Raw genomic sequence first — 53,984 nt, forward strand, 5'->3', positions numbered from 1 at the left:
TCCGATGCTGGCCTCCACTCCAGCCAGCATCTTGAATCACAAAACAGATAAATCTGGAATCCCCTTTGATTCCGTCAAAGGGGGAACCGCTCTAGAACAAGGGATTTCCAAATGCGCATTGCCGTACTCCCTCTGATAGATTCACTTCGCCGGGGCCCATCATCGGGCCGATCTGAAATTGCACGCTGCGCCGCCACACGAACGGCGGTTAGTTGACATCATCTCCCACTGTCAGAAACCGCCCATGCGCGTAGAAGACCGGCGATCGGTGAGCGCGATCCAGCGCGACGCCTGAGACGATGCCAATGACGATCATGTGCGACGCCCGCACAATGATTTCGGCGACCCGGCATTCGAACATTGCCCGCGCGCCGACAAGCAAGGGCGCGCCGGTTTCGCCGCGCACCCATGATCCGGACGAGAACCGCGCGGCGCCCTTGGCTTTGGTCATGCCGCCAAAGGCACGCACAACGTTCTCCTGGTCACCGGCGGGAAGATTGACCGAAAAAGGTAAGCCTTCGCGAATGGCCGAGGCAAAGGTGCTGCCGCGGTTGACACAGGCCAGCAGCGACGGCGGCTCGGCACTGAACGAGCAGAGTGCTGTCGCCGTGATGCCGCAAAAGCCGATCTCGTCATGCTCCGAGGCGAGGATGGCGACCGAGCCCGCCACAGCCCTCATCGCCTGCTTGAACGCGCGCGGATTAATGGCGTCGTGCCCATCCACCCACGGCGTCGGAATGGCGGCCGCCGGCATCAATTTACTCGAAGCCCGGCCTGGCGCATCAGCGGCAGCACGCGGTCGCAGAAGAAGGGCAGTTCGTAGGTGTAGTTGACGAATGTGAGGGCGGCGCCGGAGTAACCCTGGTCCATGATCTCGGTGAGATCGTCGACGATCTTTTCCGGCGTGCCGATGAGCGGGAAGGTTCCAGCACCGCCGGCGAACCTTTGCCGATATTCGGTGAAGGCCTTCGCATCATGCGAGTTCGCGAATTCCTTCTTCTTGCGCATATGCTCGTCGACCGCGCCCTCGTCCGCGCATTCCAGCGCGTAGTGCCGGTAATAGTCCTCGGCTTCCTGCTGGGTCTCCCGGCAGACGACGTGACAGACCGTATAGACGCCGACTTCGCGTCCGACCTCGGCCGCTCGGTTGGTGATGTCGACCACATGCGCACGGCCGTCGGCGATTTCGGAAAAAGTCGAAAACAGATAGTCGCAGTGGCGCGCTGCATAGTTGCGCCCCGGCGCGCCGAAGGCGGCGTTCATGGTCACCGGGCGCGGCGCCTGCAGGCTTGGCGGGCGGCTGACGACACCCTTCAGATCATAGAACTCGCCGCTGAAGTCGAACGGCTCCCTGGATTGATAGGCACGCACGATGATGTTGATCCATTCCTCGGCCTGATCGTAGGTCCGCTCGCCGACCGTCTGCCCGAACATGGCGAACTCGTCCGGGTTCCAGCCGCAGACGATGTTCAAGCCGGCACGCCCGTTGGAGATGTGGTCGACCGTCGCCAGCGCTTTGGCAGCCTGCAGCGGGTGAACCAGCGGCACATGCACCGTCATGAACAGGCCGATGTTTTCGGTGGCGACGGCAAGGCCCGCCGCCCAGGTGAAAGTCTCGAACGACCATTCCCGCACATGCGTCAAACCGCCGAAGCCGCGCCAGCGGGCGATCGGCAGCAGAAACTCAAGGCCGGCGCGATCGGCGATACAGGCGGAGTTGAGGTTGTCTTCCCAGCGAGCGCGCCAGCGCTCGGGGACGGTGGTCATTGCCAGGCCGCCATCGGCGTTCATGGAAAAGACGCCGAGCTTGAACCTGTTCGGCCCTTTCAGCGGGTGCTGCTTCCTGATCATGATTTCCCCCGCCGCGACATGCTCTCACCTCCACCGCTGGAATATTGAAACGGTGGGCTCAGCTTCATGAAACGCTCCTCGGCGTTCTGAATGAAGTGGGTCATGCAGTCGTAAGCGGCGACGGCGTCGCGCTTGACGAATGCCTCGTAGATGGCGCGCATGCCGGCCACGACGACGGCCTGCGTCGGCTGGTGCGACAGCGTCCTTAAGCGGACGACGAGCACGTGGTCGGCGAAGCGGGCAATCGTTTGTGAAAGGCGCTCGTTCTCGACGGCACCGAGCCAACAATTCCTGAATGCCGAATTGGCTTGGAAAAAGCGATCGGCATCGCCGGCGGCGGCCGCAGCCTCCGCCTCCCGAAGCGCGGCTGCAAGCGTCTTGAGGCCAGCGGCGTCAAGTGTCCGCGCAGCGTGTGCGGCGGCCCGCGGCTCGAGCAAGCGGCGGACCTCGAAGATGTCGGCAACATCCGTTGCGGTAAGTGTGGGCAGCGTGAAGCCGCGTGTGGTGCCGACGAGGTAGCCCTCATGCACCAACTGCATCAAGGCGTCGCGGACAGGCATTCTGGAAATGCCGAGCTGGGCGGCGATGTCGACATCGACGAGCTTCTGGCCAGGCGCCAATTCGCCGTGCTGTATGGTCAGCCGGATTTGTTGATAGACCTGGGCACGCAGATTGCCATCGCCAACCCGTTTGAGCTCTATCGTTTCCGTCATCCGCGCCTTCCCATGCGAAGATTTCGTATATGGTTTGAGGCTGGTGTTCTCGCAGTGATCCGTTGAAATGCAGCCACATATCGATAGAATTCGACCTGCAGGCCATGTTCCAACGCGAAGTGGAGCACAGGCTGGACCGCCTGGCAAGATGTTTTAAGTTTATAATGTATACTGTTTGGTTCGCCGTCCGGAGGCAGCGGAGCCCGCGACGGCAGGGATGGCTAATGATCCGGGTGGGTCGGTAAAAAACGTACAGATGTTTTTCCGTGACACATCGAAGCTGTCGGATTTAAGTAAAATACTTGCGATCTGCGCGCGCCGGCACGCCCACCCCCGATCCCCTCGCCGGTGCGCATTACTGGATCGCCCGCCGTATCGAAAGGTGCGGCGGGCTTTTCGTTTGGCGAGGAGGCGCTTATGCGAGACTTGCCCAGGAATATCGACGCTGACGTCGTGATAGAGATCAGCAAGCTGCTCGACAATCGGGCGAAGTCGGTGCCGGTGCCAGTCCATAAACTTGCAGCGATGATCCGGCGGGGCATCGAGACCCGCCTGACGGATCACTCCATCGAGGAGCTGATCGTGGAAATGGCCGCGACGCGGGGGCTTCCGATGCTGTTCGATTTGCCGGTGGTCCCGGTGGCAAATGTCGACAATGTCGTGCCGATTGCCTCGGCGCGCCGTCCCCGCTGACATTTCGCTCGAGCTCTACCTACCTTTCGCGTCGCCACCCGATTTCACTTGCCCTGATGCGCGGGCCGAGTGTCGCCTTTCTTTTCAGGGTCGTGGGTATGATGGCTGTCGCGTTCGCCGCCGCCGCCGGAGACCTTGCTGTGGCTGCGCCGGTCGGATTCGGCCGGCGGCTTTTCTACGCTCAGCGGCTTCTTGGCGTTTTCGTGCGCGGCGCCAGGACCGCCTTGGCGGATGCTGGCAGGAGTTTTCTTCGACGTGGACATGACCTAGCGATCTTGAACGTTGCCTTGATGGGTGGTGTTGACCTTCGTGTTGCCTTGCTGGCCCTGCTTGTCGGGATCCGGAACGGCAGATTGCGGTGCCTGGTCGGCTGCTACCGATTTTTTTTCACCGGCGCCCTTTGGGCTCAGATTCTTCGGCGGCACAGGGGGAGGTTTTGTGCTCATGGCGTGTCTCCTTCCGCCACCCAAACAAGCGGCTCGGGAGAAAGGTTCCCGAGGGTCCGATACGAAGGGCGGTTGCCGCAACGAGCCGGGTCCACAGTCCGTGGCTTGGCCGGCGGGAGGCCGGCATAATCCAGGACTATTTCTTGATGATGTTTCCGTTGTTCAGATCGAAGGCCTGGGCGCCGAAAGCCTGCCTGAAGAAATCCTCCTGCAGATCGCCCCATTCGCCGAGATAGGCGCCGCAACTGCTGCAATAGATCGGCGTCGAATCCTTCGGGTTGTCGGGAATCTCCATCAGGATCGTCCCACACGCCTTGCAATCGAGCTTGTCATCCAAGCGGCGGCCCATTGGCACATGATCGCGCGTTTTCAGCCGCGCGCCAATCGTCGTTTTCGTACGAAGCCAGAATGGCACGTTTTCCAACCAGCGAGGGGATCGAAAGCTAGCGTTCCGCCGGATTTCCGAAGGCCGGATCTCGCCGCCTCGAATACGTCCCCACCCGCGGCAGCTCGTCTGGAAAGTCGACCCAGGGCAGCCTCATGTCCCAATATGCGTGGGCCTGTGGCGGAAAGCGTTCGGGGTGGTCGAGAAAGCCGATCGCCAGATAGAGTTCGTCGGGCAGGCCCTGGTCGATATAGCTGATCGATGTTCCGCAATCCGCGCAGAAGGACCGGAGCACGCCGGGGGTTTTCGAAAAGGTCTTCGGAGTGCCGGTGAGCAATGTGAATTCAGAAGGCCGATAACCGACCCACACCGTTAGCGGGCTTCCCATCGCCTTGCGACAGTCGTCATCGTGATCGGAGCAAACCCAGAACGGCTCGCCGCGCATTTGCGCCGTTATGGCGCCGCAAAAACAGGAACCCGTTTCAGTTCGTGGCATTAGCTAACTTCATTGCCGGACCGGCCTTCATTGCTGGCCTGGCATTTCGGTATTTTCCCTGGGGTTCTTCTTGATGCCGGCGGCAGGCGAGGTGTCGGCCGGGGCATTGCCCCCCTGGTTCTGCTCAGGGGCTCTTTTGAGCGGCGAGGTTTGCCAGCCCATATCACCGTACAAAAAGCCTATGAGAAGGCCGACGATGATGATGGCCGAAATCACCATTGCAATTAACGCGTTACGTCGCTCCATTTCGCACGGCTCCCTTCTTTGAGCCGAACAAACGATGGCGGAAATGGTTCCGGTGAGACGGACGGCGTGACGGGACGGAGCCGGCCGGGAACATTCAGCCTCACGGCGGGTTCGTATGAGTGCTCTTCTACAGGGAGTGGCTCGCATGAAACCCGCCGTAACCGATCGCATCGAAACCAAGAAATACGACCACCCGACAGGCGGCTGGGGATCACTCAAATCCCTGGTCCGCAAGGCGCGAGGCGAAGGCCTGCTATTGTCCGGGATATGGAGCACGCTGCTCAAGCAGAACAAGGCCGACGGCTATATGTGCGTGTCTTGCTCATGGGCAAAGCCGGCCCAGCCGAGGCCTTTCGAATTTTGTGAAAACGGCGCCAAGGCGACGATGTGGGACCAGACCAAGCAGCGCTGCGAACCCGCATTCTTCGCCGAGCACTCGGTGGCGGAATTGCTCGATTGGCCGGACCACGATCTGGAGAAGCAGGGCAGGCTTACCGCGCCCATGCGCTACAATGCCGCCACCGACCGTTACGAGCCGGTTTCCTGGGACGATGCGTTCGGCGACATAGCTGCCGAATTGCGACGGCTCGATCCCAAATCGGTGGTGTTCTACACGTCCGGCCGCGCCTCGCTCGAGGCCTCGTTCATGTACCAGCTTTTTGCGCGGATCTATGGGTCTTCGAACCTGCCCGATTCGTCCAACATGTGTCATGAATCAACCTCGGTCGGCTTGCCGGAATCGATCGGCTCGCCGGTCGGGACCGTGCAGCTCGAAGACTTTGCAAAATGCGACATGATGTTCTTCTTCGGGCACAACACCGGGGTGACGGCGCCGCGCCTGCTGCATCCGCTGCAAGAGGCGCGTCAACGCAACGTGCCCGTCTTCACTTTCAATCCCTTGCCCGAGCGGGGACTGAAGCGCTTCAAGAATCCGCAAAACCCTCTCGACATGCTGTCGCCCGGACCGGGCACCAAAATGTCCAGCGACTTCTTCCAGGTTCGTTCGGGCGGCGACATCGCCGCGATGACGGGTATCGCCAAGGCGTTGCTGGCCCTCGACGATGCCGCCCGCGAAAGCGGCAGGACGCGTGCCCTCGATACGGCTTTCATCGCCGAACACACGCATAGCTTCGCCGAGTTCGAAGCCTTCCTGCGCAACACCCAGTGGAGCGATATCGTCGCGCGATCCGGCATCGCGCAGGCCGATCTGGAGCATGTCGCCGAGGTCTACAGTCATTCCAACGCCGTGATCGGCAATTACGGCATGGGCCTGACCCAGCATCGGCACGGCACCGAGAACGTCCAGATGCTGTGCAATCTTTTGATGATGCGCGGCAATATCGGAAAACCCGGCGCCGGCATTTCACCGCTGCGCGGCCATTCCAATGTCCAGGGGCAGCGTACCGTCGGCATATCGGAAAAACCCGAGCTCGTCCCACTCGACAAGTTCGCCGAATTCTACGCCTTTGAACCGCCGCGCGAGAAAGGTCTCGATACGGTCGAGACCTGCGAAGGCGTCATCGACGGATCGGTCAAGGGCTTCGTCGGGCTCGGCGGCAATTTCGTGCGGGCCGTTCCGGAAACCGGCCTGGTCGAGAAAGCCTGGCGTGGGCTCGACCTGCATGTCGAGATCGCGACCAAGCTCAACCGCAGCCACCTGATCACCAGCCGGACAACCTATCTGCTGCCTTGCCTGTCTCGGCTGGAAAGAGATCATCAGGCGAGCGGCGACCAAAGGGTGTCGGTAGAGGATTCCACCGCCTGTATCCACGGCTCATTCGGGTCGCGACCTCCGGCTTCGCCACATCTGCTTTCGGAGCCCAGGATCGTTGCCGAGCTTGCCAAGGTGACAGTGCCGGGCAGGAGTTCGATCCCATGGGACGAGTGGGTTGAGGATTATTCCCGCATCCGCGACGAAATCGAGCGCTGCTACCCCCAACATTTCCGCAACTTCAACGAGCGTTTCCTGACGCCCGGCGGCTTCCATCGCGACATCAAGGCGAGCAAGCGAGTGTGGGAGACGCCGAACAAGAAGGCCAACTTCAAGCTGCCAAGTGGCCTTGAAACCGACCCTGACATCGATGTCGCCGGCCGCGATGTGCTGACGCTGATCACGGTGCGCTCCAACGACCAGTTCAACACGACGGTCTACGGCTACAACGACCGGCTGCGCGGCATCAGCGGCACACGCATGGTGCTGTTGATGAATGAAAAGGATATTCAGCGCCTCGGTTTGAGCGCGGGACAGGAGGTCGATCTCGAGGCCAATGCGCATGATGGTGTGGAGCGCCGCGTGCGCGGGCTGCGCATCACGCCTTTCTCGGTGCCGGAGGGAAATTGTGCCGGCTACTATCCCGAGCTCAACCCGCTGGTTCCTTTGTGGCACAGAGCCGAGAAGGCTCATGTTCCGGCGGTCAAATCGGTACCGGTGCGGATCTTGCCATAGGCGTTCGTCGTTCGCGGCAGGCACGCACCACGCCGATGTGACCTGGCGCGACTTTCAAATCGCAACCTCAGCCGGCTCGTGCGAGTTCATCCACGGCATTCAGGATCGCACTCTGGCTCGCCGGCTTCTGGACGATCCTGCATGTGCGGAACCCTGCCGGAATTTCGCGTTCGCCATACCCGGAGAGGAAGGCGAACGGAACACCGCGCGTCCGTAATGCTTCCGCGATCGGATAGCTGGTTTCCTCGTTCAACTGGATATCCAACAACGCCGCGTCGATGCCGCCTTCACCGACGAGATGGAGTGCTGCCGTCACCGACGAAACCGGTCCAACCACCTGATGGCCGGCTTTGCGCAGGTAAGCCGCCGCGTCGTCGGCGATCAGCCATTCGTCCTCGACGATCAGCACACGCACCTTTCCGGTCACGACGAGCCCTCGCGGGTCAGAGGAAATGCGATTTCCGCCTCCAAACCATTTGAGTGGAAAGTTGTTTCAACCTTTCCGCCCAGCCGGTAGCCGATTTCGCCACGTAGAAGGGTAAGGCCGAAGCCGCTGTCGGTTGGCTCCTTGATGCGGGGGCCGCCCTTCTCGCGCCAAGTGAGCCTGAAGGTTCCGTCTGCGACCGACCATTTTACGACTATCCGCCCGGCAGGTTTCGACAGTGCGCCATATTTGGCGGCATTCGTCGCCAGTTCATGGATTGCCATGCCGAAGGAAAGCCCTTGTACCGGCTTGAGGTTCACCCGTTTGCCATGGAGTTCGAACCGTTCGGCCCCGAAGGGATCGAGTTCCTGGCGCAGCAGTTCCTCGACGGAAGCTTCGGTCCAGCTTTCTCGCGAGAGCAGACTATAGGCTCGTGACATCGCCTGCAGCCGGCCGACCAAGGCGTCGGCGAACTCGTCTTTCGACGCCGAGTTTTCACGTGTCCGGTTGGTGATGCTGGCGACGACCGCCAGCATGTTCTTGACGCGATGGTTCAGCTCCGAGATGAGCACCTGCTGACGCTCTTCCGCCTGCGCCAGTGTCGTCACGTCGATCAGGGTCACGACCACGCCCTGGATGCTGCCGCCTTTGTCCCGGTAAGGGTTGATGCGAACCAGGTAGAACCGGCCCTTGTCGTCGCGCGTAAGGTGATGGTTCAGGGTCTCTCCCGACTCGAACACCGCCTGGATGTGCCGCTTCAGCTCGGGGTAGTCGAGCTGGCTCGAAAGATCGGTCAGCGGCCGGCCGACATCGGATGGACGCAAGTTGAAGAAGGACGATGCCGCGGGAGTGAAGGTCCGCACCACAAGATTGCGGTCGAGGAAGATGGTCGCGATTTCCGTGCTTTCGAACAGGTTCCTGAGATCGCTGTTGGCGCGGTCGAGCTCCTCTATCTTGCCGGTCAGCTCCGCGTTGATGGTGTTGAGCTCTTCATTGAGCGACTGCATCTCCTCCTTCGAGGCCTCAAGCTCCTCATTGGTCGACTGCGCCTCTTCATTGACGGAGACGAGTTCCTCGTTCGAAGATTTTACTTCCTCCAGCGCGGTTTCGTATTCCTCGATGGTCGACTGCAACCGCTCGCGTGTGTCGCGCAACTCCCGTTCGAGATCGGCCGCATCGTCGGTGCCGCGGCTTTCGCGTGCCGGATCGGAGCGTATCTGGGCCTGTCCCACCGGATTGAACAGGACGAGGTAGAGGGGCTCGCCATTGCCGCGCTCCGTGTACGGTTCGACCGTCAGTGTAATGAACTGAAGCTGTCCGTCGTCTTCGTCGACAGCTATGTTCTCCCGCACGACCGTGCGGCGCGTCGTGGCTGCTTCCCGCAACGCGGCGCGCAGCTCAAGTCTCAGCCCGCGGCGGGCCAGGGTCAGCAGCTGCCGGCTCGGGGCGCCTTGCGGCGCTTCCAGATATTTGCCCGTCCGCGCCGAATAGTAGACGATGTCGCCATCGCCATTGACCAGCACGTGAGGCGGGGCGAACCGCTCCAGCACCTGAGCCTCGATCGCCTGGCGGAGCGAATGGCTGGCGGCATCGTTCTTCGAGCCGCCGCGTCCGACCGGAGGGACATCCGCGCGGCCATTGCCGATAAGGACCGGCGGCCGCGGCGTGGCATGTTCCCGCGCCTGGAATATCCGCTGCTTCTTGTCGACCGTGGCAAACAGGTCGCCGTGCGGGCCGACGCTTTCCGATGTGCCCAGGAACAGATAACCGCCCGGCCTCAGCGCGTAATGGAAGATCGGAATGACCCGGTTCTGGATGTGCGGGCCGAAATAGATCAGCAGGTTGCGGCACGAAATCATGTCGATGCGCGAGAAGGGAGGATCGCGGATAACGCTGTGCGGCGAAAAAATGCAGAGTTCGCGCACCTCTTGGCCCAGCACATAGCTCTCGCCGTCGCGGTGGAAAAAGCGTTGCCTGCGCTGTGGCGATAGCCCGTGCAGCAGCGCTTCGGGATAACGCGCCGCACGCGCCACCGCGAGCGCCGGCTCGTCGATGTCGGTCGCGAATATCTGGACGCGCGGCGGAGCCGAAAGCTTCTCCATGCGCTCGCGCATCAGCATGCCGATCGAGAACACCTCCTCGCCGGTGGCGCAGCCAGGCACCCAGACACGCACCGCATCGGAGGCGTTCTTGCCTTCGAAAATCTGCGGAATGATCTTGTCCTCCAGCAATTTGAACGCTTCGGCGTCGCGAAAAAAGCTGGTGACGTTGATGAGCAGGTCGCGAAACAGCTTCGCCACCTCGTCGGCATCCCTCTTCAGCCGCTCTATGTAGGTGGTGATCGACTGCAGCTGCGTGATCTGCATGCGCCGCTTCACGCGACGCAGGAACGTCTTGGGCTTGTAGCCGGAGAAGTCGTGACCGGAATGACTGCGCAAAATGGCGTAGATTTCATCGCGGGCCCGATCCATCTCGGCCTTGTGCTCGTCGTCCGCTTCGGCCAGTCCGCTCAGCACCTCGAAGCCGCGGGCAAACGCCTGAAGCTTTGCGCCGATCTGCTCTGCGGGCGCCGCTATGTCGATCAAGCCGCTCGAAATCGCACTCTGCGGCATGTCCGGGTTGCGGGGGCCGTACCCGTTGGACGCCTGGGCTATGGTCAGCCCGCCATGCTCCTTGATTGCCCTGGCGCCGAGCGTGCCGTCCGAATCGCCACCCGACAAGATAATGCCGACGGCATACTCGCCCTGGTCCTCGGCCAATGCGCTGAAGAAGATGTCGATCGGCTTGCGCTCGCGGTTGAGCGTGTTCGGCCGGCGCAGCGAAAGCGCGCCCTTACGGATGGTGAGGACGACGTTTTGCGGCATCACATAGACCTGGTCGGGTTGGACCTCCACGCCCTCCTCGGCCACCAAGACCGGCATTTCGGTGTAACGTCCGATGACCTCGTGCAGCAGACTTTCCCGCTCCGGGCTGAGATGCGTGACGACGACGAACGCCATGCCGGTGCCGCCGGTCAGTCCTTTGAACAAGCCCTCCATCGCGGGAATGCCGCCGGCCGATGCGCCGACGCCGACAACGGGAAATCTTCCATTCTGGAATGCCACGCCACGCCTCTGGTAACAGCCGCGAACACGAGACCGTCAAATCGGGCTTAGATTAAGACCGGGCCGAGCCTCAGGCCAGCGAATAGTCTACCAACGGAACAAAGCACCGCCGGTCGGCATTAACATTTGACTTTGGAGGCGGTTCCAATGGCAAAACGACCACCTGAAATAAAGCGGGCTAAGCAAATCCTGTTGCCCTCGCCTGATCTGACCAAGTTCCCCGTATCTGAAAACATTCCGCCTCGCCTGCTCGCGCTCGCGGAACGATTGCAAGAGCTCCTGGCCAGCCACTTTGAACAAGTCTGCGCCGACGGCCGTAAAACCCGCAGGAAGAAGGAACAATGAGGTGCGCGACCTGCAAGGCTTGCATATCCTGATCGTCGAGGACGAATGGATGCTGGCGGGCGATCTTGCACGTTACTTCAGCAAGATGGGCGCCGTGGTGCTTGGCCCAGTGGCGACGGTCGAACAGGCATCGAAACATACGGACGAGGCGGAAGCCGCGATCCTGGACGTCAATCTCAACGGACGACGGGTATTCCCGATCGCCGACGAACTGATGCGCCGTGGCGTGCCGTTCGTGTTTTTCAGCGGCGATGAAGACATCGTTATTCCGGAGCGCCTTCGGTATGCCAGCAGCCTCCGAAAATCCTCGGACGGCCAGGCTGTTTTCGATGCTCTCTTCCCAGCCGAGACGTCGGCATCGAAAGGAGGTCGAGCGTCGGAGCCCTCGGACGACGTATTTTCGCTGCTGCCTAAGCTCAGGCTCGCGGCGCGTCTGCTGCTGGGAGACATGGATGCTTCCGACCGGCTGGTCGAGCGAACACTCGAGCAGGCCATCGGCGAGATCGACAAGAGACGATCGGGCTCCTCCACCGAGGACTGGCTCAACGGCATCATGCGAAACATCGTCAGGGCACGCGGAGCAAACCTGCTGCACTGACCGTGGCCGCTGTTTGCCGCGACCCTACTTCCGGCTGCGCTCGACGAATTTGTTGAAGCGGCTGGTTTTTCCGCCGCTGGTCTCATCCTGGTAGAGGAAGGCCAGTTCGTTCTCATCGAATATCCTGAAGAACTCGTCCCACTCGACGGGCTCAAACGTCTCTTCAGGCTCGCCGAAATCGATGCGCAGTATGCCGCCCTCGCCCTTGGTGCGCACCACCGCCGGCCGCCCGTCGCGGTCCTCGGCCCAACGGCGGATTTCGTCGTGATCGGTGGTCGTCTTCGATTCAGACATCGCAATCTCCCTTGGATTCCACCGCGAGATCCCCCGCATTGCACAACCAGCAGATGCATCGCTGCCCGGCATGTGCGCGCGGTTGGTCGAACATGGCTCCTAACACCAAGCAGCCTTCGATGTTCCCACGCCTGGTTGAAACCTACCCCGGCGAGCCTCCTGAACTTTGTTGAAGCAAGGGAACAAACCTTTCGCCCGGAAGTTTGGGGCGGCAAAGCCATTCGCATGAGGAGTTGTCGTGAAACGTATACTGGTCACGGGAGGCTGCGGTTTCATCGGCCGCCACGTCGCCCAGGAACTCGTTGAACATGGCTATGGGGTTTCAATTCTCGATGCGCTGCTGGATCAGGTGCATGGCGGCGAGGCAATCAGCCTGCCGGCAGGCGCCAAGCTGATCAAAGGCGACGTTCGCGATCGCGACGCCATCACAGAGGCGGTCGACGATGTCGACGCGATCATTCACCTGGCGGCTGAAGTGGGCGTCGGCCAGTCCATGTACGAGATCGCCCGCTATGTCGGCGCCAACGACCTCGGCACCGCCACGTTGCTGGAAGCGCTGATCAAACGCCCGATCGAACGGATCGTCGTTGCGTCGTCGATGAGCGTCTATGGCGAGGGTCTCTATGCCACGCCAGACGGCCGGCGCATCGACAATGCAAGACGGCAGCCGGACGACATCCGCAGCGGCCAATGGAATCCCCTGTCGCCGGAAGGTGAAGTCCTGTCGCCGCTGCCCACCGACGAGCAGAAACCGGTCGATCTCGCCTCGATCTACGCGCTGACAAAATACGCCCAGGAGCGCGCCGTACTGATCTTCGGCGAAGCGTATGGCGTCGACGCGGTGGCGCTGCGCCTGTTCAATGTCTTCGGCGCCGGACAGGCGCTCTCGAACCCGTATACCGGCGTCCTGGCGAACTTCGCCTCGCGCATCGCCAATGGCCAGCGGCCGCTGATTTTCGAGGATGGCGAACAGCAGCGCGATTTCGTGCATGTGCGCGACGTTGCCCGCGCCTTCCGGCTGGCGCTGGAACAGCCCCAGGCGCGCAGCCATGTCATCAACATCGGCAGCGGGCGAGCCTACGCGGTCAGCGAGGTCGCGCGGCTGCTCGCCGAAGCAATGGGCGTGCCTGGCCGCCAGCCGGAAATCCTCGGCAAGGCACGCTCCGGCGATATCCGCAACTGCTTTGCCGACATTTCGAAGGCGCGCGAACTGCTCGGCTTCCAGCCGCAGTACCGGCTGGAGCATTCGCTCGGCGATTTCGTCGCATGGGTACGCAACACGGTCGCCATCGATCGCAGTGCCGAGATGAAGCGGGAACTCGAAGCGCGAGGGCTGGTGTCATGAGACCGGATTCACCCGATTTTCGCGAAGCGCCCGTCGCCATTATCGGCGGCAGCGGCTTTATCGGCTCCAACCTCGCCGACAGCCTGCTGTCGGACAGCGAGCCGGTGCTGGTCATCGACAATCTGAGCCGTCCGGGCGTCGAGCAGAACCTGGAATGGCTGAGGCAAAAGCACGGCAGCCGCCTGACCGTCGAGATCGCCGACGTCCGCGACGCCGAGGCGCTGATGCCGCTGGTGGCGCGTTCGAAGGCGGTTTTCCACTTTGCCGCGCAGACCGCCGTCACCACGAGCCTGGTTCGGCCGGGCGAGGATTTCGACATCAACCTGCGCGGGACATTCAACGTCCTGGAAGCCGCTCGCCACGGCGGCAAGCGCATCCCCGTCGTTTTCGCCAGCACCAACAAGGTCTATGGCCGCCTCACTGACCTCGCCATGCGCGAAGAGGATGACAAATACGCGCCTTGCGACGCGGGCATCCGGGCGCACGGCGTCGACGAGACGCGCGGCCTCGATTTCTGCACGCCCTATGGCTGCTCCAAGGGTGCGGCGGACCAATATGTCCTCGACTACGCCAAGTCATACGATCTGCCGACGGCGGTGCTGCGCATGAGCTGCATCTATGGCCCGCGCCAGTTCGGGACGGAGGATCAGGGCTGGGTCGCCCATTTCCTGCTCAGCGCCTTCTCCGACCGGCCGATCACCATCTATGGCGACGGCAAGCAGGTGCGCGACATCCTCCACGTTGCCGACGCGGTTGCGGCTTACCGCGCGGTGCTCGACCGGATCGAGGCAGTCAAGGGCCTGGCATTCAATCTCGGCGGCGGACCGGACAACGCCGTCAGCCTGCGCATGCTGCTGAAGGAGATTCGCGACCTAACGAAACGGGACGTTCCGATCCGTTACGACCGCGAACGCACCGGCGATCAACCGTTCTTCGTCGCCGACACACGCGCGATCGAGGCGGCGCTGGGATGGAAAGCGCACGTCTCGTGGCGAAACGGCATTCGCGACCTCGCCGACTGGCTGCAGCGTCATCGCCTCGACCCGCATCCCGAACCGGCGAGGTACGTGGCATGAAGGTCGCTCTGGTCAATCCGTCCTGGACCTACCAGGACAGCATCTATTTCGGCTGCCGGCAGCCGCATCTGCCGCTCGAACTCGGCTATTCGAAAGCCTTGCTCGAAGCCGCCGGCCACAAGGTGCTGATGCTGGACGGGCAGATCCAGAAGCTCGATAACACCGCGCTTGCCGATCGCGTCGCCGCCTTCGAGCCTGGCATGACCGTCGTCAGCACCGCGCCGACCTACCTGTTCTGGCGTTGCGCACCGCCCGAGTTGCGCGTGCCGGCAGATTTCCTCAACCATCTTGCCGGGCGCGGCGGCCGCACCGTCGCCGTCGGGCCGCATGGCTCGGCGACGCCGGCGCCGACTTTGCGCAAGCTTGGCGTCGACATTGTCGTGCGCGGCGAATGCGAGGAAGTGGTCGCGGAGCTTGCCCGGCGCGACGACTGGAGCGCAGTGCCGTCCACGGCCCATTTCAAGGATGGAGAACTGGTTTCGAACGGCGGCGTGCATGCGAGCTCGTTCATCGATCACCCAGCGCTCGAATGGCCGCCGGACTGGATTGCCGCCCATCAGCACCATCATCACCGCTTCGACGATGATCAGGTCGGTTTTGGCGCGGAGGTCGAGGCGTCGCGCGGCTGCCCGTATAATTGCAGCTTCTGCGCCAAGATCGATTTCCGCGATGCCTATCGCCGACGGAACCACGAAGCAGTGATCGCCGAGATCGACCGGCTGATCGCACAGGGCGTCGGTTACATCTACTTCATCGACGAGATCTTCCTGCCGCAAAAGGCGCTGCTGGAGGCCTTGGTCGATCGTGATGTGAAGTTCGGCGTGCAGACGCGTATCGACCTTTGGAAGCCGGAACTGCTGAAACTGATGGGTGCTGCCGGCTGCGTCTCGATCGAGGCGGGCCTCGAAAGCCTGACGGTGGAAGGCCGCGCCATGCTGGCAAAACGCTGCCGGCTAGGCACCGAGGAACTGGCTGCGTTGCTGGTCGACGCAAGGCGCCACGTGCCGTTCGTGCAGGCCAATCTGATCGGCGTGGTCGAGGACGACCCCGCGCTGGTCGACTATTGGCGAAAGCACCTGATCGACAACGGCGTTTGGGCCAACGAACCGGTGCCGCTTTATCCTTATCCGAGTTCGCCCAGCTACCGCGAACTTTGGGGCGAGCCCGATGACCTCGCCTGGGAGCGCGCGCATGAACATTACCTCGCATCCTTCCGAACGTTCAGCGACATCCAGGAGAAGCGTCCGCGTCCGCTGGCCGAATTGGAGGCCACATGTTGCGGACACTGAGCCCGCCACGGCGTATCCTGATGACTGTCGATGCGGTTGGCGGCGTCTGGCGCTATGCGCTCGATCTGGCCAGGCAACTGGTCGCCGGCGGCGACAGCGTTGTGCTTGCCGGGCTTGGTCCGGAACCGTCCAGGCAGCAGGCCGAAGAGGCCCAGTCGTTCGCGGCGCTGACATGGCTCAACACGCCGCCCGACTGGATGACCCGCAACGAGCACGACCTCGACGCACTGCAGCAGGAGCTGCACCCACTCATCCGTGACTACGCCATCGAAATCGTCCATCTAAACGCGCCGACGCAGGCGGCGGGGCTCGACGTGCCCTGCCCAATCGTGGCGGTGTCGCATTCCTGCGTCGTGACATGGTTCCACGCCGTCAAAGGACAGGCGGCGGATGGCGAATGGGCCTGGCAGAAGGACCGCAACCGGCGCGGTTTCGACAACGCAGGCATGGTCGTTGCACCGAGCCGCAGCCATGCCGACATGCTCGAAACCTGCTACGGGCCGATCACGCGCCTGAGCGTCGTCGGCAACGGCGCACGGCCCGGCGCGAAGAGCGAAAAACGGGAATCGGTCGTTTTCGCCGCCGCGCGTTGGTGGGACGAGGGAAAGAATGCGGCGGTGCTTGACCAGGCCGCCTCCCTGACCCAATGGCCGATCTTCGTCGCCGGCTCCTTGCAAGGCCCGGACGGCCAGCATGTTGGCTTCAGCCACGCCGTTCCCGTCGGCCCGGTGCCACATGAGGAAGTGCGCTCATTGATGGCTCGGGCCGGCATTTTCGTATCGCCCTCGCTCTACGAACCGTTCGGTCTGGCCACGCTGGAAGCCGCGATGTCGGCGACGCCCTTGGTGCTCGCCGATATTTCGACCTATCGCGAACTGTGGGACGGCGCAGCCTTGTTCTACGACGTGCGCGATCCGGGCGATCTCGCCAGATGCATCAATGGCCTTTGCAGCGACGCGCAACGCCGGCGAGAGCTCGGTGAGGCAGCCGTCCGCCGAAGCCGCAGATTTTCATTGGCAAGACAGGCGACCGCAATGCGCGGCGTCTACGACAAGGCGGCCCTGGCCACCATGGCGGATAGTTGATTATGCGGTTTTTGTTCTACACCCATTCGATCGTTTCCGATTGGAACCACGGCAACGCACATTTCCTGCGCGGCATCATGCGTGAGCTGGTCGCGCGCGGGCACCAGGCGATCGCACTGGAGCCCGCCGACGGCTGGAGCCGGTCGAACCTGCTGGCCGAGAAAGGGTCCTTCGCAATCGAGCGATTCCGGAAGGATTTTCCCGAGTTGATGCCGGTCACCTATGACGCCGCCTTCGACCACGAAGCCTGGATCTCCGATGCCGATGTGGTGATCGTGCATGAGTGGACCGAGCCTGATCTTGTCGCGCGGCTGGGCAGGGCGAAAGCAATTGGCGGCCGTTTCACGCTGCTATTCCACGACACGCACCATCGCGCCATCTCGGCCACGCAAGCGATTTCCGCCTTGCAGCTTGAACATTATGATGGCGTGCTCGCCTTCGGCGAGGCGCTGCGGGAAAGCTATCTTCGCGCCGGATGGGGCAAGCGGGTCTTCACCTGGCACGAGGCAGCCGATGACCATCTGTTCCAGCCCCATCCTGAAATCGAGCGTAGCGCCGACCTGATCTGGATCGGCAATTGGGGCGACGACGAGCGCAGCACCGAAATCAGGGAATTCCTGGTCGACCCGGTGCATGAGCTTGGTCTGAGCGGCACTGTCCACGGCGTCCGCTATCCACGCGAGGCGCTCGCCGACCTTGCCGCCGCCGGCCTGCGCTACGAAGGCTGGATCGCCAATGCCGACGTGCCGAAGGCATTCGCGGCGAACCGCATCACGGTTCACATCCCGCGGCGTCCATATCGCGAAAGCCTGCCCGGCATCCCGACCATCCGCATGTTCGAGGCGCTCGCCTGCGGCATCCCACTCGTTTCGGCGCCGTGGTCCGATGTCGAACGTCTGTTCAGGCCGGGCACCGATTTCCTGTTTGCAAACACCGGCTTCGAGATGCGGCATCATCTTCGCGCCGTGCTGCGTGACGCGGATCTCGCCGCATCTCTGGCGACATCGGGCCTCGAGACGATCCGCTCACGGCACACATGCCGGCACCGGGCGGATGAATTGTTCGGCGTGCTCGCCGAATGCGGGCACCGCCAAGCCGCCGACACGATCCTTGCAAAGGAGGCCGCCGAATGAAGATCGCATTTTACGGGTCGAGCCTGCTGTCGTCCTATTGGAACGGCGCGGCCACCTATTACCGCGGACTGCTCAAGGCCCTGGCAAGGCTCGGCTATGACATCACCTTCTACGAGCCGGACGTCTACGATCGACAGAAAAATCGCGACATCGAAGCGCCGGACTGGTGTGCCGTCGTCGTCTACGAGGCCACCCCGCATGCCATGATGCAGGTGGCGGCGCGGGCGGCGGAGGCGGATATCGTCGTCAAGGCGAGTGGCGTCGGATTCGCCGACGACGCGCTGCTGCGGGCGGTGCTCGATCACGCCCGTGCCGATGCGCTGACCGTATTCTGGGATGTCGATGCGCCGGCGACGCTTGGCCAGTTGCGCGACGAGCCGGATCATCCGCTGCATCGCGCGCTGCAGGAAATCGACCTCGTGCTGACTTATGGCGGCGGCGACCCGGTGGTCTGGGCCTATCGGGCAATGGGGGCGGCCGAATGCGTGCCGATCTACAATGCGCTCGATCCGGAAACGCACCATCCGGTCGGCAAGGATAGGCGCTTCGCCTGCGATCTCGCCTTTCTCGGCAACCGGCTGCCGGACCGCGAGGCGCGCGTCGGGGCTTTCTTCCTCGACCCGGCCAGCCGCTCGGCCGATCAGCGCTTCCTGCTCGGCGGATCGGGCTGGGGCGACAAGCAGATGCCCGCCAATGTCCGATGGCTCGGCCATGTCGGCACGCGTGACCACAATGCATTGAACGTCACGGCCAAGGCGGTCCTCAACATCAGCCGCGACAGCATGGCGGCCAACGGCTTTTCACCTGCGACGCGCGTTTTCGAGGCGGCGGGCGCCGGCGCATGCCTCATCACCGACGCCTGGCTCGGTGTAGACCTGTTCCTGAAACCCGGCGAGGAAATCCTGGTCGCGCGCGATGGCGACGATGTCGCCGAGATCACGCAAAGCCTTAGCGCCGAACGGGCCAAGGCGATCGGGGCATCGGCGCTTCGGCGGGTGCTTGGCGAACATACCTATACGACACGGGCCGTTTTGGCCGACGCCATTTTCAGGCGCCATTTCGAGCGTCCGACCGTGGAGGCGGCCGAATGACGAAGCCGCTCGACATCGTCTTTCTTGGCCTGTCGCTCTCCTCATCCTGGGGAAACGGCCACGCCACCACCTTTCGGGGGCTGCTTAAAGGGCTCCACGAACTCGGCCACCGCGTCACCTTTCTCGAACGCGACGTGCCGTGGTACGCAAGTCACCGGGATCTGCGCGATCCCGATTTCTGCGCGTTACGCTACTATGAAACGATCGACGATCTTCGCCGCAATTTCGCGCGCTGCCTGCGCGAGGCCGATTTCGTGGTCGTCGGCTCCTTCGTTCCGGAAGGCCCCGAAATCATCGACGTTGTGGCATCGCTGTGCACGGGTCAGTTCTGCTTCTACGACATAGACACGCCGGTCACGCTGGCAAAGCTTTCAACCGATGATTGCGAGTATATTGCCAGGCGGCAGGTTCCGTATTTCGACGTCTATTTCTCTTTCACCGGCGGGCCGACGCTTGCCCGTCTGACGGCGGAATTCGGCGCGAGGCGCGCCGAGCCGCTCTACTGCTCCGTCGACCCGGAACGGCATCACGGAACCGGCGATCCAATCCGCTGGGATCTCGGCTATCTCGGCACCTACAGCCTCGACCGCCAGGCGACGCTGGAGGCGCTGCTGTTCGAACCGGCGCGTCGCATGCCGGAGCGCCGCTTCGTCGTGGCAGGTTCGCAATATCCGCGCGAAATCGCCTGGCCAGACAATGTCGATCGCATCGAACACCTGCCGCCGGCGGATCACGCCGCCTTTTACAGCCGCCAACGCTACACGTTGAACGTCACGCGCAGTTCCATGATCGCGGCCGGATGGTCGCCCAGCGTGCGACTCTTCGAGGCAGCCGCCTGCGGCACGGCGATCATCAGCGATAGCTGGGCCGGACTGGACAGCCTGTTTCCAGAGCGGACGATCCACACGGCACGCAGGACCGAGGACGTAATCAGTATCCTGTCCGCGGAATCCGACGTCGCCCGGCTTGCCATGGCCAAGCAGGCGCGCGTGCTGATCCTGGCAGCTCACACAAGCATCGCAAGAGCCCGCGAATTCGTTTCGTTGCTGGCGCAGGCCAAATCGCCACGTTCTGTTCTCGATCTGGACGTCGAGAGCGCAGCATGACCCGCAGACGGGAGAAGATAGAGATGCAGCTATCAAAAAAGGCGCAACGGACCAGGACCGTGCTTGTCGCCGGCGGCGCAGGCTTCCTCGGTTCGCATCTTTGCGAGACAATGCTCCAGGCCGGCTGGCGCGTGATCTGCGTCGACAATTTCCTTACCGGCCGGATGGAGAACATAGCATCGATCGGCGATCGTCCGGATTTTCGGCTGATCAAGCAAGACATTTGCCGGCCGTTAGAGCTTGGCGAGCCGGTGGACCGCATCTTCAACATGGCGTGCGCGGCCTCGCCGCCGCGTTACCAGGCCGACCCGGTCCACACGACGCGGACTTGCGTCATCGGGACGCTCAATCTGCTGGAGCTCGCCGCCCGCAATGGTGCCCGCTTCCTGCAGGCGTCCACCAGCGAAATTTATGGCGATCCCGAACAGCATCCGCAAAAGGAGGACTATGTCGGCCACGTGAACTGCATCGGCCCCCGCGCCTGCTACGACGAAGGCAAGCGCACCGCCGAAACCTTGTGCTTTGATTATTTGAGAATGGGAAAGGCCGATATCCGCGTCGCGCGCATCTTCAACACATATGGTCCCAGGATGGACCCTGCGGACGGACGGATCGTTTCCAATCTGATCATGCAGGCACTCGAGAGACGGCCGCTGACGATATTCGGCGACGGGCTGCAGACCAGGTCGTTCTGCTACGTTTCCGATCTGGTCGACGGCTTGATCCGGTTGATGGAGGTCGATCCTAATCCGCGCCAGCCGGTCAATCTGGGCAATCCGGGGGAGTTCACCATCCTGCAATTGGCGGGCCTGGTGAGGCGCATGACCAGCACCGAATCGGCCTTGAAATTCCTGCCGCTGCCGCAAGACGATCCTCGTCGTCGGCAACCCGACATTTCCCGTGCAAGGAAGCTTCTCGGCTGGTCGCCAAAAGTGCCGCTCAGGCAAGGTTTGATGCGCACGATCGGCTATTTTGCCGAGCTTGAGACGGCGCAGATGGTCGATAGAAGACGTCGAATTGCCGTTACCGCGCGTTCTGCATCAGGCCGGCTGCAAAACCTGCCGGCCTGATAGCGGGGAGCGTCTGGCCGCTGCATGATCGCGCGGTCGTTGCGGATTTGGTCACTTTTTCTCGTCGCGGGAACAACCCGTCCAGCTTCTGGTTCTGCCAAGGTACCGGCATGGAGACGATTGTGCATCCCAAACGATCCGCCAAAGACATCGAACAAATGGCCGCAAGAGAGACGGCTGCCTTCCTGCGCCGCGCCTCCATCACCTATCTGGAATGTTGCGTGAGCCTGATGCTGACGCATCTTCAGAGGGAGGAGGTAGCGGCCATCCTCGAAAAGGAAGCAGATATGCTGCGCCGGCTGGATTGATCCCGCTCGACTGCCGCAGGTCGCCTTGGCTTTCCAGGAAACGAAGCAACATCGCCGTATAACGTCGTGCCGCGGCCGCCAGCCGGTCCTGTTCGCGACCGTGGCCAGATCGTGCAGCCATGCTCCACAAGCCAAGCTGGAAGGCGAGATAGCAGGGCTCGTAGTAGCGGACCAGATTGGCATCGACGGGACGGGAGGCCCTCGCTTCCACAGCCTTGCAGAGCGGCGCAGTCGCCGCGTCGGAGAGGCTGTACTCGACACGGGCGCCGGCAATGTCCCAGGCGATGTCCTGGCAGCCGATCAGATCGTGGGATCGGCAATGATCGAGGGCGTCCGTCTTCACGAGCCTGCCATCGCGCGAAAGGATGAACTCCCACGGATGAAGCCGCCCGTCGATCTCGACCCGCTGCATGGTCTTGGGTGGAACCTGTGTCGAGAGCCAGGTCTGCAGCTCCGCCGCGCGGCTTTCGCCCAGCGCCTCACTTGTATTCTGCGCGGCCATGTCGGCAAGCGCCTCCAGCGAGGCGCCCGGCTCGGACGCGGGCAGATTGGCTGCGCGCCAGGACAGATAGCGCGCGAGATGAGCGACCACCTTTTCTTTCGAATGCCTTGCGCGGTCCAGCGTTGTACCGTCGATCCAACGTTCGACGAGAAAGCCATGGCACAGCCCGGCGATATCCGGGCCAAAGCCTGCATCGTGCAGCCTCCTGGCAGTCTCGGCCTTGTGCATTCCGATTTCACCGAGGCCGACGAATTTGACCGACCATTTTTCCCGGCCCGCAGAAACAAGAAACTTTCGCCGCTCGAAGCTGCGGTGGACGGGGGGCCAATCATCCTGCGAGCCATAATGCAAGCGACGCCACTCTCCGGCGGATGTTTCCGTCAGCTTGACCGCTGTGCGGCCGATCGTCCTGGCGACCCAATCCCGCAACGTCGGGACAGCGGATCCAGCGGGGAAAGTCCGTTCGAAATCCGCGGTGTGTTTTTGGCAAACCGTCCATGCCTCACGACTGTCCGCCGATGCCTCGGGACCCGGCCCACCCGAATGGCTTGGGAACAGACGGATGCGCCCGGCATCGATGCCCAGCGCTTGCAGCCATGCGACGACGGCGTGGAACGAACTGCCTGACAGGCCCGGGCCTTCGTCGACGACAGCGAAATGGGCCGACGGCCTTGTCCTCCAGCCGCCGATCAGTTCCGGATCGGCGGCAAGCCGCCTGCGAAACGGATGATCGGTCGGACGGACGCTGACGGGTGCCGGTGCGCCGATGGCTGCCGCCACCATCGCTGCCAGCCCCAGGCCGATGCTGCGGATGCCGATCACGCATGTGTTCGCATCGAGACCCGACTGCCGCGCGGCGACGAAATAGCTCTCCGGATAGAGCGCGTAATGGGCAAATCCTTCAGCCGTGCCGGTCAGGATTTCGCCATCGCAATCGAGTTCGGCCAGTATTCGCGGCACGTCAGCATCGACCGGACCATCGATGGCAAATCCGGCCCCCCACGATCTGCCCACGTCCCGGGCCAAGCCGACCAGGAGGTTCGCGCCCGCGATCCGCTGTCGGGAATTCCTGTCCATGCCGTTGGCCTCGAATTCAGCATCGGCGAGGCCCTGGACCAGTTCCGAAGCCCTGATGAACAGGCCGACCAGCGCTGCGTGGCGTTCGATCCCACTTGGCATGTCCGCAATGTGCCCGGCCGCGTCGCAGGCCGAGGCGCGAACATATCGCGCGCTCCGCATTTGCTTGTGGTCGCCATAGACGATCATTGTCCCATCCCGGTTTGCCTCACCCCTCGCTGCACAACTCGGCGGGCGCTACTTTGATCCACTATCGGTTGCACGATTTTTGCAGCCGGCAAGGAACAATCCGGGAGGAAGGCGGTTTGGCACGAAGAACTTACCTTCAACAGCATAGGCAGCGGTTTCGTGGGATCGAAGAAAGTTCGAATCGGTATAGTCGGCGTCGGCAACTGCGCGTCCTCCCTCGTTCAGGGCATCACCTATTACCGCGACGCAAGGAGCAATGAGCCCATACCCGGGCTGATGCATGCCGATCTTGGCGGCTATCATGTCAAGGACATCGAGGTGGCCTGCGCTTTCGATGTCGCCAAGGGCAAGGTCGGACGCGATGTGGCAGACGCGATCTACAGCGCGCCGAACAATACTTTCCGCTTTGCCAATGTGGCGCCCACCGGCGCCCGCGTCGAACGCGGGCCAACGCTGGACGGCATCGGCAAATATCTGCGCGACGAGATCGAGGAGGCCGACGAGCCGGTCGCCAACGTCGGCAAGATCCTCGCCGAAAGCGGCGCCGAAATCCTGGTGTCCTATCTGCCAGTCGGTTCGGAGCAGGCAACGCGCTTTTATGCCGAGTGCGCGCTAGAGGCGGGCTGCGCCTTCGTCAACTGCATACCAGTCTTCATCGCTTCGCGGCCGGAGTGGCGCCGACGCTTCGAGCAGCACGGCCTGCCGCTGATCGGCGACGACATCAAGAGCCAGGTCGGTGCGACGATCGTCCACCGGCTGCTCGCCAACCTGTTCCGTGAGCGCGGCGTGCGCATCGATCGCACTTACCAGCTCAATTTCGGCGGCAACACCGACTTCCTCAACATGCTTGAGCGCGAGCGGCTGGAATCGAAGAAGATCTCAAAGACCCAATCCGTCACCAGCCAGATCGACGTTCCCTTGGAGCCCGGCAATATTCATGTCGGGCCAAGCGACCACGTTCCATGGCTGACCGACCGCAAGTGGGCCTATATCCGGGTCGAAGGCACGACCTTCGGCGGTGTGCCGCTGAATGCCGAGCTCAAGCTGGAAGTGTGGGATTCGCCCAACTCGGCCGGCGTCGTGATCGATGCGGTGCGTTGCGCCAAGCTGGCGCTCGACCGCGGTATCGCGGGCGCGCTGACCGGTCCCTGCAGCTATTTCATGAAATCGCCGCCCGAGCAGTTCACCGACGCGGAAGCCCGCCAGCGCACGCTCTCTTTCATCGCCGGCAAGGACGAGCCGATGCTCGATGCCGCGGAATGACGACGACGTTCTTTCTGGTGCGCCACGCCGCGCATGACAATGTCGGCTGTTATCTTGCCGGACGGATGGCTGGCGTGTGCCTTGGCGAAGCCGGCAGGGCACAGGCCTCGCATCTGGCTGACCGCATGGCACGCGAGGCGATAGCGGCAATCTTCTGCAGCCCGCGCGAACGCACGCAGGAGACGGCCAATCCGATCGCGCTCGCCTGCAATGCCGGTGAAATCGTGATCCGCGAGGAACTCGATGAGATCGACTTCGGCACCTGGTCGGGAAAGACCTTCGAGGAGCTGAACCAGGATGCCGACTGGCGAGCGTGGAACGACCAGCGTCAGCAGGCGAGAACGCCGAGCGGCGAGACCATGCTGGACGTGCAGCAACGCGTCGTCTCGCTGATCGAGCAGGTCCGCGGAACATACCAGAACCAGTGCGTCGCACTGGTCAGCCATGCCGACGTCATCAAGGCCGCCGTGTGCAAAGTGCTCGGCCTGTCGCTGGGAAACTGCTTTCGCTTCGATATCGACCCAGCGTCGATCACCACGGTTGTTTGGGGGGACTGGGGGTCGAAGCTGATCAGACTCAACGAAGCTGCCTGACGAGGAATTGCCGGATGCGCATGGTCATTTTCGGTCTTACCGTGACATCGTCGTGGGGCAACGGCCACGCCACACTGTGGCGCGGATTGATCCGGGCGATGGCCGGGCTGGGCTGGTCCATCACCTTCTTCGAACGCAACACTCCCTATTATGCCGGGACGCGCGACCTCGACCAGTTGGATGGCGGCAACCTTGTCCTTTATCCGGACTGGCAGGACATCCAGCGCGTTGCCAAGCAGGCGATGAAAGAGGCCGATGTCGTCATCGTCACCTCCTATTGCCCCGATGCCGTGAGCGCGTCGCGCCTTGCCCAGCAGGCCTGTCGCGGGCTGAAGGTCTTCTACGATCTGGACACGCCGGTGACGCTGGCGCGGATCGAACAAGGTGAGCCTCCGGCTTATTTCGGGCCGGAAGGGCTTCGCGATTTCGATCTCGTGCTGAGCTACACTGGAGGAACCGCGATCGACGCATTGAGGTCGATGCTGGGTGCACGCCGCGTCATGCCGCTCTACGGCCATGTCGATCCAGAGCGACACCGGCCGGCCCCGCCCAGGCCGGAGTTTGCCGGCGATCTTTCCTATCTCGGGACCTATGCGGCGGACCGCCAGGCCGGGGTCGAAAGGCTGCTGGTCAGTCCGGCTGCGCGCCTGCCGGAGCGCCGTTTCATTATCGGCGGCGCACAATATCCGCAAGAATTCCCGTGGAGCGACAATATCTTCTTCGTCCGGCATCTTCCGCCAGCCGACCACCCCGCCTTCTTTTCATCATCACGACTGACCCTGAACGTGACCCGCGAGGCGATGGCCGAAAGGGGCTGGTGTCCTTCCGGCCGGCTATTCGAAGCCGCCGCTTGCGGTGCTGCGATGGTGAGCGACACATGGCCCGGACTGGAGGCCTTTTTCCGGCCTGGTGAAGAGATCGTCGTGGCCAACAGCACCGACGACGTGGTCGCCGCGCTCGACCTGTCCGACGCCGAGCTTGACGCGATCCGCCGCCGTGCGCGGGAGCGGGTGCTGGACGAACACACCTCGGCGCGGCGGGCGAAGGAATTCGACCGCATCCTGTCCGATGCACTGCACGGCTCCACGCTTGGCGAGCCGTGGAAGGAGGCAGTTTGATGTTGGGCATCGTGCCCGCAGCCGGACGGGGAAGCCGCATCCAGCCGCTCGGCTTTTCGAAGGAGCTTCTGCCGGTCGGCAGCCGCATCGACGGCAACACCGAGCGGCCTTGCGCTGTCAGTGAATATCTGGTGCGCCGCATGGTGCGCGCAGGGGCCGACAAGATCTGCTTCGTCATCGGTTCGGGTAAATCGGATATCCTCGAATATTATTCTGCCGGCTATGCCGACGCGGCCGCTCTGTTTGTGGTGCAGCCCTCTCCGGTCGGCCTTTGCGACGCCATCTTCCGCGCCGCACCGCTCGTCACGGCCGACGAGACCGTTCTGGTCGGGCTGCCCGATACAATCTGGTTTCCCGAAGACGGCTTCCTGGCCCTTCCGGACGACGGCCTGTCCTTCCTGTTGTTTCCGGTGGACCAGCCGGAGTTCTTCGATGCCGTCGTTGTCGATGAGGACGACCGGGTGAAGCAAATCCAGGTCAAGCAGCAGAATGCCCAGTCGAACTGGATCTGGGGTGCGTTCAAGATGCCCGGCCGCACCCTTCACCAGCTCGCCGCGCTGTGGCGGGAACGGGACCGGTGCGACGAATATATCGGCACGCTGGTCAATGCCTATCTCGCCGCCGGAGGCGAAGCCTATGGCATCAAGGCTGGCACCGCCTATGTCGACGTCGGCACCTTCAACGGCTACCGCACCGCACTTCGCCTGCTTGAAAGCGCCGCCGGTACCAAGGACGACCAAGCCGCCATTACGCTGCCCGGCCACCAGCACGTTCCTATCCTCGCAGGCGAAGGAGGCTAGCCATGCTGCATTCCGATGCCGAAATCCGCCGCCGTATCGATGCGCTCGGCCCATGGTTCCACAACATGGAACTGGCCGGCATCGAAACCGCTCCCGACCATTTCCTTGGCAACTATCCGCTGATCAAATGGCGCAAATTCGCCGACGCGATTCCCGCCGATCTTTCCGGCAAGGCGGTGCTCGACATAGGCTGCAACGCGGGTTTCTACTCGATCGAGATGAAACGCCGCGGCGCCGGCCGCGTGCTTGGCATCGATTTCGATGAGGCTTACCTGGCGCAGGCGCGCTTTGCCGCCGAGGTGGCGGACTGCGACATCGAATTCCGGCAGCTCTCGGTCTACGACGTTGGCGCCCTGCATGAGCGGTTCGACATCGTGCTGTTCATGGGAGTGCTCTACCATTTGCGCCATCCCTTGCTCGCACTCGATCTGATCCGGGAGCATGTCGCCGACGACCTGATGATCTTCCAGTCGATGCAGCGCGGCAGCACCAACGTGCCGGCGCTCGAGCAGAACTATCATTTCTGGACCCACGACCTGTTCGACCGGCCGGAGTTCCCAAAGCTGCATTTCATCGAACATCGTTACGCCGACGACCCGACCAACTGGTGGATTCCCAACCGTGCCTGCACCGAAGCCATGCTGCGCAGCGCCGGCTTCGAGATCGTGCTGCAACCGGAGCAGGAGGTCTATTTCTGCCGCACCGCCGACTTACCGACCGACGGCGGCGCCGTCTACCCGTCGAAAGGACAGATAAATGATTGAAGCCGCGATGATCTGGAACGAGCCCAACAATAAATCCCACTGGGATCCCGAGCTCGACCCCGACTGGAGCCGCTTCGCCACTACGGCAATCCTGGCCGCCGACGCGATCGCGTCGGAGAATCCCGCCTTGACCAAAGTCCTTGGCGGCATCTCGCCGATCGATGCCGGCTTCATGACACGGATGAAGGAATTCGGCGTGCTCGATCATGTCGACGCGGTCGCCGTGCACGGCTTTCCGCTCGACTGGAACCTCTGGCAGATCCACGAATGGCCGCAGAAGATCGGCGAGATCTCGGCTGTTACCGATCTTCCGGTATGGGTCAGCGAGGTCGGCGTATCGACCTTCGGCGCCGAGGAGGTACAGGTCTGGGGCCTGCGCCGGACCGCGGAATTGCTGATCGGCAACGCACCGCGCATCCAATGGTACAGCCTCTACGACCTGCCGCGCGAGTGGGAAGCGACGACGCGCCATCGCGAGGCGGAAGGCTCGTCTTACTATCGCCATTTCTACATGGGCCTGCTTCGCCAGGACGGCACGCCAAAGCCCGCGCTCGAGGAATTCCTGCACCACGCGCCGGCATTGGGACTGGTGCAGTGGTTCCATTTCGAAGATCGCCGGCTTGACGACGCCGTCGCCTGGATGAAACGGCTCGGCGTCACCAATCTGCGCACCGGGCTTTCCTGGGCCGACAGCTTCAGGCCCAACGCGCTTGACTGGTTCGACCGGCAGATGGAGGCTTTGGCCGACTTCGACGTGACGGTCACCTTCTGCTTCACGCCGGAACACCGCGGAATGATGCCGCACCACAGCAGTCCGCCGCTGGTGCCGGAGGAATTCGCCGAGTTCTGCGCGGCGATGACGCGCCGCTATGCCGGCAGCATCGCTGCCCCTTCCGCCGGCAGGCTGCGCGCCTCCGCAGCGTGAGGAGCTTCGGCTCTCCAGCCATGACGCTCACCGTCCTCAACGTCGCCTATCCCCTCGCCCCGGTCGGGCCGGATGCGGTCGGTGGTGCCGAGCAGGTGCTGTCGATGCTCGACCAGGCGCTCGTACAGGCCGGACACCGCTCGATCGTGATCGGCTGCCAGGGCTCGAGCGCTGCGGGCACTCTCATCGAGACACCGGCCGAACCGGGCGTGCTCGATGAAGCGGCGAAGCGCCGGGCGCAGCGTGCTCATCGCGCCGCAATTGCTACCGCACGCGCCCGCTGGCCAATCGACGTGGTCCACCTGCACGGCATCGATTTCGACGCCTATCTGCCGGGCGACGGGCCGACATTGGTGACCCTGCATTTGCCGCTCGACTGGTATCCGGCCGACGCTCTCAATCCGGCGCGGGAGGATCTGTGGCTGCATGCGGTATCGGCGGCTCAGCAAAGAACCGCGCCACCGGGAGCCAGGCTCATCGAACCGATCCCCAACGGAGTGGACATCGATGCGCTGAGTGAGCGGCAGGCCAAGCGCGACTTTGCGCTCGTGCTCAGCCGCGTCTGCCCGGAAAAGGGCATCCATCTGGCGCTGGACGCAGCCAAGAAGGCCGGTGTGCCGCTGGTCGTCGGCGGCAAAGTCTACCCCTACGAAAGCCACACCGCGTATTTTCGCGACGAGGTCGAGCCGCGGCTGGACGACCAGCGCCGCTTCCTCGGTCCGCTCGGCTTTGTCGCCAAGCGGCGCCTACTAAACACAGCCCGCTGCCTGGTCATCCCGAGCCTTGCCGCGGAAACCAGTTCGCTCGTCGCCATGGAGGCGCTCGCCTGTGGCACCCCCGTGGTGGCCTTCCCGAATGGCGCACTGCCGGATGTGGTCGAGCACGGCAAGACGGGGTATCTGGTCGGGGATATCGACGAGATGGCGGAAGCCATAGTTGCCGCACCTGGCCTGGACCCCGAGACCTGCCGGGCCGAGGCGCGGCGGCGCTTTTCACTCGACCGCATGGTTTCCTCCTACATGGACGCCTATCGGGCGCTGGCACGGCTCGGCACAAACAGCGGGCAGTTCGCAACGGCGAGGTGAGCGGGACATGCTCCGCAGTGAGATCATCGACGATCCGGCGGGCCTCGAAGCCCTCGAGCCGCACTGGTGGGAACTCTGGTCGCGCGGTCCCTCGGCGACGCCGTTCCAGTCTCCCGCATGGCTGCTGCCGTGGTGGCGGACATTCGCTCCCGGCGAGCTCGCCACGGTCGCCGTCTGGCGTGGCGACGATCTGGTCGGCCTGGCGCCACTTTATCTGGAATGCCAGGACGCCGGCGCGCGATTGCTTCCGCTCGGGATTTCATTGAGCGACTATCTGGATGTCCTTTGTATTCCCGAAACCGCCGAACCGGTCGCCGTCGCCATCGCCGACACGGTTCTTTCCCTCGGCTGGTCACAGTGGATCTTGCAGGACCTGCCTCCCGGCGGCGCCGGCCTTGCCATCAGGCATGCCGCGCTCGAATCGTGCCAAGCCGTCGATCACGCCGCTTGCCCGGTGCTCGCCCTCGCCGGCGATCAGACGCTTCAAGGCTGTATTCCGGCGCGGCGGAGGCGCCAATTGCGCCGCGCCCACAGGGCCGCGTCGAGACGCGGCCGGGTCTTCATCGAACCCGCTTTGTCCGATCCGCAGACATTCCTCGATCACCTGATCCGCCTTCACCGCGCGCGCTGGGCCGGACACGGCGACGGCGTTCTGTCCGATACCCGCGTGGAAGAATTCCACCGTCAGGCACTGCCGCAGCTGGTCGCACAAGTGCTTGCCCGATGCTGGCTTATGACCATCGGTGACGCGATCGTAGGCGCCTATTACGGGTTCCATCATCGTGGCCGCGCCTACGCTTATCTCGGTGGCTTCGATCCGGCCTATGCCGAGGAAAGTCCCGGCGCGCTGCTCATCGGCCAGGCGATAAGGCAGGCGATCTGCGAAGGCGCGGAAGAGTTCGATTTTCTGCGCGGACAAGAGGCCTACAAATACAGCTGGGGCGCCGTCGACCGGTGGACGATGCGCAAGATCTGGACGCGGAGCAAACGGCGATGAGCGCGACCCAGCCGGGATCGCGGCGGTCGACATCGGCAAGGCGGGTGCTGGAGGACTGCATGGCAGACGGTGCCGGCGCCGAAGCCGTCATCGCCAGGCTGGCTCTCCGTTTCGAGACAGGAATCAATGCCGCAGAACTGGCGAAGATTGCGCAAAACACGCACTCGGCCGATCCGCGAAAGACGGCAAAACTACAACGGATTGCCGACCTGCTTCAGCGCAGGCCCGAGATCTTCGCCACGCTGTGCAAAACGGGTGGTGCCGTTCGGCACGAACGCGGTGAGGGAGAGACCGACGATGCGGTCGTCAAGCGGCTGGCGGCCGGGTTTGACGCGGCGGCGGCGATCTCCCCGGCGGCGAGCGTCCAGCTGTCGTCGCTGGGCAATGAGGAAAAGCTCTCGGCCGCTACGGCTGAGATCGTTGCATGGCTGGAGAGGCGGGGCTTTACCGGCACCAGCCGCGACATACTGGATATCGGCTGTGGTATCGGTCGGTTCGAACAGGCGCTCTCCGCTCTGTCGCACCGGATCGTCGGCAGCGATATATCCCGAGCGATGATCTCGATCGCCCGCCGGCGATGCGCCGGGCTCGGCAATGTGGAATTCCGCCCTACCCGCGGTTTCGATCTTGCCGATTTTCGCGATGCCAGCTTCGACCGCGTGCTGGCCGTCGACAGCTTTCCCTATCTGGTGCTGGCCGGCCTCGCGGAACGACATTTCATGGAAATCGCGCGCGTGCTGAAGAGGCCGGGCATGGCGGTGCTCTTGAATTATTCATATCGCGGATCGCCGGCGCTGGATCGCGCCGACGTTCATAACTTCGCCAATGCAAATGGCATGCAAGTCCTCGTCGACGGCGAAAAGCCGTTCCGGCACTGGGATGGCGATGCCTTCCTGCTTACGATTTCCGGCGGAACATTGCGGCCCAACGCTGGTTCGGATGCCGAACGGGAAAAGCCGCTATTCGACAGTATGAAGGAGGACAAGATGGCGTCCGGCAGCAAGAAGCACATCGGTCGCGGCAGTCACGGCAAAGGCGCTGGCGCTGGCGCGATGACCGATCTTCCCAAGGACAAGATCGGAGAGAACGCCGTTCTGTCCAACAGAGACAAGAAGCAGCACACCAAGGAGCGTGGGCTCGACGGCAATCGGGTCAAGTCCGAGCAGTACCAGGATCATTCAGCGGATCGGCGGCCTGAAGACTGATCGTTGCGGCAGCATGTGGCTTGCAGCCGGCGAGCAATTGAAACGCAGCGAGAGCCCAGCCGCTGACGAAACTGTGCAAGGACCGAAGCCGGTCGCATGGATAGCCTGCAAATTCTTGCAAACTCGCACTGTAGCCACCAGAGTGAGGTGAAGGGACCAACATTTGCCAAGAGAACGCGATGTCTCGCTCAAGGGAAGATTCCGTCAGCACGCGTGCCGATCTGACGATAGACCGGGAAATCGCTTCCTTGCTTGCGGCCATCGAACAGGAAAGGGTTCCTGACCGGCTGACCAAACTGGCGATCGAATTGCAGAACGCGCTTGTGGAAAGGCGCTTGCGCGAGACCAGTAACTAACGTGACGTGTATTAGCGGCGCCTCTCGGCTTCGAAGTCCAGTTGTCCTTCGGACAGATAGCTGCGCCTTTCCATCAGCGTTTGCGAGGAACTTTCGCCAAGGCATTGCAGCACGCCGGCGCGTGCGCGGTTGAGCCGGCTTTTCACGGTTCCCACCGCGCAACCGCATATTTCGGCCGTCTCCTCATAGCTGACGCCCAGCACGCCTATCAGCATCAGAACCTCGCGCTGGTGCTCGGGAAGGCTCTGGATGGCCTGGTGGACTTCCTTGCCCTGTACGGACCATTCCTGCGTCGCTTCCGAGATCGGCCGCAGGGAAGCGCAGTCGAGCAGGCCGGGCGCTTCCCTCACGGCGGCCCTGACACGCGTGTAGTAAGTGTTGCGCATGATGGTGAAGAGCCATGACTTCATACGCGTTCCAGCCTCGAACTTGTCGATGTTGGCCAGCCCCTTGGTCAGCGTCTCCTGGACTAGGTCGTCGGCATCATCGGGAGTGCGGCAGAAAGTACGCGCGAAAGCCCTTAAAGCGGGTATGAGGTGGACGATGGAAACTTCTTCGGTTTCGCGGGTCGCGAAGGCGTAGGCTGTGGGTGGCAATGGTCCAGCTCCCGTCCAGAATGAGTTCGTGAGCGCAGACCTGTTAAATGCATTGGGCGAAAGATCGTTCCGGTGGGCGAAATCACCCAACCAAGAACCGGAGCGGCTTGGCTGGGCAGCCCGGCCGATGGCGATATTTTTGACGGAACAACCACCGGTATCGCGGAGTTCGAATCGAGGTCGTCCGAAAATCCGGGACGCCGCCATTGGCGCGTCGAAACGCGATTTCGCAGTTAGCCTTGGCCGCCACCTCAAGGATAGTCCGCCACGTCAAAACAGGAGGAATTCATGACAGGAAACAAGCACGTTAAAGGCAAAACGCCGGCCGATAGCGATCTTGCCAACGATCCCGGCATCGGCAGTTCCAAGGGCACGATCAAGGAGGGCGACCGGCTCGATCAGGGCAACAACACGTTCGAAGGCGATGTCGAGAACGACACCACGCCGCAAGGCGGTATCAATCCCCGGCAAAAGATACGGACCAACAAATAATGTCGGGGCCGGCGTTGCGCTATCGAACAAACCCGCTGCAACTCGTGCAGTAATCCCGCGTTAAAGAGCATCGGCGTCGTGTCCGCCTTTGCGCGTTGACCCGGCGGCTCTTTCGTGGAGATACAGATGACAAAAAAATCCTTTGGCCGCCCCGTTCCAATTCTCGTCGGCCTTGGTTTCCCTCGCTATGTCGAAAACATCTGGCAGGCCTATGACGTTCTGAACGAATGGCCGAGCCGCGGTCCGGCGCACAAGGCGGCGTTCGACGCCTGTCGCGCCGGGCTAGCTGACGAGGTCGACGTCGAGACGGTGCGCGCGGCGTTCGAAGCATTTGCCCGCAAGGCCGGAATTCTGGCGCACGATATGCTAGCCGAAATGCCTGCAGGGACTAAACCAAGGGAAGCCCACGATCCAGGCTGAAACCCTGCCGGGCGCTGCAAACATAGAGGCTACTGTTACTTGCCTTTGATAAGTCGGAGTACCGCCATGCTCAGGAAAGATTTCGATGTTCCGGTTTGCATCTACTTCGGTAAGCCGGGGCGATCGCGAACGGTCAGTTCGGTTTTCGAAGCCGCATACTGCCTCAAGAGCGAAAAATGGCCGGCGCGCAACGCCCCGTTGTCGCTGATCGCGACAGCAGCATTGGATGGCGCCCAGATCGGCCAAATCACGGCGGCGGAGGCTCGCGAAGCATTCGTCAACGCTGCCTGGGAGGCGAGAATCCTCGTCGAAGATCAGTCGCATCCTAGACCTGCCCCGACAGCAGCCTTCGCATCGGATACCGGGTGAACAGGGATCCCTCAATGGCGTCCAAAACGCGGCATGTCACGATTGGCTCGCGCCCTCGGCCTTCTTCCGCTTTTGCCTGAGGACCTCGTCGGTTCCGACCAGCTTCTTCGATCCGCCGGGGATCGCAGTGGAGACGACCGCCGGCGGGTCGCTTGCCGGGAAGGAATCTTCAAGGCCTGCCTGCAACTGGTCTTCCAGCGTTTGCGGCTCTTCCGATCGGCCGGACGTCCTTCGGGTATCTACGTTCTCCAGCGGCTGTGTCATGTCCGGTGAAGACTTGACGTCTCGAATCCAGCCATAGAGCTGTTCGATGGCAAATTCCTTCATTGCATCGAAATCGGCTTTGTCGTCACGCGATGCCTCGATTTGATCGACCATGGTCTTCTCGAAACGTTCAAGGCTATCGCTTCCGCAGGCCCGGCAGAGACGCACCAACGCCTCGCGCAATATGAGCGGCGCAAAGTGCGCCGTCGCCTCAAGCCTGAGCTGCTGCAAACGCTCCGGGGTGGCGGCTTGGAAGTTCGACATGTTCGACCTCTCGCCTTGTGGAGCATGTCAACGAAAATTGTCGGCGGATGTTCCATCGGCGGCGGCCGGTGCATCGCTCGATCCTCAGCGGTGCGCGCCACCACCGACTGCCATGCGGATACCGAGACCGACGACGAAGCATCTGTGTCGGGATGACCGTCCCGGCCGCCCGCTATGTAGAACCCATGCGGCTACTTCGACCCGGATTCGCCAGATGCCTTGGTGCCATCCTTCAACCGGCCGGCATCTCGCATCATCTTGAGCGCTTCGTCCCTCGTCAGGCCGCACTTGCGGGCAAAAAAATCGATCTCATAGGCCAACTCGGCCGACAGGTCGTGTTTGGCATGCATTCTTCGCTTGTGTTTGCGTGCGCCCATTCAGGCTCGGTCCCGGATACGTTAGTCCTCCCGAACTCACATCGGACCAGCCGGTTCCCACTGCCTGACCAATCCGCTTCCGCAGGTTTTCTCACGCGCCGTTCGGCCGGCTGACCCTGTCCTTGAGTTCGTTCAGAAATGCGAGCAACGCGTCCTCAGGATCGTCGGCCTCTTCGGTCAGCATATCGATGCCCCAGTGGCCGAGGACAGCCTCCTGGACGATGCTCGGCTGCGACATGAAGATGAAGGATTTCGGGCGGCTCTTCTCGTAGCCCGACCGCCGCCAGGTCTGCCAAAGCCGATGCAGCAGCAGACGGATGTTCATATCAGACATGCTGTAGCCGATGAACAGGATGGTGCGCCCCAGCGCGTCGGCGCGAAACTTCACGTCGAGCGGCGAATCGAACGATAGCCGTTCAAAATAATCGGTCTCCGCCAGGACCAACGATTTATCGTCGTCGAAATCGCCGTGGAATTTGATGATCTGCGTCACCTCGCCGGTGGCCTTTGGCAAGTCCTTCGCATTGGCGACTTTGACAAAGGGCCGGCCATGGATCTCGAAGGCGACTTCGAGGTTGCGATCATAGTTGGTGGTGTAGATGATCGGAAAATCGAGCGATACGATGAGCTTGTGGATCGCCGAGCCCTGCACTTTTTCCGGTGAGACGCTCCATTCGCGATCCATCCAACTGCGCAAAGGGCCGAGGCTCCCCTGCTTCAGCCGGTAATATTCGGCAAGGGCCTGATAGCTGGCTTCAGGTGCGCCGATCATATCCTCGTCGAGACCGAGCTCGTTTTGCATGTGCTCGATGAGCTTTTGCCAGGACGGCAAGCCGACGCTCATCGACACCCCGGCTCCAACGAACAGGATCGCTCGCCGCTCTTTTACCGATTGAGCCAGTTGCTCGACTGCAGACAGCATTCGACACAACTGCGATAGGCGCCGCTCCGTTCCAGCCGAACCCGGACCGCCGGGAATAGATTTACTACCGACTTGAGTGCGGACACTCGGATCGGCTGTCCCGAGCGCCCGGCCGCCGACTCTTGGCCAACCGACTCCGACATTTATTTCGTTGCATTTGGCACTTCTGCGCCGCTCACGCGTTGGAGAGTGTTCAACAAACACGGCGCAGCTGCAGCTACTGGAGGTCTGCGCCAACGTCGGCAACTCGACAGCAAGTGAGGCAAGCGCGACTGGTGGCGGCGAAAAATAGGGTGCCTGGCAAAAGGGGAAAGAGGCCAATGGCTGCGAGGCTGGGATGGACGCTGCTGGCAGGCTTCGCGCTGATCGCCGCGGCGGTTGCTCAGCCCGAATCAGGCCCTGCGATAAAACCGCCTGCCGCAGCTGCTCCGCCCGACGACGGCCAGTGGGCGATGCCGGCAAAGAACTACGCCTCGACCCGCTACAGCGAACTTGCGGAGATCACCGAAGACAACGTCAAAAACCTGCAAGTGGCCTTCACCTTCTCGACCGGCGTCAACAAGGGTCAGGAGGCTGCGCCCCTGGTGGTCGGCAACACGATGTACATCGTGACGCCATTTCCCAACATTCTCTACGCGCTTGACCTTACCAAGCCTGGCGCGCCGATGAAGTGGAAATTCGAGCCCAATCCCGAGCGTGCGGCGCAGGGCGTTGCCTGTTGCGACGTGGTCAACCGCGGTGCAGCCTTCTTCGACGGGCGCATCTATTTCAACACGCTCGACGGCCATGCCATCGCCGTCGATGCGGCCACCGGCAAACCGGTCTGGAACACCCATATCGGCAACATCAATATCGGCGAGACCATCACCATGGCGCCGCTGGTGGTGAAGGGCAAAGTGCTGGTCGGCAATTCCGGCGGCGAAATGGGGGTACGCGGCTGGATCAAGGCGCTCGACGCCGGCGACGGGCATGTCGTCTGGACGGCCTACAATACCGGCCCTGACGCCGAGGTGCTGATCGGCCCCGATTTCAAGCCGCATTACGACATGGACAAGGGCAAGGATCTCGGCGTGACGTCGTGGCCGCCCGACGCCTGGAAGATCGGCGGCGGCAATGTGTGGGGCTGGATCTCCTATGACCCGGACCTAAACCTGATCTTCCACGGCACCGGAAATCCCGGTCCGTGGAATCCGGATCTGCGGCCCGGCGACAACAAATGGACCGCCGGCATCTTTGCCCGCGATCCCGACACCGGCGGAGCCAAATGGTTCTATCAATGGACCCCGCACGATTTGCACGACTACGACGGCATCAACGAACAGGTGCTGCTCGACATGACCTGGCAGGGCAAGCCCCGCAAGGTGCTCGTGCGGCCGGAACGCAACGGCTACGTCTATCTGTTGGATCGCACCACGGGCGAGGTCCTGTCGGCGGTCCCGTTCGGGCCAGTCAATTCCAGCAAGGGCGTCGACCTCAAGACCGGCCGGCTGATTGTAAATCCGGACAAGAAGACCGGCACCGGCAAGGTCGTGCGCGACATCTGTCCCACCGCATCCGGCCTCAAGGACTGGCAGCCTTCGGCGTTCTCGCCCAAGACCGGCCTGCTCTACATCCCGCACAACAACATGTGCATGGATGAAGAAGGCGTCGAGGTGAATTACATCGCCGGCACGCCCTATGTCGGCATGAACGTGCGCATGATTCCCGGGCCGGGCGGCAATCGCGGTGCTTTCACCGCCTGGGATGTCGCCGCCGCCAAGCCGGCGTGGAGCCTGAAGGAGAACTTTCCGGTGTGGAGCGGCGCCGTCGCCACCGCCGGCAACGTCGTGTTCTATGGCACGATGGAAGGCTGGTTCAAGGCGGTCAGCGCCAGGACCGGCGAACTGCTTTGGCAGTTCAAGACGTCGTCCGGCATCATCGGCCAGCCGATCTCCTATCGCGGCCCTGACGGGCACCAATATGTCGCGATTCTTTCGGGCGTCGGCGGCTGGGCCGGCGCGATCGTATCCGGCGATCTCGATCCGCGCGACGCCACCGCCGCGCTCGGCTTCGTCAACGTCATGAAGGATCTGAAGGATGTAACCACGCCGGGAGGTACGCTGTATGTGTTCCGGCTGCCTTGAGACGATCGGCCGAGTTGCGCGCGCACGGAGAAAATCTTCCCGGCGGTTTGGCGCCGCGGTCGGCGCACTGGCGCTCTCGCTCGTCGCCGCCGTTGCCGATGCGCGCGAGCTGAGGATCTGCGCCGATCCCAACAACATGCCGTTCTCCAATGCCGCCAGGCAGGGCTTTGAAAACAAGATCGCCGAACTCGTCGCGACGGAGCTTGGCGCAACGGTTTCCTACACATGGTGGGCACAGCGGCGCGGCTTCGTCCGCAACACGCTGAAAGCCGGCCTGTGCGATCTGGTGCCCGGCACACCCGCCAATCTCGAGATGCTGCGCACCACCGCGCCCTACTACCGGTCTTCCTATGTGTTCGTGACACGCAGGGATGCGCCGGAAATCGCGTCCTTCAACGATCCTCGCCTGCGCGATCTGCACATCGGCGTCCAGCTGATCGGCGACGACGGCGCCAACTCGCCACCCGTCCTGGCGCTTGGCAGTCGCGGCATCGTCGGCCATCTCGTCGGTTTCCCCGTCTATGGCGACTATTCGGCGCCGAACCCGCCAGCGCGCATCATTGAGGCGGTCGCGAATGGCGACATCGATATGGCCGTCGTCTGGGGGCCGTTGGCCGGCTACTTCGGTGCCAGGCAAAAAGTACCGTTGCGGATTACGCCGGTTGCGCCGCGCATCGACGGTCCGCTGCTGCCGATGATCTACGACATCTCGATGGGTGTGCGCCACGACGACGATGCGCTGCGTAGCGAGGTAGACGCAGCGCTCGCCAAACACCGCGCCGAGATCGATGCAATCCTGGCGGAATATGGCGTGCCTCGCCTCGACGTCGCCGGGGCGGTAGTGCGATGAACCGCGGCCTTCCATGCTTGTTGTCGGCGATGCTCGTCCTTGCCGCTTGCCAGCGTGAGGAACGCGACACGCGTCCACAGTCGGCGCTCGGCTCGGGCGACCAACCGACAGCCGTGACGGCCCTCGAGCCGGGCGGCCAACGGCCGGCCTCGTCCGACAACAAGGCCGGCGTGTTCGAGGCCAACGCCTTCCACCTCAGCGAGGGCAAGCGTCTGTTCAACTGGTTCAACTGTTCCGGCTGCCATGCCAATGGCGGTGGCGGCATGGGCCCGGCGCTCATGGACCAGAAGTGGCTCTATGGCAGCTCGATCGAAAGCATCCACGCCACGATCAGGGACGGTCGGCCAAACGGCATGCCGAGCTTCCGCGACACGATCCCGGATGACCAGATCTGGGAGCTTGCTGCCTTCGTCCGCGCACTGAGCGGCAACGCACCGTCCTCCGCCGCGCCGGGCCGCAACGACGACATGATGCCTCATCCATCCGAGAATCGCCTGCCGGACGCCGCGACGCTGGGGAAGTCGCCGTGAGCCGCGGTGTCTGGACGGTGTGCTTGTGCACGGCCTGCATCCTGCTCCTCGCAGGATGCAGCGGCTGGCAATCCGCGCTCAACCCAAAGGGCCCGGCCGCGAGCGAACTCGCATGGCTGATCTGGTTCTTCGCAGCGCTGTGCACGGTGGTCTGGCTTCTGGTGATGGCCGTGCTGATCGTGCCATTGGCCCGGCGCCCGGCGCCGCTCGGCGACCCGCTTGTCCTCGACGCTGCGGCCGAGCGCAGCAAGATGCGAATTGTCGTCGCCGCACTCGCCGCTACCGCCCTGATCCTGGTCGGCCTGACGCTGCTGAGCTACTTCGCTAACGGGACGCTCGCCGCCATCGGCTCGGATGCGGCGCTGACGATCCGGGTGACCGGGCATCAATGGTGGTGGGAGGTGCGCTACGAAAACGACCAGCCGAACCGCATCCTGACGACCGCCAATGAAATCCACATCCCGGCGGGCGAGCCGGTGCGGCTTGTGGTGACCTCGACCGACGTTATCCATTCCTTCTGGGTGCCGAACCTCTCGGGCAAGTTGGACGTCATTCCAGGCCACGAGAACGTTCTCGATCTGAAGGCGGACAAGCCCGGCGTCTATCGCGGGCAATGCGCCGAGTTCTGCGGCGCGCAGCATGCCAATATGAGCACCTTCATCATCGCCGAACCTCGGCCCGTCTTCGATGCCTGGCTGAACGATCAGCTGCGGCCGGCAGCCGCCCCCGTGTCGGCCGAGGCCAAAACCGGCCACGACCTGTTCCTCAAACGGCCATGCGTGATGTGCCACAAGATCGGCGGCACCATCGCCGGCGGCACGGTCGCCCCAAACCTCACCCATATCGCAAGCCGGCAAACGCTCGCTGCCGGCACGCTGACAATGAGCCGCGGCAATCTCGCAGCCTGGATAGCCAATCCGCAGGGGATCAAGCCAGGCGCCCACATGCCGGTGGTGCGACTGGACGGGGACGAACTGAATGCGATCGTCGCCTATCTCGAGGGCCTGAAATGAGCAGCGCCGACGTGGCCCGTGAGCGTCGGCTCGCCGGCGAGCGAGCAGCGGCCGGCAAAGGAGACCTGGCCCCCGAGCGCGACGGTCCTCGCGATACCAGCCTCGACGACTCCAGCCTTGACCGCTGGCTGGCGCGGACATGGCAGACGGCGCCGGGCATCATCGGTGCGCTCTCGAGCGTCGACCACAAGATTGTCGCGCGGCGCTACCTGATCACCGCTTTCGCCTTCCTGTGCCTCGGTGGCCTCAGCGCCGTTGCCATGCGCATCCAACTGTCGGGGCCGGAGCGCGGGCTGATCGGGCCCGACCGCTACAACCAGCTGTTCACCATGCATGGCGTGACCATGATGTTCCTGTTTGCGGTGCCGATCGTCCAGGCGACCGGCATCTACCTCGTGCCGCTGATGGTCGGCACCCGCAACATCGCCTTTCCGCGCCTCAATGCATTCAGCTTCTGGATTTATCTCTCCGGTGGCCTCTTCGCCTGGGTCTCGTTTGCACTCGACATGGCGCCCGACGTCGGCTGGTTCTCCTACGTGCCGCTGTCCGGTCCTGAATTCGGGCCAGGCAAGCGTTCCGACGTGTGGGCGCAGATGATCACCTATACCGAAGTGTCATCGTTGGCGGTCGCGGTTGCCACCATCGTCACCGTGCTGAAGCAGCGTGCGCCGGGCATGTCGCTGGACAAGATTCCGCTCTATGTCTGGGCGATGCTGGTCACCTCCTTCGTCATCGTGTTCGCCATGCCGGCGGTCATGATCACGTCGACGTTCCTGATCCTCGACCGCCTGGTCGGCACCCATATCTTCAATCCCGCCGAGGGCGGCGACGTATTGCTGTTCCAGCACCTGTTCTGGTTCTTCGGCCACCCCGAAGTCTACATCATATTCCTGCCGGCTACCGGCATGGTGTCCTCGATCATCACCGCTTTCGCCCGGCGTCCGGTATTCGGCTATCTGAGCATGGTACTGGCCTTGATCGCGGTCGGCTTTCTGTCGTTCGGCCTGTGGGTTCACCACATGTTCGCAACCGGTCTGCCCAAGCTCGGCGCGAGCTTCTTCACCGCCTCGAGCATGCTGATCGCCATCCCGAACGGGCTGCAGATCTTCTGCTGGCTGGCGACATTGTGGGACGGACGCCCGATAATCAGAACGCCGCTGCTGTTCGTGTTCGGCTTCTTCTTCACGTTCGTCGCGGGCGGCCTGACTGGGGTGATGCTGGCGTCGGTGCCATTGGACCTGCAAGTGCACGACACCTATTTCGTGGTCGCGCATTTCCATTACGTGCTGATCGGCGGGTCGGTGTTCCCGCTGCTCGGCGCGACCTATTTCTGGTTCCCCAAGATCACCGGCCGGATGATGAGCGAACGTCTCGGACGCTGGCACTTCTGGCTTGCCTTCCTAGGCTTCAATGCGGCGTTCTTTCCGATGCACATTGTCGGCCTGTGGGGCATGCCGCGGCGGGTCTACACCTATCCGGTGGAACTCGGCTGGGGCAACATCAACCTGTTCATCACAGCCGGCGCGGTCATCCTGTTCCTAAGCTTCGTTCTGTTCACTATAAACCTGGTGTACAGCGCCTCGAGGGGCGCCCCGGCCGGGGACAATCCCTGGAATGCCGGCACGCTGGAATGGGCGACGAGCTCTCCACCGCCGAGCTATAATTTCGCTCGGATCCCGGTGGTTACCCACGCCGAGCCGCTCTGGGCCGAACGTGACACGCTGCCTGTCGCGACCGGGCTTCGCGTCGACGCGCGCGAACTTGTCATTTCGACCGTGGCAGAGGCGCATCCAGATGTGCGCGAGAAGTCGGCGACGCCGTCGATCTGGCCATTGTTCGCCGCGCTCGCCGTCGGCGCCACCTTTCTCTATTCGATCTTCAGCCCGTGGGCGGTGGTCTGGGGAGCCGGGCCGATCGCCATCACTTTGATCGGTTGGTTCTGGCCGAAAGGCGATCCGGAGGATGAGGAATGAAACAGCGTCCTGCCGCCGATCTTTCCAAACTCCCGACCTTCGGGATCGGACCGCGCAGCCCGACCTGGTGGGGCACTCTCGCCTTCATGGCGCTGGAGGGCACCGGCTTCGCGCTCGCCGCAGGCACCTATCTTTACCTCGCCTATCTGTCGCCCAAATGGCCATTGGGCGTGCCGCCGCCCAACCATTGGCCGGGCACCATCGTCACGCTGTTGCTGCTCGCCAGCGTGGTGCCCAATCACATACTGAACCGCTACACCGAAGCCTGTGCCATGGTGCCCGTGCGCATCGGCCTGATCGTCATGTCGCTGCTCGGTATCGCACCGCTTGTCGTGCGGTGGTTCGAATTTCCGGCCCTCAACATTTATTGGGATACCAATGCGTACGGCTCGATGCTGTGGGTCCTGCTCGGCCTTCACACAACGCACCTGATTACCGACGTCGGCGACACGCTGGTGCTGACGGTCCTGATGTTCACGCGCCATGGCCATAGCGGCCGGCGTTTCGGGGACGTTGGCGACAACGTCTTCTACTGGGATTTCGTGGTCGCGACCTGGATCCCGATCTATCTGTTGATCTACTGGATGCCGAGGCTTGACTGAGATGCGTGCGCTTCGCTTGGGCACATCATGGGGCGGGCTGTTGTCCGGGCCTTTGGCCTGGGCGGTGTCGACGCAGCTGAATTATGCCTTCGTGGAGTGGCAGTGTGCCCACGGTATTCCCGTCATACCGGTCATTGCGCTGGTGCTGACAGTGCTGGCCTTGCTCGGCGGCGTGCTTTCGTGGCGGGCGCGACAGCAAGGTGGCGCCGCCTTTAAACCGGATCGTACGCGCGGCACCGAGCATTTCGTCGCCAATATCGGCATTCTCAGCGCGGTGCTGTTTGCGCTGGTAATCGTCATGCAAGGCGCGGCTTCGCTCATTGTTGACGGCTGCCTACGATGAGCTTCGACGCGCTCTTCTCGACCTCGATCTGCTACGGTGCCGGCGCCCCGCAGGCCGGCTGGACGCTGGCGTTGCCGATCACGCTGCCGCTAACCATGGTCGCACTGCTTTACGCGGCAGGCGCCTTTCGGCTGTGGCGTCGGAGTGCCCGCAGCCGCCCGTTGCGGTTGCGGCAAGCCCTGCTGTTTGCGACCGGCTGGGCCATTTTGGCGGCAGCACTGGTCAGTCCGCTCCACGCATTCGGTGAGCGCGTTTTCACCGCCCACATGATCGAGCACGAGCTGTTGGTGGCGGTGGCGGCACCCCTGCTGGTCGCCTCCCGTCCGGCGGCGGCGATGATGTGGGCATTGCCGACCAAGCTGCGGCTGGCATTTGGCGCAGCCGGGCAGGCGAAGGTGCTTCGAACCGTTTGGGCCGCCGTCAGCCGCCCTCTAGCCGCGACCTTCCTGCACGGCGTCGCGATATGGGCGTGGCACGTTCCGGCGCTGTTCGAGGCGGCGCTTGCACAGGGTGTCCTGCATTATGCGCAACATGCCAGCTTCTTCGGTACGGGGCTGCTGTTCTGGTGGGTGCTGCTGCCGCGTTCAGGCCGCGAACAAGCCTACGGCAGCGCAGTCATGTACCTCTTTTTCACCTCGCTGCACACCGGCCTGCTCGGGGTGCTGCTGCTGGTCTCGCCAAGGCTGTGGTACCCGGTAAACGCAGCCGGCGCGGAATTGTGGAGCCTTAGCCCGCTCGAGGACCAGCAGCTCGCCGGCTTGGTGATGTGGGTTCCGGCCGGCCTGATTTATGGCGGAGCCGCGTTGCTGCTGGCCGGTCTGTGGATTCGCTCAAGTGGACAGAGAAGACGGGAGGCGTCGCATGCGCTCCAGGCTGTCTAAGCTGGTCATTGGTGCCGGGACGGCGATTGCCGTGCTGGCCGCAGCTTGGGCGGCCCTGACGTTGTGGCCGGAGCGCCTCGTCAGGGTCGCGCATAAGACGGACAATGCCCCTAGCAGCATCGGCGTGCGCGCAACATCGCGCTTCACTCCGTCCGGACCCATCCTCGGCGCCGCGGCAATTGTCGTGCTTGTTGCAGCCCTGGCCGGGATCGCGTTGTACTTCGAGCAAAGCCGTCGAGTGGAGCAGAAGGCCGACAATGCAACCGGCGGTGTTGGCGCCCGCGCCATACCAATCATCATGGCCAATGGCTGTGCCGGATGCCACACGATCACCGGCGTGCCCGGCGCGCAGGGACTGGTCGGTCCACGCCTCGACGCCAGCTTGGCCACCCGGGTCTATATCGGCGGCGTATTGTCCAACAACCCGCGAAACATGGTCCGTTGGATACGCGCCGCAAGAGAGATCAATCCGCACACGGCAATGCCTTCGACCAGAATTTCCGAGCAGGAGGCGCGGGATATCGCGGCCTATCTCTATACGCTGAAATGAAAGTCATCGCTCATCCCGGCAGCTGCACGCGGCCTGTCTTCACCAGTCGATCGCAGGCCGAGTGATCATCAGCCAGAAAATCCCGAGTACCGCAGCGAAGGCGGGGAAGCCGAAGGCGAACCACAGCCAGAAGAGCCGATGATAGCGCGGCGGCAACGGCGCGCCTGCAGCGGCGGCTTGCGATGCCAGCTTGCGCATCTCCATTTGCATCCAGACGACCGGAAGCCAGAACATTCCGGTGAAGATATAGAGCGCGATCGAAAGTACGATCCAGCCCTCCGACAGCGAGTAGCCTGCCTGCCAGGCGAGCGCGGCTCCGGTCAAAGGCTGCGCGACCACGGCCGTCGCGGTGAAAAGGAAGTCGGCGACGACGACGATACGCGCCACCGCCGCAACCGTCGCGGCATTGCCGGTCCTGTGGGCGAGCAGCATGAAGAAAGCGATACCGGCGCCGGTACCAAGCAGCACGGATGCGCCGATGACATGCAGAAATTTCAGCAGGGAATAGAGCATCAACGCTCCTCCAGCACTGCCAAGGCCACAAGGTGCAGCACCAGGATCGGCAACACCTTGAGAAACGGCCCAAGCGGGTCGTTCCACAGATCGGGGCTCAGGAAGCTTCCGACGACCAGGTAGAAGAGCGAGAGCGCGATGCCGCCATAGAGGCCTTTTCGCGTCGCTGGCCGCCAGGCTAGGAGCGCGCCGACGGCGATGTCGGCAAGAGCACCGGCTATCACGGTCGGCGCCGACAAGATGCCAGCCCCCGTGCTTTGCATCAGCTCGATGCCACCGTTATAGCCGGTGGTCAGCGACACAATACCCGTCACGATCCAGAAGAAGGGCAGGACGACGAAGATCGCAGGCTTGATGAAATACAGCCGGGCAAACCATTTTTCCTGCACCGTTGCCGGATTGAGCGCGAGGAAGCCCGCCAGGGTTTGCGGGCGTATGCCGGTCGCGGCGGTCCAGTCCGAGGGATCTCCAACCGCTCCTCGGGCGATCTCTCTGGCCGCGTTGGTGCGCATCGGTGGACGCCAGCCGAACATCGCGGCAAGGTCGCCGAGGCGGTAGAGAAGCCTTGCAACAGCCGCCGGCAAGACAAACCTGGCTGCAGGAGCCCAGCCGAGCCATCGGCGATAGCTGCCGACGACCTCGTCCATGCTCAGCTGTTCGGGACCGACAAGTTCCAACACGACGCGAGACGGACTGTCGGGATCGAGAAGGAAGACGACTGTTGAGACCACGTCGTCGAGTAGTACCACCTGGAGCCGGCCGGTGCCGGGCATGGACGGTAGCACCGGCAGCGAGGCGAGACCCCTAAACAATGCGCTGGCCCCAAACACCGGCCGGCCGAGCACCACGGACGGGCGCAGGATCACCCAATCCAGATCAAGCGCCATAAGCGCTTGGTCGCCGGCCAGTTTCGTCGCCGAGAATGCCGAAGGCTGCGCCCGATCGACGCCTATCGCCGAGAAGTGGATTACCCGGGCAACCCCTGCCCGCGCACAGGCGAGGAAGAGTGCTGCCGCCGCATCGCGATGGACTTCGCGCGTCTTTTCGCGAGGGCTGTCCTGCAGGACGCCGGCACAATTCACGACGGCGTCGACACCCCTGAGATGCGGTAGCCAGTCTTCGGGCTGCAGCGCCGCCGCCATGTCCAGCACCAGCAATTGATAATTGCCGGCCCGGTTTGCGCCGGGGCTGCGGACCAATCCGATCACCTCATGCCTTTCGGAAAGAAGGCGTGCCACGACGGAGGCACCGATCAGGCCGGCGGCGCCGATAACCAGGACTTTCACTGGACCCCATTCTCCGACGGCGGGAAAGTATCGTTCATTCCGGTTTATCGCCCTCGATACTCCCCTTCATACCGGAAAGTTCTTCCGTCGTGCATAACAACCGCGGCCGCGCCGGGTCGGAGATGTCGAGCTTGTCCCAGGGAATGCGGTACACGCTGTCGCGACCGCGCAATCGAAAGGCGTCGAGGACCGCAATGCCGATGGCCGAAGCGGACAGACGCTCGAAGGCCGCGTAGATGCCGACATGGTACTCGGCAACTACCAGGTCGTCGCCATCCGGTTCGGCGCGTATCTCCTCGATACGGCCGATGCTTTTGCCACGCTGCGAAAGCACATTCCTGCCAGCCAATTGCTCAAGATTGACGGTGGCCATCATCCAGCTCCCGGAATACGACCAATGACATGATCGCGCAGCCAGTCCTGCCAGTCGAAAATCGCCGTTTCGCGGACGTCGATATCGAACTCGATGTCGACGCCGATGTCGCGCACCTTGTTCCAGGCGATGCGGTGCGGCTCGGCATGGCGCTTGCCGCCGAGCCTTGCCGCAACCCGCGCCATCCAGCGCCCGGGTCGCTCGCCAAGCCGACGCCCCAGCGTGATCGAGCCGAGCTCGACCGCAACGATTTTAGGCGGCTCGCCTGGCCTGAGCTCGGCCACCAGCCCGTCGACCTTGCCGATCTTGACCTGCTCGCGGTCGACCACTTGCTTGTCCAGGATGTCGCGCAGCAACTCCATCACGTGCCTCCGAATATCTGCAAAGGAATGGTCACGATCGCGAGCACGAAACCGAGCGCGATGATGAAGATGACCGCGGCATTCGCTATCATGCCATTGCGGTGCTCGCCGACATAACGCTCGTCATTCAGCAGGAAGAGGAACGGCACCACGGTCAGTGGCAGGCTGGCGGCCGTCAGCGCCATGGAAAAGATGGTGAGCTTCAGCGGATCGAGGCCCAGTGCGATCGGAATGGCGGCGAGAACCAACAAGATCGTATAGACGGTGCTGAAACCCGGGTCGTCGCGCGGTTTCAGGTTCTCGCCCCAGGTCCAGCCGAAACCCTGCGCCACAAGGTAGGCTTGCTGCAGGCCGATTTCGAGCGCGGCACCGAAGCAGGCAATGCCTAGTGAAGCAACGAACAGGACAAATCCCCAGAAACCGAAGATCGGAATCAGCATCAGTGGCAGTTGGTGGTAGTCATCGACCTGCTCTATGCCGTGCGCGGCCAGCACGAGCGCCGCCACAATCAGCACACCGATAGCGATTGTGCCGCCAAAACTCATGCCCAGGCCGGCAATGGCCCGATTGGCTCCGAGATAGCTCTTGTCCCACTCGTCCTCGATCGCTCCCGACGAATAGAACATGAACAGATAGGGCGAGATCGACGCGCCAAGAATGCTGACCGCCATGAACCAGTAGTTGGCCGCGTCGTGATCCGGCAGTGTGGGCACGGCCCCGGCCGCGACCTGCCCCCAATCGGGCTTCAGCATGACTGCGCCAACCACGAAGCACAGCGTGACCAGCCCGAGCATCGCGACGCCCTTTTCGATGAATCCGAACGTGCCTTTCCAAAGGAACAGCCATGCCAGAAAAGCGACCGGCAGCGCCCACCACTGAAAGCCGATGCCGGTGGCGAGCTCGAGCGCAATGGCAACACCGCCGATTTCGGCTGCCATGACCAGGAAGTTGACCAGCAAGGTCGCAAGCAACGGCCACAGAAAGGCGTTGAAGCCAAACCGTTCCCGGATCCCGTCGGCGATGGTGTGATGGCTAACTGCGGCGAAGCGTCCGGCCATTTCGACCAGGAAGATGATGCAGATCGTGCCCAAGACGACGGCCCATATCAGCTGAAACCTGAACGCCGCGCCGGCCTGAGCGGCGGTCGCCACTGATCCGACCTCAAGAAATCCGCCAACGCTGGTGACGACGCCGAGCGATATTTCGAGCAGCTTCTTCATGATTTCGGCGCGAAATATTTCGCGTAGGACGTGCTCAGGTCGGCGGCGGCGGCCCGCAGATCCTGCTGCGCCTGTTCCACTTCCGAGCGGTTGCCATTCTGCACGGCCGTCGCCGCGCGCATTGCCGTTGCGGAAAGCCGTCCAACCGCCATCGTCAGACCGGCTTGCCCGCTGGGCTCAGGCGACTTGGCGGACTGGATTTGCGCACCGGCATCGGCGAGCGCCTTGCCGGCCGATTGCAAAGTGCGCGACGTGTATTCCGACGGGGCATCCCCAGCGATCCAGCTCTCCAGGACCAGCGATGCAGTCTGTGTGGCGGAAGCCGCGATTTTCGACTGCTGCTCGACCTGGTCGGAAGGCGAGCATGCCGTCAGTACAAATATTATCAGCAGCAAGCACAGGCGGTCTGGTCGAAGACCGATGGCTGTAACGGCATTTACAATACGTGCTTGTAGCGTTGCTGCCACACGATTGTTCTCCCCGCACCTAGCGACTTCGGCGCGAAGTTTGATCTAGAGCGCTGGGTGATCAGGTCAACTGAACCGCGATGAACGGCGCTGGCACCGCGGAACAAACCAGCGATCGCCGGATTAGGGGATGAGGAGGCAAAGGCCATGGACAGGAAAGAGCGTATCAGGCAGCGAGCCCATGAGATCTGGGAGCGCGAAGGCCGTCCGCAAGGACGCGAGCGCGAGCACTGGGATCAGGCCGTGCAGGAGATCGAAGCTGAGGGTTCCGAGGCCGAACGCGGCCCGGTCGTGCCCGATCCAACGGTCGAGGCCGGCTCCGATCCGGAGGCACGCGGCAGCAAGCGGCGGCGAGGGACATGAGGCCGATGCCTCGTTTCGTCGCCTGGATCGTGGTCGTACTGGTCGTGCTGTTCGCCGCCTGGCTGATGATCGGGCGCGACAGAATCGGCGGCGGAGGTCAGCCCACGCCGCACGCAATTGATCAAAATGGATAGGAGCCGACATGACGGGAACCGATACTCATCCTGAACAAGACCCGGCGGAAGGATCGCGATCGATAGTGGAAAAGCAGCTCCGCAAGGAGCAAGGCGGCGAGGGTCAAGATCGCAAAGCCGAGCCAGCTTCCGACAAATCCGGCAGCAAGACCAAGACGCCTTCGGAAGCGCGCAAGAAAGGCTCAGGCTTGGATTGAGCCAGCCGAAAGCGGGCTCACACTGCCGTTTGCCTCGAAATAATGGGGATAGCGCTCCCGGACGATTTCGAGCACCTCGAAGATGCGGCGAAGATGCGTTCGCATCGCCTCTTCCGCGGCAAGGGCGTCGGCCTGCTCGAGCGCATCGACGATCCGCCGATGTTGGCCGAGAACCACCGACATGCTGTCGAGGCGCGGGAAAGACAGGAAGCGGAAGCGGTCCATGTGCAGCTTCGCCGCGCTGATGTCGGCCCAGATTCCGGGGAAGCCGGCATGGCTGGCGATGTGCTGATGGAACAGCTCGTCCGACTTGAAGAAGCGCCTGTCGTCCGCGATGGAGGCGAACGTCTCCTGGACCGCCAGTTCGCCTTTGAGCACGGCAAGCAGGTCGGCACGGCGCGGGCTCTCGACCGCGCGCTTGATCAGGCCGACTTCGAGCGCTTCGCGCAGAAACTGCGATTTCTCGAGATCGGCAATCCGCAGCGGCGCCACCATGCTGCCGCGCTGCGGATAAATGTCGATCAAGCCAAGACCGGCCAGCCGGGCGAGCGCCTCCCTGACCGGCGTGCGGCTCACGCCGAGGGCTTCCGACATCGCCTTTTCAGAAATCAGCTCGTGCGGCTTCAGGCGGAAGGTCAGGATCTGGTCGAGCAAAACCTCGAACGTCCTAGCCGCAACTGAAGCGCCGGGGGCGGTTTCGCCGAGCCGCCCCTCGGTGATGGTCCGCATTCCCAAAAGCCCTGCCATCGGCGACCCCTTATAGGCTCTGCAGCTTCAAGTCGTTCATGAAATGCCTGCGCAAGCAGCAGCGCCGACGTTATTCCTTGCGCGGAGAACCGCCGATGCGCGCCAGCAGGCCGCCATCGACGCGTACGACCTCGCCGGTGACGAAGGAGGCATCGTCGGACAGCAGGAAGGCAACGACTGCGGCAATCTCTTGCGGCTGGGCGGTACGGCCGAGCGGATGCATATTGTCGAGGATGCGCAGGATCTCGTCGGGCTTATCGTTGAGCTTGACCGCATCCCGCAGCATCGGCGTGTCGACCGCACCCGGAGCGACGGCATTGACGCGCACGCCGAGCGGCGCATAGTCGACGGCCATCGATTTGACTAGGCCGATCAGGCCGTGCTTGGCCGCGCTGTAGGCCAGAACCCCTTCCTGGCTGGCCAGACCCTGCACCGAGCTCATATGGACGATGGCGCCGCGGCTTTGCCGCAGCAGCGGCATCGCCGCGCGGGAGAGCAGGTAGGCAGCCTTGAGGTTGACGTTCATCACCTCGTCCCAAAGCGCCTCGTCCGTGGTCTCCACCGTTCCGTAACGCTGGATGCCGGCATTGTGGGAGAGCATGTCGAGCCCGCCGAACGCGGACCGGGCAAGCTCGACGGCGCGGCCACAGGCTTCAGTGTCGGCGGTCGAGCCAAGCACGGTGTGCACGGTCACGCCGCGCCCCGAAAGCTGTGCCGCTACCTCATCCAACTGATCGCCCGCCCGGTCGAACAGGATCAGGTCGACGCCTTGCTCGGCCAGTCTTTCGGCGACAGCACGGCCGATGCCCATGGCCGCCCCGGTGACCAGTGCGCGTTTTTTGAACTCAGCCATTTATCCTCCCTCGAACAGTTGCGCAGAGACTGCCATGGTAGTCGACGGGCGCCACTTGACGTGCTCTTTCCACCGAGCCGGCCCAAGCGTGTTCGGCATCATGTCGATCCTTGCATGAAAGCCAGCGTTTCCGCGCGCGTCGGTGCGCCAAGACGTCCGCCAAAGCGCAGGCATTTCAGGGCGGCGGCGGCGCTGGCCACTGCTATCGCCCGCTCTTCGTCCCAACCTTCGGCCAGGCCGAGAGCGAAGGTGCCGTGGAACACGTCGCCTGCCGCCAGAGTGTCGACGGCTTCGACCCGCGGCGACGGCAGATGACGGACGTCATTGCTGCCCGAGTAGCGGAACACGGTGCCGTTCGCGCCATCGGTGACCGCCACGAAGGCGCCGGTCCGTTCGCCGAGAATGGCGACGGCAGAACCGGCGGATATCTCCGGACCGCAAAGGATGCGTGCCGCCGGCAGCGAAGCAACGACGTGCGAGGCGAGCGGTAGCAGCCGGTCGAGCACCGGTCGCGACGCGACATCGGCGTCAAGGATCGCCGGGATGCCGCACTCGCGAGCCTTCGCCAGCGCCAGGGCCGCGGCTCCGGGCCAGCGGACATCAACCAGCACGGCGTCGAAGTGGGAAAAATCCGCGGGCGGAAGACGGTCAGGATCAGCTTGCGTGACTGCATCGTAGAAGGGCACAATCATACGCTCGCCGGCGGCATCGACCAGGATGGTGGCAATGGCCGAGCGGCCACCTTCAACCCTGCGCACCAACGAACAGTCGACCCGCTCCGCCTCCATCTGGCCGATGACATCGCGGCCGACAGCATCGTTGCCGACGCTTGCCCATAGCCAGACCTGCCCGCCCTGGCGGCTGGCCGACGCGGCCGCGCTTGCTGCCATGCCGGCCGCGATCTGCACGGCCTCGCTTGGCAGGAACTTGCCGGCGCCGGAGGGCAGGACATCGAGGCGCAAGATCGTGTCGTAGGTGAGCGCGCCGACGCAGAGCAGGCGGGGCGCCGTCATTGCAGCCGGTAGCCGCGCTGATGGGCAATCGCCGTCATCACGCCTCTCAATTCGGCAAGGCCGCGAAGACGGCCGATCACGGGGTAGCCGGGATGGGTGTGCCGCGCGGCGTCATCGATCAGCTCGTGGCCATGATCCGGGCGAAACGGCAGCAGCGCCGCCGGTTCCCCGGCGTCGCGGCGGCGTTGCTGCTCGTCGAGCAAGATCGAAACCACCGAGACCATGTCGACATCGCCGCTCAGATGCTCGGATTCCATGAACGAGCCGTCCGGGTCCTTGCTGACGTTGCGCAGATGCACGAAGTTTATCTTGTGCGCAAAGCGCCTGGCGATGGCGGGCACGTCATTGGCCGGGTTGGCGCCCAGCGACCCCGTGCACAAGGTGAGGCCGCTATGGGCCGATGGCACGGCGTCCAGGATAAGGGCGATGTCGTCGGCGTTCTTGACGATCCGGCACAGGCCGACGAGATCGCGCGGCGGATCGTCCGGGTGGATCGCCAACGTGACGCCCGCCTCTTCGGCCGCCGGCAGCACGTTTTCGAGAAACCGGACGAGATTCTCGCGCAGCCGGTCGTGCGACAGGCTCGACTGCTCGGCCACCACTTCGCGCAATTCCGCTATGTCATAGCGCTTGAAGGCGCCCGGCAGGCCGGCCATGATGTTGGCGAGCAGACGCTCTTTTGACGTATCCGGCGTCGTCTCGAACCATTCGCTCGCCCGCTGGAGAACATCGGACGCATAGTCGCGCTCCGATCCCTTGCGCTGCAGCATGTAGCAATCGAACGCGGCAAGCTCGTGCATGTTCATGCGGAGCGCCCGTCCGCCGCCCGACAGCGGCGCAGCCAGGTCGGTCCGGGTCCAGTCGAGGATCAGCATGAAGTTGTAGCAGACCGTGCGCACACCGCAGGCGCCAAAATTGCGTAAGGTCTGCCTGAAATTGTCGTAGAGCCGATCGAGATCGCCGCGGCCGAGCTTGATGTCCTCGTGCACGGGCACACTCTCGACGACGCTCCATTTGAGGCCCATCGCCGGATCCGCCTCGATAAGCGCCTGGCGCTGCCTGATGGCGTCGATCGGCCAGACTTCGCCGTAGGGGATGTCGTGCAATGCCGTCACGATGCCGGTCGCGCCGGCCTGCCTGGCATGGGCAAGCGTTGCCGCGTCGCTCGGACCAAACCATCGCCACGTCTGCTCCATTCGACCTCCAGCTACGGAATTTCCGATGAGACCGCTGTATTGGATGCTACCATGGCAGTCAATTGCCTGCAGTCCAGTGCCTGTGTCGGCGTTCGGGCGGCCGCCCTATGAAAGATTACAACGATACGTGGCGTTCGGATTGAACGGCTACGCAAGGTCCCAGTTTCGGCTGGCCCAAATCGCGCCGCGTTCGAACATCGTGCGCATTTGCGGCACGGCGAACTCGTCGGCGGTGTGGCCGAGCGCGCTGTAAAAGACGCGGCCCTTGCCGTA

General features: G+C 63.0%; 64 protein-coding genes and 1 pseudogene (1 of these 65 running past the window's edge). 38 read left to right on the forward strand and 27 right to left on the reverse strand.

What is annotated here, in order from left to right; genetic code table 11:
- Positions 1–208: 208 nt before the first annotated feature.
- The 3 genes from NKJ40_RS22555 to NKJ40_RS22565 are packed head-to-tail and all read right to left on the reverse strand — an operon-like array spanning position 209 to position 2,564.
- Entirely contained in the window at positions 209–754 is a 546-nt protein-coding gene (locus NKJ40_RS22555; protein WP_352467967.1) for a flavin reductase family protein, read from the reverse strand.
- The gene (locus NKJ40_RS22560; RefSeq protein ID WP_352455311.1) at positions 754–1,848 is read right to left on the reverse strand and encodes an LLM class flavin-dependent oxidoreductase; all 1,095 of its coding nucleotides are present in this window, start codon (positions 1,846–1,848) and stop codon (positions 754–756) included. The genes NKJ40_RS22555 and NKJ40_RS22560 overlap by 1 nt, the downstream gene beginning before the upstream one ends.
- Positions 1,848–2,564, reverse strand: a complete 717-nt coding sequence (locus NKJ40_RS22565; protein WP_352467968.1) for a GntR family transcriptional regulator — start codon at positions 2,562–2,564, stop codon at positions 1,848–1,850. Before NKJ40_RS22565 ends, NKJ40_RS22560 begins: the two co-directional genes overlap by 1 nt.
- 417 nt (positions 2,565–2,981) lie before the next feature.
- Between NKJ40_RS22565 and NKJ40_RS22570 the strand changes: the two genes are divergently transcribed.
- Positions 2,982–3,257 (forward strand): hypothetical protein, encoded by a 276-nt coding sequence (locus NKJ40_RS22570; protein ID WP_352467969.1) that lies wholly within the window; start codon positions 2,982–2,984, stop codon positions 3,255–3,257.
- Between the two features lie 44 nt (positions 3,258–3,301).
- Here the strand turns inward: NKJ40_RS22570 and NKJ40_RS22575 are convergent, their stop codons facing one another.
- The 5 genes from NKJ40_RS22575 to NKJ40_RS22595 form a co-directional block, all read right to left on the reverse strand.
- Positions 3,302–3,520: a hypothetical protein gene (locus NKJ40_RS22575; protein WP_292657136.1), complete on the reverse strand. Its 219-nt coding sequence runs from the start codon at positions 3,518–3,520 to the stop codon at positions 3,302–3,304.
- A gap of 3 nt (positions 3,521–3,523) precedes the next feature.
- Positions 3,524–3,703 (reverse strand): hypothetical protein, encoded by a 180-nt coding sequence (locus tag NKJ40_RS22580; RefSeq protein ID WP_352467970.1) that lies wholly within the window; start codon positions 3,701–3,703, stop codon positions 3,524–3,526.
- A gap of 136 nt (positions 3,704–3,839) precedes the next feature.
- Entirely contained in the window at positions 3,840–3,998 is a 159-nt protein-coding gene (locus NKJ40_RS22585) for a hypothetical protein (RefSeq protein WP_292657142.1), read from the reverse strand.
- Positions 3,999–4,146: 148 nt separating this feature from the next.
- Positions 4,147–4,584 carry a GFA family protein gene (locus NKJ40_RS22590; RefSeq protein WP_352516487.1) on the reverse strand — a complete coding sequence of 146 codons (438 nt, stop codon included), beginning with the start codon at positions 4,582–4,584 and terminating at the stop codon, positions 4,147–4,149.
- A gap of 27 nt (positions 4,585–4,611) precedes the next feature.
- A complete protein-coding gene (locus tag NKJ40_RS22595; protein WP_352467972.1) occupies positions 4,612–4,830 on the reverse strand; it encodes a hypothetical protein in 219 nt (72 codons plus the stop codon).
- A gap of 145 nt (positions 4,831–4,975) precedes the next feature.
- Here NKJ40_RS22595 and NKJ40_RS22600 point away from each other — a divergent pair, with 145 nt between their 5' ends.
- Complete coding sequence (locus tag NKJ40_RS22600; protein WP_352467973.1) at positions 4,976–7,276, forward strand: FdhF/YdeP family oxidoreductase; 2,301 nt, start codon at positions 4,976–4,978, stop codon at positions 7,274–7,276.
- Between the two features lie 67 nt (positions 7,277–7,343).
- On the opposite strand, the gene NKJ40_RS22605 is transcribed toward NKJ40_RS22600, so the two are convergent.
- Together NKJ40_RS22605 and NKJ40_RS22610 are read right to left on the reverse strand one after the other, a co-directional pair.
- Positions 7,344–7,703 (reverse strand): response regulator, encoded by a 360-nt coding sequence (locus NKJ40_RS22605; RefSeq protein WP_352467974.1) that lies wholly within the window; start codon positions 7,701–7,703, stop codon positions 7,344–7,346.
- Positions 7,700–10,804 (reverse strand): CheR family methyltransferase, encoded by a 3,105-nt coding sequence (locus tag NKJ40_RS22610; RefSeq protein ID WP_352467975.1) that lies wholly within the window; start codon positions 10,802–10,804, stop codon positions 7,700–7,702. Before NKJ40_RS22610 ends, NKJ40_RS22605 begins: the two co-directional genes overlap by 4 nt.
- A gap of 147 nt (positions 10,805–10,951) precedes the next feature.
- Between NKJ40_RS22610 and NKJ40_RS22615 the strand changes: the two genes are divergently transcribed.
- Both NKJ40_RS22615 and NKJ40_RS22620 read left to right on the forward strand, forming a co-directional pair.
- On the forward strand, positions 10,952–11,149 hold the full coding sequence (locus NKJ40_RS22615; protein ID WP_352467976.1) for a hypothetical protein: 198 nt from the start codon (positions 10,952–10,954) through the stop codon (positions 11,147–11,149).
- Positions 11,150–11,198: 49 nt separating this feature from the next.
- Positions 11,199–11,747 carry a response regulator gene (locus tag NKJ40_RS22620; protein WP_352467977.1) on the forward strand — a complete coding sequence of 183 codons (549 nt, stop codon included), beginning with the start codon at positions 11,199–11,201 and terminating at the stop codon, positions 11,745–11,747.
- Between the two features lie 24 nt (positions 11,748–11,771).
- Here NKJ40_RS22620 and NKJ40_RS22625 read toward each other — a convergent pair whose 3' ends face one another.
- Positions 11,772–12,041, reverse strand: coding sequence for a hypothetical protein (locus NKJ40_RS22625; RefSeq protein ID WP_352467978.1), 270 nt, complete (start codon positions 12,039–12,041; stop codon positions 11,772–11,774).
- 238 nt (positions 12,042–12,279) lie between these two features.
- Here NKJ40_RS22625 and NKJ40_RS22630 point away from each other — a divergent pair, with 238 nt between their 5' ends.
- Genes NKJ40_RS22630 through NKJ40_RS22665 form a run of 8 tightly spaced genes read left to right on the forward strand, consistent with a single transcriptional unit; the run spans position 12,280 to position 21,236 of the window.
- Positions 12,280–13,386: an NAD-dependent epimerase/dehydratase family protein gene (locus tag NKJ40_RS22630; RefSeq protein ID WP_352467979.1), complete on the forward strand. Its 1,107-nt coding sequence runs from the start codon at positions 12,280–12,282 to the stop codon at positions 13,384–13,386.
- A complete protein-coding gene (locus NKJ40_RS22635) occupies positions 13,383–14,462 on the forward strand; it encodes an NAD-dependent epimerase/dehydratase family protein (RefSeq protein ID WP_352467980.1) in 1,080 nt (359 codons plus the stop codon). The genes NKJ40_RS22630 and NKJ40_RS22635 overlap by 4 nt, the downstream gene beginning before the upstream one ends.
- Positions 14,459–15,751: a TIGR04295 family B12-binding domain-containing radical SAM protein gene (locus NKJ40_RS22640; RefSeq protein WP_352467981.1), complete on the forward strand. Its 1,293-nt coding sequence runs from the start codon at positions 14,459–14,461 to the stop codon at positions 15,749–15,751. Before NKJ40_RS22635 ends, NKJ40_RS22640 begins: the two co-directional genes overlap by 4 nt.
- Positions 15,736–16,836 (forward strand): glycosyltransferase family 4 protein, encoded by a 1,101-nt coding sequence (locus NKJ40_RS22645; RefSeq protein ID WP_352467982.1) that lies wholly within the window; start codon positions 15,736–15,738, stop codon positions 16,834–16,836. The genes NKJ40_RS22640 and NKJ40_RS22645 overlap by 16 nt, the downstream gene beginning before the upstream one ends.
- A 2-nt stretch (positions 16,837–16,838) precedes the next feature.
- A complete protein-coding gene (locus NKJ40_RS22650; protein WP_352467983.1) occupies positions 16,839–17,969 on the forward strand; it encodes a CgeB family protein in 1,131 nt (376 codons plus the stop codon).
- Entirely contained in the window at positions 17,966–19,060 is a 1,095-nt protein-coding gene (locus tag NKJ40_RS22655) for a CgeB family protein (protein ID WP_352467984.1), read from the forward strand. Before NKJ40_RS22650 ends, NKJ40_RS22655 begins: the two co-directional genes overlap by 4 nt.
- Entirely contained in the window at positions 19,057–20,166 is a 1,110-nt protein-coding gene (locus NKJ40_RS22660) for a CgeB family protein (RefSeq protein ID WP_352467985.1), read from the forward strand. Before NKJ40_RS22655 ends, NKJ40_RS22660 begins: the two co-directional genes overlap by 4 nt.
- A 23-nt stretch (positions 20,167–20,189) precedes the next feature.
- Positions 20,190–21,236 carry a UDP-glucuronic acid decarboxylase family protein gene (locus NKJ40_RS22665; protein WP_352467986.1) on the forward strand — a complete coding sequence of 349 codons (1,047 nt, stop codon included), beginning with the start codon at positions 20,190–20,192 and terminating at the stop codon, positions 21,234–21,236.
- A 201-nt stretch (positions 21,237–21,437) separates the two neighbouring features.
- Here NKJ40_RS22665 and NKJ40_RS22670 read toward each other — a convergent pair whose 3' ends face one another.
- On the reverse strand, positions 21,438–23,312 hold the full coding sequence (locus tag NKJ40_RS22670) for a hypothetical protein (RefSeq protein ID WP_352467987.1): 1,875 nt from the start codon (positions 23,310–23,312) through the stop codon (positions 21,438–21,440).
- Between the two features lie 159 nt (positions 23,313–23,471).
- On the opposite strand from NKJ40_RS22670, the gene NKJ40_RS22675 reads away from it, so the two are divergent.
- From NKJ40_RS22675 to NKJ40_RS22725, 11 genes and pseudogenes are all read left to right on the forward strand, one after another.
- The gene (locus NKJ40_RS22675; protein WP_352467988.1) at positions 23,472–24,575 is read left to right on the forward strand and encodes an inositol-3-phosphate synthase; all 1,104 of its coding nucleotides are present in this window, start codon (positions 23,472–23,474) and stop codon (positions 24,573–24,575) included.
- Complete coding sequence (locus NKJ40_RS22680; protein ID WP_352467989.1) at positions 24,572–25,168, forward strand: histidine phosphatase family protein; 597 nt, start codon at positions 24,572–24,574, stop codon at positions 25,166–25,168. The genes NKJ40_RS22675 and NKJ40_RS22680 overlap by 4 nt, the downstream gene beginning before the upstream one ends.
- A gap of 14 nt (positions 25,169–25,182) precedes the next feature.
- Positions 25,183–26,286, forward strand: coding sequence for a CgeB family protein (locus tag NKJ40_RS22685; protein ID WP_352467990.1), 1,104 nt, complete (start codon positions 25,183–25,185; stop codon positions 26,284–26,286).
- The gene (locus NKJ40_RS22690; RefSeq protein WP_352467991.1) at positions 26,286–27,086 is read left to right on the forward strand and encodes a nucleotidyltransferase family protein; all 801 of its coding nucleotides are present in this window, start codon (positions 26,286–26,288) and stop codon (positions 27,084–27,086) included. The genes NKJ40_RS22685 and NKJ40_RS22690 overlap by 1 nt, the downstream gene beginning before the upstream one ends.
- 2 nt (positions 27,087–27,088) lie before the next feature.
- Complete coding sequence (locus tag NKJ40_RS22695) at positions 27,089–27,850, forward strand: TIGR04290 family methyltransferase (protein ID WP_352467992.1); 762 nt, start codon at positions 27,089–27,091, stop codon at positions 27,848–27,850.
- On the forward strand, positions 27,843–28,775 hold the full coding sequence (locus tag NKJ40_RS22700; protein WP_352467994.1) for a glycoside hydrolase 5 family protein: 933 nt from the start codon (positions 27,843–27,845) through the stop codon (positions 28,773–28,775). The genes NKJ40_RS22695 and NKJ40_RS22700 overlap by 8 nt, the downstream gene beginning before the upstream one ends.
- A gap of 20 nt (positions 28,776–28,795) precedes the next feature.
- On the forward strand, positions 28,796–29,860 hold the full coding sequence (locus NKJ40_RS22705) for a glycosyltransferase family 4 protein (protein ID WP_352467995.1): 1,065 nt from the start codon (positions 28,796–28,798) through the stop codon (positions 29,858–29,860).
- 7 nt (positions 29,861–29,867) lie between these two features.
- Positions 29,868–30,857 carry a GNAT family N-acetyltransferase gene (locus NKJ40_RS22710; protein WP_352467996.1) on the forward strand — a complete coding sequence of 330 codons (990 nt, stop codon included), beginning with the start codon at positions 29,868–29,870 and terminating at the stop codon, positions 30,855–30,857.
- Positions 30,858–30,916: 59 nt separating this feature from the next.
- Positions 30,917–31,651, forward strand: a pseudogene (locus tag NKJ40_RS22715) (class I SAM-dependent methyltransferase); the annotation flags it as partial.
- Positions 31,652–31,843: 192 nt separating this feature from the next.
- Positions 31,844–32,062, forward strand: a complete 219-nt coding sequence (locus NKJ40_RS22720; protein ID WP_023676213.1) for a hypothetical protein — start codon at positions 31,844–31,846, stop codon at positions 32,060–32,062.
- 179 nt (positions 32,063–32,241) lie between these two features.
- Complete coding sequence (locus NKJ40_RS22725; RefSeq protein WP_352467997.1) at positions 32,242–32,418, forward strand: hypothetical protein; 177 nt, start codon at positions 32,242–32,244, stop codon at positions 32,416–32,418.
- A gap of 11 nt (positions 32,419–32,429) precedes the next feature.
- On the opposite strand, the gene NKJ40_RS22730 is transcribed toward NKJ40_RS22725, so the two are convergent.
- Positions 32,430–33,014 (reverse strand): sigma-70 family RNA polymerase sigma factor, encoded by a 585-nt coding sequence (locus NKJ40_RS22730; protein WP_352467998.1) that lies wholly within the window; start codon positions 33,012–33,014, stop codon positions 32,430–32,432.
- Positions 33,015–33,302: 288 nt separating this feature from the next.
- On the opposite strand from NKJ40_RS22730, the gene NKJ40_RS22735 reads away from it, so the two are divergent.
- The 3 genes from NKJ40_RS22735 (at position 33,303) to NKJ40_RS22745 (ending at position 34,295) form a co-directional block, all read left to right on the forward strand.
- Positions 33,303–33,506: a hypothetical protein gene (locus NKJ40_RS22735; RefSeq protein WP_352467999.1), complete on the forward strand. Its 204-nt coding sequence runs from the start codon at positions 33,303–33,305 to the stop codon at positions 33,504–33,506.
- 126 nt (positions 33,507–33,632) lie between these two features.
- On the forward strand, positions 33,633–33,926 hold the full coding sequence (locus tag NKJ40_RS22740; protein ID WP_352468000.1) for a DUF982 domain-containing protein: 294 nt from the start codon (positions 33,633–33,635) through the stop codon (positions 33,924–33,926).
- Positions 33,927–33,992: 66 nt separating this feature from the next.
- Positions 33,993–34,295, forward strand: coding sequence for a DUF982 domain-containing protein (locus NKJ40_RS22745; RefSeq protein ID WP_352468001.1), 303 nt, complete (start codon positions 33,993–33,995; stop codon positions 34,293–34,295).
- Between the two features lie 36 nt (positions 34,296–34,331).
- Here NKJ40_RS22745 and NKJ40_RS22750 read toward each other — a convergent pair whose 3' ends face one another.
- The 3 genes from NKJ40_RS22750 to NKJ40_RS22760 form a co-directional block, all read right to left on the reverse strand.
- Positions 34,332–34,823 carry a hypothetical protein gene (locus NKJ40_RS22750; protein WP_352468002.1) on the reverse strand — a complete coding sequence of 164 codons (492 nt, stop codon included), beginning with the start codon at positions 34,821–34,823 and terminating at the stop codon, positions 34,332–34,334.
- 191 nt (positions 34,824–35,014) lie between these two features.
- A complete protein-coding gene (locus NKJ40_RS22755) occupies positions 35,015–35,173 on the reverse strand; it encodes a hypothetical protein (protein ID WP_352468003.1) in 159 nt (52 codons plus the stop codon).
- 118 nt (positions 35,174–35,291) lie between these two features.
- Positions 35,292–36,122 carry an SIR2 family NAD-dependent protein deacylase gene (locus NKJ40_RS22760; RefSeq protein ID WP_502903746.1) on the reverse strand — a complete coding sequence of 277 codons (831 nt, stop codon included), beginning with the start codon at positions 36,120–36,122 and terminating at the stop codon, positions 35,292–35,294.
- Between the two features lie 320 nt (positions 36,123–36,442).
- Between NKJ40_RS22760 and NKJ40_RS22765 the strand changes: the two genes are divergently transcribed.
- Genes NKJ40_RS22765 through NKJ40_RS22805 form a run of 9 tightly spaced genes read left to right on the forward strand, consistent with a single transcriptional unit; the run spans position 36,443 to position 44,987 of the window.
- The gene (locus NKJ40_RS22765) at positions 36,443–38,245 is read left to right on the forward strand and encodes a methanol/ethanol family PQQ-dependent dehydrogenase (RefSeq protein ID WP_352468005.1); all 1,803 of its coding nucleotides are present in this window, start codon (positions 36,443–36,445) and stop codon (positions 38,243–38,245) included.
- Positions 38,226–39,095, forward strand: a complete 870-nt coding sequence (locus tag NKJ40_RS22770; RefSeq protein ID WP_352468006.1) for a substrate-binding domain-containing protein — start codon at positions 38,226–38,228, stop codon at positions 39,093–39,095. The genes NKJ40_RS22765 and NKJ40_RS22770 overlap by 20 nt, the downstream gene beginning before the upstream one ends.
- Positions 39,092–39,625: a c-type cytochrome gene (locus tag NKJ40_RS22775; protein WP_352468007.1), complete on the forward strand. Its 534-nt coding sequence runs from the start codon at positions 39,092–39,094 to the stop codon at positions 39,623–39,625. The genes NKJ40_RS22770 and NKJ40_RS22775 overlap by 4 nt, the downstream gene beginning before the upstream one ends.
- Entirely contained in the window at positions 39,622–40,638 is a 1,017-nt protein-coding gene (gene coxB, locus NKJ40_RS22780; RefSeq protein ID WP_352468008.1) for a cytochrome c oxidase subunit II, read from the forward strand. Before NKJ40_RS22775 ends, coxB begins: the two co-directional genes overlap by 4 nt.
- Positions 40,635–42,611, forward strand: coding sequence for a cytochrome c oxidase subunit I (ctaD, locus tag NKJ40_RS22785; RefSeq protein WP_352468009.1), 1,977 nt, complete (start codon positions 40,635–40,637; stop codon positions 42,609–42,611). The genes coxB and ctaD overlap by 4 nt, the downstream gene beginning before the upstream one ends.
- On the forward strand, positions 42,608–43,213 hold the full coding sequence (locus tag NKJ40_RS22790) for a cytochrome c oxidase subunit 3 (RefSeq protein ID WP_352468010.1): 606 nt from the start codon (positions 42,608–42,610) through the stop codon (positions 43,211–43,213). The genes ctaD and NKJ40_RS22790 overlap by 4 nt, the downstream gene beginning before the upstream one ends.
- A gap of 1 nt (position 43,214) precedes the next feature.
- Positions 43,215–43,556 (forward strand): hypothetical protein, encoded by a 342-nt coding sequence (locus tag NKJ40_RS22795; RefSeq protein ID WP_352457440.1) that lies wholly within the window; start codon positions 43,215–43,217, stop codon positions 43,554–43,556.
- Positions 43,553–44,437: a cytochrome c oxidase assembly protein gene (locus NKJ40_RS22800; RefSeq protein ID WP_352468011.1), complete on the forward strand. Its 885-nt coding sequence runs from the start codon at positions 43,553–43,555 to the stop codon at positions 44,435–44,437. Before NKJ40_RS22795 ends, NKJ40_RS22800 begins: the two co-directional genes overlap by 4 nt.
- Complete coding sequence (locus tag NKJ40_RS22805) at positions 44,418–44,987, forward strand: c-type cytochrome (RefSeq protein WP_352468012.1); 570 nt, start codon at positions 44,418–44,420, stop codon at positions 44,985–44,987. The genes NKJ40_RS22800 and NKJ40_RS22805 overlap by 20 nt, the downstream gene beginning before the upstream one ends.
- A gap of 39 nt (positions 44,988–45,026) precedes the next feature.
- On the opposite strand, the gene NKJ40_RS22810 is transcribed toward NKJ40_RS22805, so the two are convergent.
- From NKJ40_RS22810 to NKJ40_RS22835, 6 genes are read right to left on the reverse strand one after another with little or no spacing between them, the layout of a single operon-like run.
- A complete protein-coding gene (locus tag NKJ40_RS22810) occupies positions 45,027–45,500 on the reverse strand; it encodes a DUF2269 family protein (protein WP_352468013.1) in 474 nt (157 codons plus the stop codon).
- The gene (locus NKJ40_RS22815; protein WP_352468014.1) at positions 45,500–46,786 is read right to left on the reverse strand and encodes an SDR family oxidoreductase; all 1,287 of its coding nucleotides are present in this window, start codon (positions 46,784–46,786) and stop codon (positions 45,500–45,502) included. Before NKJ40_RS22815 ends, NKJ40_RS22810 begins: the two co-directional genes overlap by 1 nt.
- Positions 46,787–46,820: 34 nt before the next feature.
- On the reverse strand, positions 46,821–47,159 hold the full coding sequence (locus NKJ40_RS22820; protein WP_352468015.1) for a hypothetical protein: 339 nt from the start codon (positions 47,157–47,159) through the stop codon (positions 46,821–46,823).
- Positions 47,159–47,521 (reverse strand): hypothetical protein, encoded by a 363-nt coding sequence (locus NKJ40_RS22825; protein ID WP_352468016.1) that lies wholly within the window; start codon positions 47,519–47,521, stop codon positions 47,159–47,161. Before NKJ40_RS22825 ends, NKJ40_RS22820 begins: the two co-directional genes overlap by 1 nt.
- A complete protein-coding gene (locus NKJ40_RS22830) occupies positions 47,521–48,741 on the reverse strand; it encodes an NRAMP family divalent metal transporter (protein ID WP_352468017.1) in 1,221 nt (406 codons plus the stop codon). Before NKJ40_RS22830 ends, NKJ40_RS22825 begins: the two co-directional genes overlap by 1 nt.
- Entirely contained in the window at positions 48,738–49,136 is a 399-nt protein-coding gene (locus NKJ40_RS22835) for a hypothetical protein (RefSeq protein ID WP_352468018.1), read from the reverse strand. Before NKJ40_RS22835 ends, NKJ40_RS22830 begins: the two co-directional genes overlap by 4 nt.
- 219 nt (positions 49,137–49,355) lie before the next feature.
- Between NKJ40_RS22835 and NKJ40_RS22840 the strand changes: the two genes are divergently transcribed.
- The 3 genes from NKJ40_RS22840 to NKJ40_RS22850 are packed head-to-tail and all read left to right on the forward strand — an operon-like array spanning position 49,356 to position 49,902.
- On the forward strand, positions 49,356–49,571 hold the full coding sequence (locus NKJ40_RS22840) for a DUF2934 domain-containing protein (protein WP_352468019.1): 216 nt from the start codon (positions 49,356–49,358) through the stop codon (positions 49,569–49,571).
- 5 nt (positions 49,572–49,576) lie between these two features.
- Positions 49,577–49,705, forward strand: a complete 129-nt coding sequence (locus NKJ40_RS22845) for a hypothetical protein (protein ID WP_352468020.1) — start codon at positions 49,577–49,579, stop codon at positions 49,703–49,705.
- A gap of 8 nt (positions 49,706–49,713) precedes the next feature.
- Positions 49,714–49,902 (forward strand): hypothetical protein, encoded by a 189-nt coding sequence (locus NKJ40_RS22850; RefSeq protein ID WP_352457405.1) that lies wholly within the window; start codon positions 49,714–49,716, stop codon positions 49,900–49,902.
- Here the strand turns inward: NKJ40_RS22850 and NKJ40_RS22855 are convergent.
- The 5 genes from NKJ40_RS22855 to NKJ40_RS22875 form a co-directional block, all read right to left on the reverse strand.
- Positions 49,888–50,649, reverse strand: a complete 762-nt coding sequence (locus NKJ40_RS22855; RefSeq protein WP_084641055.1) for a GntR family transcriptional regulator — start codon at positions 50,647–50,649, stop codon at positions 49,888–49,890. The genes NKJ40_RS22850 and NKJ40_RS22855 overlap by 15 nt on opposite strands.
- Positions 50,650–50,719: 70 nt before the next feature.
- Positions 50,720–51,502, reverse strand: a complete 783-nt coding sequence (locus NKJ40_RS22860) for an SDR family NAD(P)-dependent oxidoreductase (RefSeq protein WP_352468021.1) — start codon at positions 51,500–51,502, stop codon at positions 50,720–50,722.
- 98 nt (positions 51,503–51,600) lie between these two features.
- Entirely contained in the window at positions 51,601–52,515 is a 915-nt protein-coding gene (locus NKJ40_RS22865) for a PfkB family carbohydrate kinase (RefSeq protein ID WP_352468022.1), read from the reverse strand.
- Entirely contained in the window at positions 52,512–53,711 is a 1,200-nt protein-coding gene (uxuA, locus tag NKJ40_RS22870; protein ID WP_352468023.1) for a mannonate dehydratase, read from the reverse strand. Before uxuA ends, NKJ40_RS22865 begins: the two co-directional genes overlap by 4 nt.
- A 147-nt stretch (positions 53,712–53,858) precedes the next feature.
- Positions 53,859–53,984, reverse strand: partial view of a ThuA domain-containing protein gene (locus tag NKJ40_RS22875; RefSeq protein WP_352468024.1) — the final stretch only. 534 nt of this gene lie beyond the right edge of the window; only the last 126 of its 660 coding nucleotides appear in the window; its start codon lies off the right edge, out of view — the gene reads right to left on this strand; it ends in the stop codon at positions 53,859–53,861.

This window comes from Mesorhizobium sp. M0119, assembly GCF_040322615.1.
GTDB lineage: Bacteria > Pseudomonadota > Alphaproteobacteria > Rhizobiales > Rhizobiaceae > Mesorhizobium.

Coding starts and splice junctions, on each gene's coding strand:
- NKJ40_RS22555 (WP_352467967.1), bottom strand. CDS start 754: ATGCCGGCGGCCGCCATTCCGACGCCGTGGGTGGATGGGCACGACGCC.
- NKJ40_RS22565 (WP_352467968.1), bottom strand. CDS start 2,564: ATGACGGAAACGATAGAGCTCAAACGGGTTGGCGATGGCAATCTGCGT.
- NKJ40_RS22570 (WP_352467969.1), top strand. CDS start 2,982: ATGCGAGACTTGCCCAGGAATATCGACGCTGACGTCGTGATAGAGATC.
- NKJ40_RS22575 (WP_292657136.1), bottom strand. CDS start 3,520: ATGTCCACGTCGAAGAAAACTCCTGCCAGCATCCGCCAAGGCGGTCCT.
- NKJ40_RS22580 (WP_352467970.1), bottom strand. CDS start 3,703: ATGAGCACAAAACCTCCCCCTGTGCCGCCGAAGAATCTGAGCCCAAAG.
- NKJ40_RS22585 (WP_292657142.1), bottom strand. CDS start 3,998: ATGGAGATTCCCGACAACCCGAAGGATTCGACGCCGATCTATTGCAGC.
- NKJ40_RS22590 (WP_352516487.1), bottom strand. CDS start 4,584: ATGCCACGAACTGAAACGGGTTCCTGTTTTTGCGGCGCCATAACGGCG.
- NKJ40_RS22595 (WP_352467972.1), bottom strand. CDS start 4,830: ATGGAGCGACGTAACGCGTTAATTGCAATGGTGATTTCGGCCATCATC.
- NKJ40_RS22600 (WP_352467973.1), top strand. CDS start 4,976: ATGAAACCCGCCGTAACCGATCGCATCGAAACCAAGAAATACGACCAC.
- NKJ40_RS22615 (WP_352467976.1), top strand. CDS start 10,952: ATGGCAAAACGACCACCTGAAATAAAGCGGGCTAAGCAAATCCTGTTG.
- NKJ40_RS22620 (WP_352467977.1), top strand. CDS start 11,199: ATGCTGGCGGGCGATCTTGCACGTTACTTCAGCAAGATGGGCGCCGTG.
- NKJ40_RS22625 (WP_352467978.1), bottom strand. CDS start 12,041: ATGTCTGAATCGAAGACGACCACCGATCACGACGAAATCCGCCGTTGG.
- NKJ40_RS22635 (WP_352467980.1), top strand. CDS start 13,383: ATGAGACCGGATTCACCCGATTTTCGCGAAGCGCCCGTCGCCATTATC.
- NKJ40_RS22640 (WP_352467981.1), top strand. CDS start 14,459: ATGAAGGTCGCTCTGGTCAATCCGTCCTGGACCTACCAGGACAGCATC.
- NKJ40_RS22645 (WP_352467982.1), top strand. CDS start 15,736: ATGTTGCGGACACTGAGCCCGCCACGGCGTATCCTGATGACTGTCGAT.
- NKJ40_RS22650 (WP_352467983.1), top strand. CDS start 16,839: ATGCGGTTTTTGTTCTACACCCATTCGATCGTTTCCGATTGGAACCAC.
- NKJ40_RS22655 (WP_352467984.1), top strand. CDS start 17,966: ATGAAGATCGCATTTTACGGGTCGAGCCTGCTGTCGTCCTATTGGAAC.
- NKJ40_RS22660 (WP_352467985.1), top strand. CDS start 19,057: ATGACGAAGCCGCTCGACATCGTCTTTCTTGGCCTGTCGCTCTCCTCA.
- NKJ40_RS22665 (WP_352467986.1), top strand. CDS start 20,190: ATGCAGCTATCAAAAAAGGCGCAACGGACCAGGACCGTGCTTGTCGCC.
- NKJ40_RS22670 (WP_352467987.1), bottom strand. CDS start 23,312: ATGATCGTCTATGGCGACCACAAGCAAATGCGGAGCGCGCGATATGTT.
- NKJ40_RS22680 (WP_352467989.1), top strand. CDS start 24,572: ATGACGACGACGTTCTTTCTGGTGCGCCACGCCGCGCATGACAATGTC.
- NKJ40_RS22685 (WP_352467990.1), top strand. CDS start 25,183: ATGCGCATGGTCATTTTCGGTCTTACCGTGACATCGTCGTGGGGCAAC.
- NKJ40_RS22690 (WP_352467991.1), top strand. CDS start 26,286: ATGTTGGGCATCGTGCCCGCAGCCGGACGGGGAAGCCGCATCCAGCCG.
- NKJ40_RS22695 (WP_352467992.1), top strand. CDS start 27,089: ATGCTGCATTCCGATGCCGAAATCCGCCGCCGTATCGATGCGCTCGGC.
- NKJ40_RS22700 (WP_352467994.1), top strand. CDS start 27,843: ATGATTGAAGCCGCGATGATCTGGAACGAGCCCAACAATAAATCCCAC.
- NKJ40_RS22705 (WP_352467995.1), top strand. CDS start 28,796: ATGACGCTCACCGTCCTCAACGTCGCCTATCCCCTCGCCCCGGTCGGG.
- NKJ40_RS22710 (WP_352467996.1), top strand. CDS start 29,868: ATGCTCCGCAGTGAGATCATCGACGATCCGGCGGGCCTCGAAGCCCTC.
- NKJ40_RS22720 (WP_023676213.1), top strand. CDS start 31,844: ATGGCGTCCGGCAGCAAGAAGCACATCGGTCGCGGCAGTCACGGCAAA.
- NKJ40_RS22725 (WP_352467997.1), top strand. CDS start 32,242: ATGTCTCGCTCAAGGGAAGATTCCGTCAGCACGCGTGCCGATCTGACG.
- NKJ40_RS22735 (WP_352467999.1), top strand. CDS start 33,303: ATGACAGGAAACAAGCACGTTAAAGGCAAAACGCCGGCCGATAGCGAT.
- NKJ40_RS22740 (WP_352468000.1), top strand. CDS start 33,633: ATGACAAAAAAATCCTTTGGCCGCCCCGTTCCAATTCTCGTCGGCCTT.
- NKJ40_RS22745 (WP_352468001.1), top strand. CDS start 33,993: ATGCTCAGGAAAGATTTCGATGTTCCGGTTTGCATCTACTTCGGTAAG.
- NKJ40_RS22750 (WP_352468002.1), bottom strand. CDS start 34,823: ATGTCGAACTTCCAAGCCGCCACCCCGGAGCGTTTGCAGCAGCTCAGG.
- NKJ40_RS22755 (WP_352468003.1), bottom strand. CDS start 35,173: ATGCATGCCAAACACGACCTGTCGGCCGAGTTGGCCTATGAGATCGAT.
- NKJ40_RS22760 (WP_502903746.1), bottom strand. CDS start 36,122: ATGCTGTCTGCAGTCGAGCAACTGGCTCAATCGGTAAAAGAGCGGCGA.
- NKJ40_RS22765 (WP_352468005.1), top strand. CDS start 36,443: ATGGCTGCGAGGCTGGGATGGACGCTGCTGGCAGGCTTCGCGCTGATC.
- NKJ40_RS22770 (WP_352468006.1), top strand. CDS start 38,226: ATGTGTTCCGGCTGCCTTGAGACGATCGGCCGAGTTGCGCGCGCACGG.
- NKJ40_RS22775 (WP_352468007.1), top strand. CDS start 39,092: ATGAACCGCGGCCTTCCATGCTTGTTGTCGGCGATGCTCGTCCTTGCC.
- ctaD (WP_352468009.1), top strand. CDS start 40,635: ATGAGCAGCGCCGACGTGGCCCGTGAGCGTCGGCTCGCCGGCGAGCGA.
- NKJ40_RS22790 (WP_352468010.1), top strand. CDS start 42,608: ATGAAACAGCGTCCTGCCGCCGATCTTTCCAAACTCCCGACCTTCGGG.
- NKJ40_RS22795 (WP_352457440.1), top strand. CDS start 43,215: ATGCGTGCGCTTCGCTTGGGCACATCATGGGGCGGGCTGTTGTCCGGG.
- NKJ40_RS22800 (WP_352468011.1), top strand. CDS start 43,553: ATGAGCTTCGACGCGCTCTTCTCGACCTCGATCTGCTACGGTGCCGGC.
- NKJ40_RS22805 (WP_352468012.1), top strand. CDS start 44,418: ATGCGCTCCAGGCTGTCTAAGCTGGTCATTGGTGCCGGGACGGCGATT.
- NKJ40_RS22810 (WP_352468013.1), bottom strand. CDS start 45,500: ATGCTCTATTCCCTGCTGAAATTTCTGCATGTCATCGGCGCATCCGTG.
- NKJ40_RS22820 (WP_352468015.1), bottom strand. CDS start 47,159: ATGGCCACCGTCAATCTTGAGCAATTGGCTGGCAGGAATGTGCTTTCG.
- NKJ40_RS22825 (WP_352468016.1), bottom strand. CDS start 47,521: ATGGAGTTGCTGCGCGACATCCTGGACAAGCAAGTGGTCGACCGCGAG.
- NKJ40_RS22830 (WP_352468017.1), bottom strand. CDS start 48,741: ATGAAGAAGCTGCTCGAAATATCGCTCGGCGTCGTCACCAGCGTTGGC.
- NKJ40_RS22840 (WP_352468019.1), top strand. CDS start 49,356: ATGGACAGGAAAGAGCGTATCAGGCAGCGAGCCCATGAGATCTGGGAG.
- NKJ40_RS22845 (WP_352468020.1), top strand. CDS start 49,577: ATGCCTCGTTTCGTCGCCTGGATCGTGGTCGTACTGGTCGTGCTGTTC.
- NKJ40_RS22850 (WP_352457405.1), top strand. CDS start 49,714: ATGACGGGAACCGATACTCATCCTGAACAAGACCCGGCGGAAGGATCG.
- NKJ40_RS22855 (WP_084641055.1), bottom strand. CDS start 50,649: ATGGCAGGGCTTTTGGGAATGCGGACCATCACCGAGGGGCGGCTCGGC.
- NKJ40_RS22860 (WP_352468021.1), bottom strand. CDS start 51,502: ATGGCTGAGTTCAAAAAACGCGCACTGGTCACCGGGGCGGCCATGGGC.
- NKJ40_RS22865 (WP_352468022.1), bottom strand. CDS start 52,515: ATGACGGCGCCCCGCCTGCTCTGCGTCGGCGCGCTCACCTACGACACG.
- uxuA (WP_352468023.1), bottom strand. CDS start 53,711: ATGGAGCAGACGTGGCGATGGTTTGGTCCGAGCGACGCGGCAACGCTT.